The sequence below is a fragment of the Brevibacterium sp. HMSC063G07 genome, from assembly GCF_001810665.1.
Lineage (GTDB): Bacteria > Actinomycetota > Actinomycetes > Actinomycetales > Brevibacteriaceae > Brevibacterium.
Map to the genome: position 1 here is coordinate 1 of NZ_KV802361.1, position 48,245 is coordinate 48,245.

Below are 48,245 nucleotides of genomic sequence, written 5' to 3' on the forward strand. Positions count from 1 at the left end.
GTAATAGAAGCGGAACTAAACCCAGGACGCTTCACAGAACGAGCTGTGGGAGTGCGCCCTGCAAGCACACGGGCCCTTAGATAGGGATAATGGGCAGTAGCTCAGCTGCCGGTTTCGTAGGCGGCTCTCAGATAAGGAGTTCTGCTATGTGCCGACCAGTCACCTGCCGGGTGTGCAGCAAAACCACGTGGGCTGGATGCGGTCAGCACGTGGCCGATGTCAAAAAGCAGGTGCCGGCCTCGCAGTGGTGCGACGGCAAACACTCGGACGCAGAAAAAGGGCAAGCGGGTTCGGGCGGAGTCTTCGCTCGCCTATTCGGCCGCTGATCCCCAGCCGGTCGGCTGGCGGTGAGCCGACCTCCACCTCGGTCGCTTTCGGGGCTCGAGGTGGAAGGTGAGGGAATAAGGCTCCCTCACCTTTCGTTCCCAGTTCAGCAAGACACCACGAGACTCTGCGTAAGGAGTGTTCATGTCCGACATCACCGAACCTTTCCTTCCTGAAGCCGGCGCAGTGACCATGTTCACCACATCGTGGTGCGGCTACTGCAAGCGTCTGATGCCTCAGCTGAAGCAGCAGGGCATTGAGTTCCGCGAAGTGAACATCGAAGAGATCGAAAACGGTGTTCAGGTCGTCGAAGCCGCCAATGACGGCAACCAGACCGTGCCTACTCTTCTCTATGCGGACGGCACCACCCAGACCAATCCGAGCATCGGCGACGTCAAGAAGAAGCTTGAAAGCCTCGCCTGATATGTGCGACTGATTCTTCTGCAGCCGCGCAGATCAGCCGCAGCGACCAGGGTCCTGGCGTTGCGGCTTTTCAGTGCCCGCAGCTTTGTGCGTCCACTTTCTGCGTCCACGTCAGCAAAACGCGATGTCCCAACTGCCGTGTCAGTGGCGCTTAGTACCCTAAATGCATGCGCTCCAATGATCGTTCCTCTGGTTCTGCGGACTCCAAGCGAGCTTCATCAGCAGCCGTGCTCGCACGCCGCTTGGCTATTCCGCTCTTCACGGTCATCGGGGCTGCGTTCGGCGCTTGGGCGCTGATCTTCACCGGCGCTACGAACCCTCTGCTCGTCGGCGATTCCGGTCCGCTTGGTCGCATTGGCCTGCCCATTGCCGAATTCTTCTTCCAAGCGGCTTCTGTTGTCGTCATCGGCGCCATCATCCTTATGATGCTCGTTCTGCCGCGCTCCAAACCACGGCGCCGTCGCGGGGCAGGGGCCCGGCGGGCAGAAAAGAAAGCCAAACAGCAGGCGCGGAAAAAAGCCGCCGCCGCAAACCGCTCTTCCGGTGCGAGCCCTGATTCTGAGACTTCTGCGTCATCCACAGCGGCCTTCAGCCTGGCAGTCGATGAAGCGACAACCGCCGCCGCTGAGGCTGAGCACGAGGCTTCAAGCTCGGCTGACCGCAAAGCAGATGGCGACGCGGACCTCGACCCATCGTGGGCTGCGGCGCTGGTGGCAGCGCAGATCGGCTCGGTTGTCCTCGTCCTGTCCTCAGTTGCCACGCTGATCCTGCGCTATGTCAACACCGCGGGAACGGCGGCGACAAACGCAACACAGGCCGAATTCTCCGCCCAGCTGGGCGCCTACATCACCCAAATTGATTCGGGGCGACTGTGGTCGCTCGTTGTGATCTCCGCGATCATCATGTCAATGGTGCTCTTTGCCACCCGCAGCTTCGCGGGCATTGGCTGGTCGGCGCTTCTGACGGTGCTCATCTTGCTGCCGCAAGCGCTCATGGGGCATGCGGCAGAAGCCAAAGGGCACATTGAAGCCGTCAACAGCCTGGGCCTGCACTTGGTGGCGGTCATGGCCTGGGTCGGCGGGCTCTTAGTCCTCGCGCTTATTTCGCCCACACTCACGGCCCGCCCAGATCTCGGCGAAATCATCAAGCGCTATTCGACGATCGCACTGTTTTCGATCGTCATCATGGCCTATTCCGGTTTCGTCAACGCAACCCTGCGCGTCAAAACCTTCGATGACTGGATGACTCCCTATGGGCAGTTGGTCATCATCAAGGCGGTGCTCACCGTCATCCTCGGTCTGATCGGCTTCTGGCACCGCGAACGCATCATTGACCGCCTTGGTTCGAGCATGCGCGCGGCTGCCGAATTCTGGCGTCTGGTTCTTGCCGAGATCGCCATTTTCGGTGCTGTTGTGGCTATTGGCATTGTGCTGGCCAGTTCACAGCCGCCGGTCCCACAGGAGCTGCGCGCCGAGCCCACCCCCTCGGAAATCCTGTCCGGCGAGCTCCTTCCGCCGGAACCGCTGTGGTACAACTACTTCCTCCAGTGGCGCTTTGACCCACTGTGGGTGGTTGTCGGCATAGGTGCCTCGGTTCTGTACATCATGGGTTACCGCGAACTGAAGAAGCGCGGCGGACACTGGCCGCTGTGGCGCACCATTTCGTGGGTGGGCGGCATGGCCATGCTCATCTACGTCACGTGCGGCGGCCCGATGGTCTATGGTCGCACCCTGTTCTCCGGCCACATGATTCAGCACATGCTGATCGTCATGCTCGTGCCCATCCCCATGGTGGTGGGGGCGCCCATCACGTTGCTCATGCGCGCCATTCACCCGCGCCAGGACGGTTCACGCGGGGTGCGCGAATGGATTCTCATTCTGGTGCACTCGAAGTACATTCGCTTCTGGGCCCACCCGATCGTCGCTTCGATCAACTTCGCCGGATCACTCATCGTCTTCTACTACAGCGGGATCATGTGGTACGCGCTGAAGTACCACCTGGGCCACGAACTCATGCTCATCCACTTCCTGGCAGCGGGCTACTTGTTCGCACAGGCCATGATCGGCGTGGACCCGGGTGTCAAGCGCTTCCCCCACGCGGTGCGGTTCGTGGTGCTCCTTGTGACCATGACCTTCCACGCGTTCTTCGGCATTTCAATCATGACCACTGAAGTGCTCATCGAACCGGACTGGTACGGCAACATGGGCCAAACGTGGATCAGCGCGCTGGACGACCAACAGCTGGGCGGCGGAATCGCCTGGGGCATCGGCGAATTCCCCACACTTATTCTGGCGTTCATTGCGGCGGTCCAATGGTCGAAAGCCTCCGACCGTGAAGCCAAACGCAAAGACCGCGCCGAAGCCCGCTCCGGCGACGCCGAACTGCGCGCATACAACGAATACCTGGCCTCGCTCAGCCGCAAGCGCTGAGCGCCGGACTCATCACACGAGGCGCCGCCCGGCTCAGTCGCGAACAGTGCTCGCCACGGCTCACCATCGCCCATGTGGGTCGGCGGGCTGCCTTTGCCCCGGGTGAGCAGGTAATACTCACCGCCCTCTGTGCGTCCTGGCACAGGGAGAGTGCGCATTCTTTCAGCGCCTCATTGCGATTCCTGGCCGTCCAATGCTCCGCCTCAGGCATATAGTGAGTCATCCCACAAATGCGTGAGCGACAGCCACACGCAGCGTGGCGAATGCAACATGAGGCAAAGGAGCCGATATGTCACAGGACGTACAGGAACGTCGCAGCCTGCAGAAGGTCGTCGCCGCTTCGATGGCCGGAACGGTCGTCGAGTGGTATGAATTCTTCCTCTACGGTTCAGCCGCAACCTTGGTGTTCAACCACATTCTGTTCCCACCGTCGGACAACCCGCTCACCCCGATTCTGGCGGCGTTCGTCACCTACGCGGTGGGCTTTATCGCCCGTCCCGTCGGCGGTATCGTGTTCGGCCACTACGGCGACAAGCTCGGCCGTAAGAAGCTGCTGCAGCTGTCGATCATCCTGGTGGGCGTGTCGACCTTCCTCATGGGCTGTCTGCCCACCTATCAGACGATCGGCATCCTCGCACCCCTCTTGCTGGTGTTCCTGCGCTTTGTGCAGGGCTTCGCCGTCGGCGGCGAATGGGGTGGCGCTGTGCTCCTGGTCGCAGAGCATTCGCCCAAGGAATCTCGCGGTTTCTGGGCCTCTTGGCCCCAGGCCGGTGTGCCGTTGGGCAATCTGCTCGCCACCGCTGTCCTGTGGGTGCTCTCGACCACGCTCGATGAAGCACACTTCATGTCGTGGGGTTGGAGGATCGCCTTCTGGCTGTCGGCCGTCATTGTGCTCATCGGCTGGTACATCCGCACGCAGGTCTCAGATGCACCGATCTTCCACGAAACCAAGGACGCCATCGACGAAGGCGCAGCTGACTACGGTGTTTTCTCGGTTCTGAAGAAGTACCCGCGCGGCATTTTCTGCGCTATGGGTCTGCGCCTGATCGAAAACATTCACTACTACCTGGTGGTGACCTTCACGATCACGTACCTGTCGGTTGAAGTGGACATCAAGTCCAGCGAAATCCTCGGTTTGCTGTTGGGTGCACACGCCATCCACGCCTGTCTGGTGCCGCTTGTCGGCAAGGTCACCGACATTGTGGGCCGAAAACCGCCCTATATGGTGGGGATTCTGCTGTCGGCCTCCTGGGGCTTCTTCGCCTACCCCCTGTACTCGACGGCCGACCCGTTCAACATCTTCATCGCGATGCTCGCAGGCCTGGTGTTCCACGCCCTCATGTACGCCCCACAGCCGGCGATCATGTCCGAGATGTTCCCCACGCGCATGCGCAACTCGGGTGTTTCGTTCGGCTATCAGGTCACGGCTATCGTCGCAGGCTCCTTCGCACCGATCATCGCCGTGTTCCTGTTGGACACGTTCAAGTCAGCTGTTCCAATCGCCATTTACGCTGCCATCGCCGCGGTCATTTCGCTCATTGCACTGGCGTTCACCAAAGAGACCCGCGGCATCGACTTCGCGGACATCGACCGTGCCGACGCCGAGCGCTTCGGAGTCAAGCGCTGACCAAGTTGCACAATCGGGCACAGCCGACCGGCGCCTCGTTCTACGGAAAACAAACCCGGTACTCGGTTCCCGGGTGACGAGGCGCCGTTTGTTCTGGCAAAAGCTGTTCTGCCCGGCATGTACGAGCGCGGTTTCGGCCGGATCATCAGTATGTCCAGCGTGCACGGGCTGCGCGCATCGGCGTACAAGTCGGCTTATGTTGCGGCCAAACACGGACTCATGGGGCTGACGAAAACCACCGCGTTGGAAGGCGGGCCGAAGGGTGTGACCGCCAACGCGATCAACCCCGGCTACGTTATGACCCCGCTTGTGGAGAAGCAGGTGGCGGATCAGGCTCGAACCCGGGGAATCTCGGAAGACAGCGTGCTCGAAGAGGTTTTCCTTGGACATTCGGCTGTGCCTCGTCTGCCCGAAGCCGACGAGGTGGCACAGCTGGCCGTCTTCCTGGCCTCTGAGGCCGCTGGGGTCATCACGGGATCGGCACATTCGATTGACGGAGGATGGTCTGCCGCGTGAGGTCTGACAAAGCCCCCAGACTGAAGCCCCAGCCCTGAAAGGGCGGGGCCCAGCCCTGAAAAACCCTCCATGGGCTCCAACCCAAGCTCAGCTGCTATCCGGCACTCTGAGGGCGCGCACAACAGCCTGCACGGCGGTCCGTCGCAGTGCTTCGGGCCTGACAACAGCCCAGTAGTGCACGGGCAGCGAAAAGTCGGGGATCACCCTGGTGAGGCCTTCACCGGCGAAGGTGGGCAGAAGAGCTACCCCAACGCCTCGGCGGCATGACTGAACATGAGCCAGTGCCGAGTTCGAATAGAAGTGCCCGGCTGGTTCCGGCAGGACGTTCCACGCGCTTTCCAGGCTGGCTACGCCCAGTGAGTGCTCGGCGTAGTAGATCAGCCGGTGCGCCCGCAGATCCTCCGTGGTCTGCGGTGCCTGTGCTGCCGCCAAGTAGCTGTCCGCGGCGAAGAAGCCCAGCTCATAGGGCCGCAGGTGGTGCACCGTGGCATTGGAAACATCCGGTTTCTCCACCACGATCTCAACATCGAAACCCGACCGGTGCTGGCGGGCTCGCTGCGTGGAAGTGGTCATTTCAATGTTGAGGCGCTTGTGTTCTGCCTGCAGCTGGGCGAGTGCATCGACCGCATAGAACATGGCAAAAGCCTCGGGACAGGCAATGCGCACATTGCCGTACATCGATGTGTCCGGTGAATCGACCTGTATTGAGCCGAGAGCCTTCTCGATCATTTCGGCCCCCGGCATGAGCCTGCGGCCAGCCGCACTCAGTTCCCACCCGTCCGGGGTGGCGGTCAGAAGGGTTTCGCCAACCGCCTTTTCGAGGTTCGCAATGCGCCGCGACACGGTTGTGTGCGTAACTCCCATACTCGCCGCGGCCGCCGTGTACTTGCCCAGGCGAGAAACCGCCAGCAGGGCCAGCAGATCATCTGGCGACACCGGGGGACGGGAGACGTTCATAGCGCCAGTCTACTGAGCGGCATGTGCGCTGACGCACTCCCACGGTGCGCAAGTGCCGTCCGAAAACCGGGCCGAACAGTGTGATCTGCGCAATTCTCGGCGCTATGCTGATCATGAATTTTCAGGAGTGTGTACTCACCATTTGCAAGGAGGCATGATGGCAATCATCGGTTGGGTAGGTCTGGGCAACATGGGACGGCCCATGGCCGCAAACCTCGTCAAGGCAGGCCACACTGTTCAGGGATTCGACGTTGTCGAAGCCGCAGTCACAGCGGCAGCAGAAGACGGCGTCACTCCGGCGAAGTCAATTGAAGAGGCCGTGAAGGATGCAGAAATCGTCTTCACCATGCTTCCCAAGGGCGAACACGCCCGCTCGGTGTACCTCACGGAAGGCGGCGTGCTCGAAGTCGCGGCAAAGGACACGATCCTCGTGGATTCGTCCACCATTGACTTCGACACCGCCCGGGATCTCCACAGCGCGGCCCGCGAAGCCGGCTACGTATTCCTCGACGCGCCCGTATCCGGCGGTGTGACAGGTGCGGCTGCGGGCACCCTGACCTTCATGGTCGGCGCAGAAGACGCAGACTTCGAAGCAGCCAAAAAGTACATCGAACCGATGGCCGGAAACATCTTCCACGCCGGTGGCGATGCCGCCGGTCAGGCCGCGAAGATCGTCAACAACATGATGCTGGCCATCAGCTCCCAGGGTGTTGTCGAAGGTGCTGTGCTTGCCGACCGCTTCGGTCTGTCGCCCGAAACGTTCCTCAACATCGCCAAGGTGTCCTCCGGGGATTCCTGGCCGCTGCGCACCTGGTACCCGATCCCCGGTGTAGTCGACACCGCCGCTGCCAACAACGGCTTCAAGCCCGGTTTCGCGGTTTCGCTCATGCGCAAGGACCTCGGCCTGGCGCTCGCCGGTGGGGAAACCCAGGGTGTTCCGCTGGATGCGGCACAGCTTGTCGCCGACAAGCTCGACAAACTCATTGACGACGGCTGGGAGCTGGCCGACACCATGGCTCTGATCCGCAACGTCGACCCCGACGCTGAAGGCCTTCCGAAGAACTGGAGCTGACGGGCTTCTACCTGACTCACTCCCGAGGTGGAGGTCGGCACTGTGCCGACCTCCACCTCGTTGTCTGTGGGCAAGTCAGCGGTCCAGGATGCAGCGGGGCAGGGTCGACCGTGGACCAGCCCCGCTGTGGCGGGCCCGGCTACCCTTAGAGCGGATTTGTCTGTCTATTCGAGGAGGGCCCGTGGAGAATGCTGACGAGTTGGTTCTGACTGATTCTGAGCGCGATGAGATTCGCGCACGACTGGACGATGTTGCCGAGCGTGCCTCAGCTGCTGCAACAACGGCAGGGCGCGAATACCGCGGCGGTGATCCAGAAGCTGATGCCGAAGCAGTCAAAGTGCTCCTGGCAGTGAAAACACAGCCGGTTGCGAAGATTCGGGCTGCGATTGAACACGGATACCGGCTGATCGGCGAGAATCGACAGCAGGAGCTCACTGCAAAGGAAGAGGGGCTGGCCGATCTGAACCCGGTGGCGCACCTCATTGGGCCGCTGCAGCGCAATAAGGTCAATCACACGCTGGCCGTTGAATCGTGTGCGTGCATTGAATCGCTTGACAGTATGCGTTTGGCCCAGCGGATTGACAACCGCCTGGAACTGCTGGAGCGCAGCAGCCTGGATGTCTTCGTTCAAGTCAACACTTCGCGCGAAGACAGCAAGTTCGGTGTTGCCCCGGAAGAGGCCGAAAAGCTCATTGAAGAAGTGCGCGGTTTGGAGCGACTGCAGATTCGCGGGCTTATGACCATTGGACTGCCCGGCACAACAGCCGACGAGATTCGGCCTTCCTACGCAGAGCTTCGACAGCTGTCAGAAGACTTCCGTGCGCGGGGAGTGTTGCCGGCGGATGCAAGTGAACTGTCGATGGGCATGTCCGCTGATTTCGAACTGGCAATTGAAGAAGGCGCCACAATCGTGCGCGTCGGTTCCAGCGTTTTTGGGGCGCGCGCCTGATTTCGGGCTGAAAGCCTTTCGATAACAAAGAAGTGCCCTCGCCGGTCAGTTTGACCAGCGAGGGCACTTCTTATGGGTTGAGCCTGTCAGCTCATGCCCTTATCACTTCTGCGTGCGCTTGCGAGAAATGATCAGGGTTGCGGCACCAGCAGCGATCAGCAGCACGGCTGCGCCGAGAGCTACGCCGATGTTGGCACCGGTGCGCGGAAGCGCGGGGTTGTTGGTTTCGGTTTCAGGTGTGTTCGGAGTGTCCGAACCACCCGGAGCCGGGGTTTCCGAAGGCTCTTCGGAGGGCTCTTCAGAAGCACCAGGCGTGGGCTCTTCCGAAGGTTCATCCGAGGGCTCCTCAGACGGTTCTTCGGAAGGCGTTTCCGAGGGCTCGTCGGAGGGTTCCGGAGTTGGCTCTTCAGAGGGCTCGTCGGAGGGTTCCGGTGTCGGCTCTTCTGAAGGCTCCGGAGTCGGTTCCGGCGTGGGCTCCGGCTTCTCAGCCTTGTTGACGAGGTTGAGCTTGACCGGCTTATTCGTCTGGGGAGTCACGCTGAAGGATCCGTCGTCGTTCTTCGAAACACCTTCGCCGGTGATTTCGTAGTCGCCCCAGTTGATGCCGTCAATTTCCGGAAGGTTGACTTCCGTGATCTTGAACTCGGTGCCGATCTTGTAGCGCTTTGAGTTGACGCGGTTTTCTTCACCGGCTGCGAGTTCGAGCGTGTCTTCTTCGTCGCCAGCGGTGTACTTCACGGTGTACTTGGTGTCTGCCGGGACCTGGTCTGCACCGTCGCCTTCAACCGACTTTGCGATTGAGAAGCGGGTGTATTCTTCGCCCGAGCCGCTGCCACCGCCGATTGCTGTGTACGTGAACGTGGCGTCAACGTCCTTGCCGTTGACCTTGGCGGTGTTCTTGTAGACGTCATTTTCGAGGGCCACGCCGTCCATCTTCGTCCAGTAGAGGACGCGGTACTGAACGCGCTTGTCAGTAGGAACGTTCTTCACCGTCACGGTGAATTCTTTATCCCCTTGTTTAGCGTTGGTCTCGAAGTCAGCGGCGTCTACGGGCGCCCACTCTTCGTCAACGAAAGTTCCATCTTCGTTGACGTAGCGGTACTCAACCTCAAAGTCGAAGTCGTTGACCTTGTGGCGTTCGAATTCGGTGCTGTCGATGACTTCATCCGTGACCGTAACGGTGCCGTCTTCAGCGAGGGTGTTGGGGAACTGAATGCCCCACGCAATGATGTCGTTGCCTTTATTGGAGCGGGCACTGTACTTGTACGGTTCGTCGGACGCGTGTCCTTTGCCTTTGGGGCCAATGCCCCCGTCACCCGGAACCTGAACCGGCACAGGCTGACCGTTGATGGTGAAGTCAACCGTGTTCTCGTCGGTTTCTTCGTCCAGGGTTGCGAGGAACCACAGCTCGCCCTTGACGTTTTCCTTGCCGTTGACGAAGTCAGTCAGGGTGCAGGTAACGGTGGGTGCCGGTTCGTTCGTGACGACGCAGTTAGCAACGATTTCGTCGGTTTCTTTGTCCGGAACCGCGAACTTGCCATCAGCGTAGTTCGAGAATTCCTTGGGCAGGGTCATGCCGAAGGTTTCGCCAGCCTGCGCTCCGTTGGGAACTTTCCAGTTGGCCGTGACCTTGACTTCGTCATCGACCTTTGCTTGGCCGCCGTCCTTGCCGTTGAAGGTGACGTTGACGTTTGAAATAGCGCCAGGGTAGGTGAAGTCGTCCGCATTAGCCGGGGCGGCGCCTCCAACCAGGTATGACGCCGTCAGAAACAACGTTAAGAGCAGGCCGCCAAGGCTGCGCTTCTTTGTTTTCATACGTTTATCTTTCTGAGGTGACGAACCCCTCGGATGCTGGGACTTATGTGATTCGCCGAGCAGCTGAGGGGCGTGTTTAACTCATGGCAACAAGTAGCAGGCGATTCCTGTCAACGTAACCTGTTACCGCTTACAAGCGTACAGACTACTGTAAGTTTCATGAAGATGCACTAAATGTGCTGTGGGATACGGTATCCCGTGATCGTTACAGCTTCCGCAGTGCTGCGGCCATAGATTCGAGTGCCTCCTGCACAATCGGCCGCGGCGTTCCCATGTTGAAGCGCACCCAGCCCCGGCCTGCACGGCCAGTGGTGGCGCCGTCGTTCATGGCAACCCGAGCCTCTTCTACGAAGAACTGCTGAGGGCTCACACCGGCAGGCAGGCGAGGGATCAGCGAGGTCGCATCAAAGAACGACAGGTATGTGCCCTGCGGCTTGATATAGCCCAGTTCTGGCAGTTCAGCAGCGGCGAACTCCGCAATGAAATCCCGCGTCTGCTCCAGGTAGCCAAGAGTGTCGGCCAACCATTCCCCACCCTCGCGGTAGGCGGTGATGCCCGCAATGACACCCGGAGTTGCCGCCGAACCTGAGAACTGCGTTCCGTGCTTTTTCCATGCGGCAATGTGATCCTCGTTCGTGAAGATCAGCTGTGCACACTTCAGACCCGGAGTATTGAACGACTTGGTGTGCGATGTGGCCGTCAGCGTGTGCCGTGCGGCAGCTTCCGAAGTCGACGCGTAGGGAATGTGCTGGAAACCGCTGTACGTCAACGGCGCATGGATCTCATCCGAGAAGACCAGCGCACCGTTCTTTTCGACAATCTGAGTGATTCGCTCAAGTTCGGCCCGGGTGTACACCCGCCCCGTGGGGTTGTGGGGGTTGCACAGCACCAGCACACCGCCGGGGCCGCCATCCGGTCCTGCCGTGGACAGTGCCGCATCGATCGCATCGAAGTCCATTTCCCAGTGCCGCCCAGCAAGCGGGCCGGGAACCTGTTGCCTATCAGACGAACTGCCAAGCAGCTCCGGGGACGGTTCGTCAACAATCTTCTGGGGCACTTCGACATGTTCGCGGAAGAACGCACCGGGGATCGTGAGGAACGGCATGTACGCCGGTGTGGGCACAACGAGTTTGGCCCCGCGGGGAACAAGGATGTCGAGAAAACCGCCCATGCCCAGCAGAACATCGGACACGGGGAACACGTTTTCAGCGGGGAATTCCCACCCGTAGCGCGAAGCGTAGAACTCCGCGGTTGCCTCACCCAGTCCCTTCAGCAGAGCGGGAGGGGTGTAGCCGTACAGCTGGTCTTCGTCGATGACTTTGAGCGCTTCGCGGATGACCGGCGCAATGCCGAAGTCTATTTCCGCAATCCACGCGCCGATCGCCCCGGGGTACTCCGTCCACTTCCGGCTGCCGCGCTCTTCGATCTGCTTGCGAGTGATGCTGTCATAGGGATGCATACGGCCAGCCTAGCGCCGCAGGACACCCTGAGCATTCAACAACGACACACGCGTTCACACCTCCGGCTTTCGCCGTCTCAGCACTTGTTGAGCACTCGCTCCATGGCTGCCCGTTCAGGTTCTGTGACCCACAGGGAGTACTTTTCCTTCACTCGAATCTGCAGACCCACATACGTGCACCTGTAGGACTTGTTCGGCGGCAGCCACGAAGCGGCGTCCTTGTTGCCCTTCGCGGAGTTCGTCGCCCCGTCGACTGCAATGAGGTTCAGCGGATCATTGGCGAACTCGACGCGCTGTTCCTGCGAAATCTGCTGTGCCCCGGTGATCCACGCATTGTGCAGCGCAACAATATGGTCGATCTGCACTTTCTGGCTGGTGGTCTGCCCGCGTTTGAAGTCAATCCGCTTACCCGTATAGGCATCAACAAGCGTGCCCGATGTGACCTTGCAGCGCCCATCGCGGGTGATGTTGACCAGGTCCCTGGTCAGAATGTCATCGCGAGTGCGGCATCCGTTGAAATCGGTGTCCGTCCACGCTTTGCCGAACTTCTCGACTCGCCCATAGCCGGTAGCAGGTGCTTTGCCTTTGACGGGCAGCTTCTTCAGTGCCGCCAGTGACTGTTGGGCGCCCGGGCTGGTGGGCCCGACATCCGAACCGTCGCCTGGCTGCTTCTTGGCCTGCGGCTTCTGCAGGGGTGCGGTGGGAGGGGCGCTTTGCCCTTCGGGTTCCGTTTCGGATGCCGTAGGGCTGGTGTTTGGGACAGGTGTTTTGCCGGGTGAGGCTTCCGGCAGCGGGGCACAGCCGCTCAGTGTGAGCAGTGTGACCAGCGCTGCACAAGCCCACCTGCGCGGTGAGCGCACAGAGCGTCAGCCTTCGCGCTGGAAGAACTCTTGACGCTGAGAGCCCAGTCCGTCACCTTCGAGCTCCACGACATCACCGGCGGTCAGAAACGGGTGAGTTCCGGCCATTGCCACACCGGCGGGAGTGCCGGTTGACACGATGTCGCCCGGTTCGAGCGTCATGTACTGCGACAGTCTGTACACAATGGTGCCCACATCGAAGATCATCTTCGACGTGTTGCCGTCCTGACGCACTTCGCCGTTGACCAAGGTGCGCAGGCCAACGTTGTTCGGGTCGATGGAATCAGCGGTCACGACCTTCGGACCCAGCGGGGTGGAACCGGGGATGTTCTTGCCCAGGCCCCACTGTGGTGTGAGGTTCTGGAAAGCGCGTTCAGAGACATCGTTTGCCAAAGTGAAGCCGGCAATTGCCTGCAGGCCCTCTTCCGGGGAATTCAGTGCGTGGACGCGCTTGCCCATGACAAAAGCGAATTCGACTTCCCAGTCGGTCTTCTCAGAACCCGGCAGAATGCCGACGGGATCATTCGGCCCGACGATCGTGTTGGGGTGCTTGAGGAACGTGACCAGGTTGGAGGGAATCGGCTGGCCAGCTTCTGCCGCGTGGTCGGTGTAGTTCAGGCCAATGCACACAACAGCCTGCGGGGAGGCGACAGGTGCGCCGATTCGCTTGCCGTCTGCATCAAACGACGGCAGCTGACCCAGTTCTACAAGCGAATGGAGCTTGGGCAGCCCCTCCGCCCAGAAGCGCGGACCGAAGTCCCCGCCGAATTCGCTGACCGCAGAGCTTGCATCAAAAAAGCGTTCGCCGTCCGTGACAACCGGGGTTTCCTGCCCGGGCTGACCAATCCGCATAAGCTGCATGAGTTCCTCCTGAGTTTTCTACAATCTAGACCAGAGCACTGACACGAGAGCTTCCGGGGAGCCGAACTCCGCCTCGGCGGCCGCAGAACCGCAATCCGCGCCGTGAAAAGGCGCAGCCCGCGCTGCAGAGCGGGCCCACGCCGAACGAGGCGAAAACCACACCCGACCGTGCGGCAAGCACACAGAAAAACACGGCATAGTATTGGGGAACCACACAGAAGGAAACCCATGCTCGACACCCTTGCCGCCGCCTCAGCCGGGACGGCTGACATCATCGCCGCCCCGGCGTTCCTCGACCCGCAGAAGATCATCGAATCAGCCGGCCCGTGGATGCTCGCGGTCGTTGCGCTCATCGTCTTCATCGAATCCGGAGTCCTGTTCCCATTCCTGCCCGGTGATTCGCTGCTGTTCGTAGCAGGCCTCATGTCCCCGGCAATGGGCGTTCCCCTGTGGCTATTGATCCCCGTCATCTGGGCTGCCGCCATCTGTGGTGACCAAGTCGGATACTTCCTCGGCTACAAGTTCGGCCGCAGGTTCTTCAAGGACGACGCGCGCATCCTGTCGACCGCACACCTGCGCCAAGCAGAAGAGTTCTTCGTCAAACACGGTGGGAAATCGCTGTTCCTGGCGCGCTTCGTGCCGATCGTGCGGACCTACGTTCCGCTGGCTGCGGGCGTTGCGCACTACAAGTACCGCAAATTCATCTTCTGGAACGTCGCCGGTGGGCTCACGTGGGGCTTTGTCCTGCCGCTGGCCGGCTACTACCTGGGCACCTTCGCCATCATCCGCGACCACGTGGACCTGTGGGTCATCGTCATCATCGGCCTGTCGCTCATCCCCGTGGCCATCGAAGTCATCCGCGAACGCCGCGCCCTCAAGAAAGAAAAAGCCGCTCGCGAAGCTGCCGGTCCTGCTGAGGCCGCGGACACCGCTGACGACGTAAAATAATCACCCGGAGCGGGCAACAAGCCGTTTCAGAATCTATGCGCACAAGGCGCGAAGGAGTGAAACGATGACTCAGAAGATCAGTGCCGCAATCGTCGGCTACGGCAACCTCGGCAAGAGCGTTGAAAAGCTGATAGCCGAGCAGCCGGACATGGAGCTCTACGGAATCTTCTCCCGCCGCGACTCACTTGAGACCGACGCTGCCGTCTACCCCGTCGCAGAGGCTGCCGAGCACAAAGACAAAGTCGACCTGCTGTTCCTGTGCCTGGGCTCGGCTACCGATATGCCCCAGCAGGCCGCGTCGTTTGCCGAGAACTTCACAACGGTCGACACCTACGACAACCACCACCTCATCCCCGCCCACCGCGAAAAGATGGACGCCGCGGCAAAGGCCGGGGGCAACATCGCCATGATCTCCACCGGCTGGGACCCCGGCATGTTCTCCATCAACCGCACCATCGGTGAAGCCCTGTTCCCCAACGCCCAGCAGAACACCTTCTGGGGTCCGGGACTGTCGCAGGGACACTCCGATGCCGTGCGCCGGGTTGAAGGTGTCAAAGCCGGCGTGCAGTACACGCTGCCGAAAGAAGAGGCCATGCAGGCGGCAAAAGAAGGCCGCGGTGAGGAGATCACCGGTGCGAACGCCCACCGCCGCCGCGTCGTAGCCGTCGCAGACGAAGCCGACCAGGAGCGCATCCGCCAGGAAATCGTGTCGATGCCCGACTACTTCGAACCCTACGAAACGACCGTCGAGTTCGTCAGCCAAGAAGTCTTCGACCGTGAACACCAGGGCATGCCCCACGGTGGCCACGTCATCACCTCGGGCGACCTCGGCGGCACACACCACTCCGTCGAGTTCACCCTCGAACTTGAGCGCAACCCCGACTTCACCGCTGCCGCGCAGCTGGCCTACGGCCGTGCCGCAGTCCGCATGGCCCGCGAAGGCCGCACGGGTGCCGTCACGGTACTCGAAGTTGCGCCCTACCTGCTGTCGACTGCAAGCCTCGACGAACTCGTAGCCCGCGACATCTGATAGCCCACATGGCTCGTATTGTTCTGGCCCGCCACGGGCAAGCATCCGCGCACGCTGAAGACTATGACGTTCTGTCTGATCTGGGCCGTCAGCAGGCCCGGCTGTTGGGCAGCGCGCTTTCCGCGCTGAAGCTGCGCGAGCCCGTGGTGGCCACCGGCACACTCAAACGGCAGATCGACACGGCGCGGATCATCTTCGGCGCCAATGCTGAGGGTGACGGCGAGGCGGGCAGTGCTGCAGAGGGCGCCGGTGCTGAGGTTCTTCGTGACGAGCGGTTCAACGAATACGATCACCGGCGCGTCATGGCCGACTACACCCCGGACATGAAGCCGGGTGAGGCCGGACGGCTGGACCGTGCAATGGCCCTGTGGATGGCCGATGCACAGTCGGACTTCCCGCCCTTTATGCGCAGGGTCATTGCCGCGTACCGGGAGTTCTGTGACCGGTTGCCCGAAGGTCGCGATGGGCTGATCATCAGCTCCGGGGGTGTGTCCGCGGTGATCTTCGCCTGGCTCATGGCGGGCCGGCCGGAGGTTTTCGCAGGACACGCTCTCGAAGCGCCATCGGCTGAATCTTCCACCGCCGGAATTCTGGACTTCGGCCTGGAAGGGCACGACTTCACCCAAGAAACAGGGCCGGCAGCGTTTCTCGACTTCGGCGCGGGCATCCCGCTGGACACTGTGGCAGGCCGTCGAAGTGGTGGGTCTGGTCGAGGCCCCGCTGCTGGTTCTGCGCTGTCAGCTGCAGAAACGGCAGATGCGGCGCGGGCTGTTCGCGAAATCGAGCAGGTGGTGCTGTTCAACAGCGAATTCGTCAACGCCTCACTGGGCCAGACGGACGGACGCAGGCTCATCACGTTCAACGAACACGCCCACCTGGGCCCACCCGAAGAAGGCCGCATCACCCCGCACTGATCGGTAAGACGGCAGCCACTTCTTCGTGCAATCCTGCGCGTCTCCTGCAAAAGAAAATCAACCCGCGCCTTGCGACTACGGGCTGATCATGATGGTAGAAAGCATAGCACCAAAATGGTGGTGAGCTGATAGTGACAATCGACAACGAGCTTCACTGGCGCCATAGGTCGAGCAAGTGCCGATTCACCTCGCACCAGGCGGCGCGTCTTGCCTAGCGGGTCAGCTGCACTCGGCTGTGGCGTTGTTTGGAACAATGAACGCTATGACTGACCTTTCCTCACCCCGTCTGCGCGCACCCGAACTCGTGGGGCGGCGTTGGATCAACACCGGCGGCAAAGACCTCTCACTGCAGGATCTGCGCGGCAAAATCGTTCTGCTGGACTTCTGGACGTTCTGCTGCATCAACTGCCTGCACGTGCTGGATGAACTGCGCGAAATCGAAGAAAAGTACCACGACGAACTCGTGGTCATCGGCGTGCACTCACCGAAGTTCGAATTCGAGCGCACCGTGGAGGCCGTCGACCAGGCGGTCGAGCGCTACCAGGTGGAGCACATCGTGCTTGACGACCCCGACCTCGTCACCTGGCAGGCCTACACCGCCCGGGCGTGGCCCACACTGGCGCTCATCGACCCCGAGGGCTACCTGGTGGCGAAGATGTCCGGTGAAGGCCACTCGAAGGGCATCACCAGCCTCATCCAAGACCTCGTCGAAGAACACCGCGCCAAGGGCACCCTGCGCTCCGGCGACGACCCTTACGTGGCACCGGAGCCGCGCGAAGGTGAACTGTTCTACCCCGGCAAACTCATCCGCCTGGAAACCGCCGGCCACGAAGGCAATATCCTCGTCGGCGATTCCGGCCACCACAGCCTTGTCGAATACGCCCCTGACGGTGTGACAAAACTGCGCCGCTTCGGGGCCAAAGAACGCGGCTTCGCTGACGGCCCGGCGCTTGCCTCTGCCACCTCGACAGGCGTCTCAACAGACGCAGCCAACACTGAAACCGCCCAAGCGCGCTTTTCCGAGCCCGGCGGCTTGGCTGAGCTCAGCCCAGAACTGGCCGCCAAAGTCGGCTACCACGTGGTTGTCGCCGACACCGTCAACCACGCCCTGCGCGGCCTGAACCTGGACACCGGCGAAGTGACAACCGTCGCGGGCACCGGCGAACAGTACATGGTCGGCGCTGCAGACAACACCGTCGAAGGTCGCAGCACCGAACTGCGCTATAACGGCCCAGCCCGCGGCATCAAGCTGTCCAGCCCGTGGGACGTGCAGTTTGTGCCCGCAACCGGCGACGTCATCATCGCGATGGCCGGCAATCACACCATCTGGGCGTTCAACCCGGAAAAGGCCACCGTCCGCCTGTTCTCCGGCACCATGAACGAAGGCCTCACCGATGGCGGACCGGAAGAAGCGTGGTTCGCTCAGACGTCCGGGCTGGCTCTCACTGCCGAAGGCAAGGTGCTTCTCGCAGATTCGGAAACCTCGGCTCTGCGCAGCCTCGACCCGGCAAACGGCACGGTTGAAACCTATGTGGGCACCGGCCTGTTCGACTTCGGCTTCCAGGACGGACCGTCAGCCGAAGCCCGCCTGCAGCACCCGCTGGGTGTGGCGGAACTGCCGGACGGCTCGATTGCGATCGCCGACACCTACAACGGCGCCATCCGCCGCTATGACCGCACGAGCGACGAAGTCTCCACACTCGCCCGTAACCTGCGCGAACCTTCCGACATCCTCGTGGTCACCCCGGAAGACGGCGACCCCTATCTGCTGGTTGCAGAATCTGCCAACCACTCACTGACCGCCGTGACAATCCCTGCCGAAGCGCTCGAAGTCAATGAAGGCCAAAAACAGACCAAGCGGCCGCCCACGGAAATCGGCGCGGGAGCTATCGACGTTGAAGTCCACTTCACCGTCCCGCAGGGCCAAAAGCTCGACGACCGCTGGGGTGACCCCACCTGGCTGCAGATCTCATCAACCCCACCCGAGCTCATCGCCGACGGCGCCGGGGGAGCGGAGGGACAGACACGCACCATCACCCTGGCCGAGGGCCACAGCGAAGGTGTTCTGCACGTGACGGCCCGCGCGGCATCCTGCGACGGCGAACCGGGCGGCGAAATCCCGCTGCACGCCGCCTGCCACCTGTACCAGCAGGACTGGGGTATTCCGCTGGTCATCCGCGAAGGCGGCCCAAACCGCCTCGACCTGGACCTGCGCGGGGTCTGAACACACTCCTCAATGACGAGGCGCCGCTCAGGTGAGTTGAGAAGCTCGCCTGACCGGCGCCTCGTCATTTCAGGGTTCGATCTGTTCTACCTCTACCTTGCCGTCTTCGCAGGGGGGGGCACTCAGGGCCCGTCACGACCGTGATCACGCGGGCTCTGCGGCTTGGCCAGACCCTGCCAGAATGCAGAATTCCGCCCGTAGTCGGCAACGAGCCTCGGAAGAAGCGGGTCAGCAACTCCGGTTCGGCACGCAATATCGTCGAGCGAGGCGATCACGTCGAGGACGGACCGGGGTTCGAACTGTCCGGCTACCCGCTTTGCCTTGTGGCGCACGTTGTTCGGGGTCGGCCCGGCATCGAGGACAGAATGGTGCCACAGGCGGCTGTGGTGCGCACAGCGGTTTCGAAGATAGACCATTGCCCGCACACGGTAGGCGAATCCCGCTTTGGCGATCCCGGTGCTCGTCGCAACCGCATCGGCAAGTGTGCCTTGGCCGCCGCGTTCGATCACTTTCGACAGGGTGCCGAACGACCAGGCCTCGACGGCTGACCACACAGGCAGTTTGCTGTAGTCTGCTCGGTCGATGCCGGCCTCCCGATAACGGAGGATATGACGATCCTTGCTCCGATCGATGTCGCGCAAACAGAATTCGACGGTCGATTTGCGGTCGCCGATCTCGGTGTAGAAGTCCTCGTCGAGATACCGGCCGTAGGCGCCATGATTGTCGGCGATGACGCGGGCAACGTGTGACCGGAGCACAAGCTCAACGCGGGCGAGAGGAATAACCAGCCGGGCGCGCAGTGCTTCGTCGGCGTCGTAGATTGCCCGAATCTCGTCGAACGAGGAGCCCTGCCGAAAATCATCGTCACCGAGATGAGGGGGCCTCTGGAAATATCGAGCGTAGCCGGAGAACCGGTAGTAGTTTGTCGCTGCGAGGAATTGGGCGCATTCCGCCTTGTCAGGGATAGTGAGGCCTCGGTTGTCTAGAAGGGCGACTTGCTCGTCCCACGACAGCGAAGGTTTCATGCGGCACCCCAGAAAGATAAAGGCCCCTCCCATTTGAGCTTCCACGAGAGGCTTGGGAGGGGGTCGATCGGTCTCAGCATAGCAGGATCGTTTGACAAGTCGCCATCTACGGACGAGGCGCCACTCGGGCTAGTTCAAAAGCTCGCCTGAGCGGCGCCTCGGCATTTCAGGGTTCGATCTGTTCTACCTCTACCTTGCCGTCTTCGGTGAGGATGATGCGGGCGGAGATCAGCGCGGTGACTTCTTCGCTGAAATCGGTTTCGGTGCCGGTGACGGCGTCGCGGTAGTTGCCGGAGACTGTGAACTTCGCTTCGGCTGAGCGCATGAGCAGACCGCCTGACTGTTGGTCCTGCTGACTGCGGCTGCCAGCACTTTTGCCGTCTGTGTTCTCACCGCTGCTGAGCGAGGCCGACCCGTTCGAACTGGAATCGTTCACAAGCTCGACATCCGGGGCGGACACAAGTTCCCACTGAACATCGCCGAGGATCGTGTTGTTCGTTTCATAGCCGAAAGTGCAGCCGGTCGGCATGAGCACTTTCTGCTTTGTGCAGTCTGCAAGCTGTTTGTGCAGCTGAGCCTGAGCCTCTTCGCTCAGCGCTTGGGTGGGCTGAGCCTCGACCGTGACACTGTGCTCTTCACCGGGTTCTACGACGTCAACAGTCTCATAGTCGGCCTTCATATATTTCTGGTTGAAGCCGATCCCGTATTGCAGGGGAAAGAGAACCGGAACGGCGTTCGTGCCGTTTTCCATGGGCTGATTGTTGATGTTGGCAGCCTGCGCCTGGGGACCCCGGACCGACAGCGTGGGCCATTCGTCAACTCGGATTCTCCACTGGCTGTACAGGCCCCACGAACGCGGAAGCCTTTCGACTGTGAAGACCGTGGAGTGCGGACTCGACCCGAGAACATAGTCCGCGCGGACCATTGCCGTGTTCTTTTCAGACCCCTCAACCTTCGTTTTGACCTGGGTGGGCACACCCTGAGCGCCGTCAATGACTTCGTCGGTCATGCCGTCAGTGCTCTGCAGATCGGGTCCAATGACAAAGCCGCGGGCCCGTGCGCCGTCACCATCGGCCAAAGCGCCAAGATAGCGGCTGACAACAGTCGCGGGGGAGTAGCGAGTCAGATTGAAAACAGGCACACTCAAGCCCGCCAGAACAAACAGGACGACAGCCGCACTCAACCATCTGCGCATATCATTCCTTTGGGCTCATAACAGCCGTCGGTGCGGCGTCTGACACGGGATAGGCGCGCATCTGCGCGGTGTCCACTTCGACCCACAGGCGAGTGCCGGGGCGCACAGCCTCATTCTGCTTGGCGATGTCCGCGCCCAGGTCCGGGTGGAGAACACCCCACGGCAGTTCGGAGTTCTCAGCAGCTTCGGCGCTGAAGTCGAACAGGTCGCACTGCAGAGCCAGCCCCACCTCGGTATCGGATGGAGAAAGCGTGATCTGCACTTTCGAATCCTTGTCGTGCAGACCTACGACGAGGGCTTCGAAAACAGCCTCGCCGTCGAAAATCGGTGAGAATTCGTCAAAGGACAGACGGACAGCGCCGGTGGGAATCGTGACGAACACCTTGCCGTCCAGTTCCGTTTTGGCGCGAACCTGCGAATGCCCAATGGAAAGCCAACCGCGCCTGGCCAAACCGGAGAACACATTCACCCCGGCGAGATCCGCGGCCAGGTTAGAGCGCGGAGTGCGAAGCTGCTGGCCGAAATCACCGGCATCAGCAACCTGATCAAGTTCCAAAACGACTGTTCGGCCGCCGATGATTCCCGCATCGACGGCCGAGTCGAGAGCAAAAACAGCCCCCAGTTCGAAGTGATCCAGTGCGTCCAGCAGTCTTCCTCGTATACCTGCTCGGGCACGTGTGGGGATCCCTTCGAACGGCCGGTCTAAGACCAGCCAGGGGCTGTTCCGCGTAAGTGCGGCTGCGATCGTGACAGCTAAGCGCAGTCGACCGCGGTCCGCGGGGTCGAGTTCCTCTGCCCGCCGCCCGTCGACGGTGATGCCGAAGAAGCGGGCTGCCGTATGCACATGCTCAAACCCTGACCGGGCAGCCGCACGGCTGTAGGTCAGGGCGCGAAGCTGGTGCTTGGCATAGCGGATGAGGCTGTCTGACGCTGTGGCTTCCCCCGCCATAGCGCAGACCTCAGTTTTGGTGCAGACGGCCCGAAGGGCAGTCCCCACGTCCTCGCTTTGCCCCATTATGACGAGGCGCTCCGAGGTGCCGATCGGGCCGTCTGTCAGTGGTGTTCCCGAGAACACGACATCGCTGAGGTCAAGTTCAGTCATGTACTCAAGATACCGCTGTTTTCAGACGCCGCTCACCTTGCGTCGGGTCACGACGATCGATGCTGCACCGACTACAACGAGTCCAGCACCGAGCGCAAGTCCGGTGAGATCCCCGCCGGTGCGCGGCATCTGCGAACCTGACTGCTCCTGGGACTGTGCGTAGTCGTCACCGGGAGTGGTGTTGGGAAGTTCGCGGCCCTGCTGCGAACCCGAGGTGTCTGCCTGGCCCCAGTCGACCGCTGCAGTCTGATCGGACTGGTCAGCCTGGTCGGTCTGTTCGGCTTCCGGCACGGTGTCCTCTGCCTGGTCGTCGCCCTTGGCTTCTGCCTGGGCGTCTTCTGCCGGCTTCTGTTCCGCGTCGCCTTCAGCCGCCGGCTTTTGAGCTTCCGGTGCCGCTGGCGTCTTGTTCATGCCCTCGGCTTCGGAGGGTGTGGCCGGAGTCGGGGCTGCGGAGGGTGTGGTCTTCTCAGCGGCAGCCTGCTTGTCCTGCTGCTGCGCTTCCTTCTGTGCCGGAGCATTCTTCTGCTCCGGGGTCTCCTTTGTGGGTGCCGGTGCAGATCGTGTGGCGTAGACCGTGAACTTGTCAGAAGCAACCTGTGCCTTGTCCTCAATCCCGACGCCGGACTTCTTGTCCTTAGCCAGTTTCGTAGTCTCGGCCCAGTTCAGCTGCTTGCCGGACTCGGGTTTGGCCGCTTCAGGCGTGTCAGGCTTGGCCGTGCTGGTTTCAGACTTCTTGGCCACGCCATCCTTCTTTGCAGCCTCGGCGGTCGATGACGGCGTGCTGGACGGGGTTGCCGTTGCGCTCACGGTGGGCGCCTCAGAAGGCTTGGTCTTGCTGGCCTCAGATGCCTTGTCGGCGTTCTTGCTGTCGGCCTTGTCACCAGCCTGTTCGGTCACGACGGCCTTCTTGCCTTCGACGGTCACCTTGTAGGTGCCCGCGGCGGCCTTCTCTGAAGCGTAGATCCACACCGAGGCATTGCCTGCCGCATCCGTCTTGGCCTGAAGCTCAAACGGCTTCGAAGCCCCGGGTTCCTGCACCTTGAAGGTGTATGTGGCGCCGGGCAGACCGTTCTTCAGGGTCAGGGCTGCACCCTTGCCCGCCTTGGCAAATTCAGCTGACTTCTTCTGAGCGGCGTCCTTCTGCTTCTTCGAAGCGCTGCCGGGCACCTTGACTTGGGCGATTTCTTCCTTGGTCAGGGCAAAGTCAGAGTCCTTGATGCGCTTAGAGCTGAACGACACGGTCGAAGTGGGCAGCTGTTCCTGAGTGACCTTCGGAGTGCTGTCTTCGGCCTTCTTGTCGTCGGACTTGTCTGCCTCAGCCTTGTCGTCCTTCTTGTCGTCTGCCTTTTCGGCAGGCTTCGAGGACTCGCTGGAAGTCGGGCTTTCGCTGGGCTTAGGCGACGGGGAAGCCGAGGGCGTCTCGGACGGAGTGGGCTGTGCCGACTTGGTGCTTTCGCTGGGCGTCGGGGAAGGCGTTTCGCTCGGCTGTGCCGACTTGCTCGTCGGGCTGGGGGTCGGCGAAGGAGTCTCAGACGGCGTCGGCTGCGAGGACGGGCTGGCCGACTTCGTCTCAGCCTTGTCGCCAGCCGGAGTCGAGGGGGATTCGCTCGGCTGGGCCTGGCTGGCCTTCGCTGCCTCGGCGGTCTTTTCGCCGCCTTGACCCGCGGGGGCCTTCGATGCGCCTGCCGGCTTTGCCGAGCCCTCCGGCTGCGGCTTCTGGTCAGACTCTGCAGGCTTGTCGGCTTTGTCCGCGGCCTTGCTGCCGACGGTGAACGCAGCCAGTTCGGTGGCTTCGTTCGTCTTCACGTCCGTGAGGAACAGGCGGTAGCTGCCTTCGGGCACCTTCGAATCCTTCTCGGTCGAGAAGAAGTAGGAGCCCTTAACCACACCGGCTTTCGAAACCGCCAGCTGGGTGTCAGGGGTGTAGGAGATTCCGTCGGTGCCGATGACCGTGACGGTTGCCTTGTCTCCGGGGGTGAAGCCCGTACCGGTGAACTTCAGACCCTGTTTGCTGTCGGCGATCTGCTCGGCAGGAATCGAACTCTGCGCGAGTGAGACGCTGACCTGGCCGGTTTGAGAGTCAGATGACGGAGTGGAGTTCTGGCCGGTTGATGTATCCGGGGCCTGATCCCCGGGAGCGGCAAAAGCGGGAACGGCTGCAAAGCCTGTAACCGCGGCCACTGCGGGGGCAAGAACAAGACTGGGAAGAGTCTTCACAGTTAGCCTTTCGGTTGTGTTGTGAACACACCCAACAAGGCGACGACACCTACCCGCCCAACGAGGTTGAAAGGGGAAGGCACCATCGGTGCGGGGTGTAGGTCAGGTTCAACTGTAAACGATTTTTGCCCCGATGTTAAGAATCTGCTCAATGCGCGTGGTATAAGGCCGATGTAGCCTGGTGACGTGAGTCTCCTATCTGATGGCGAAATCCGGGCCGAACTTGCCGAAGGCCGCATCCGCTTGGACCCGCTGGATGAAAGTCTGGTTCAGCCGGCTTCCGTCGACGTGTGCTTGGATCGCAGCTTCCGGCTGTTCGACAACCACAAGTACTCGGTCATCGACCCATCCCAGGAACAGCCCGAACTGACCCGCCTGGTGGAGACCCACGGCAATGAGCCCTTTGTGCTGCACCCCGGTGAGTTTGTGCTCGCCTCGACCCTCGAAGTCGTGACCCTGCCAACCGACATCGCGGCCCGCCTGGAAGGCAAGTCGAGCCTCGGCCGCCTGGGGCTGCTCACCCACTCCACCGCAGGCTTCATCGACCCCGGGTTCTCTGGCCACGTGACCCTCGAACTGTCGAACGTCGCCACTTTGCCCATCACCCTGTGGCCGGGCATGAAGATCGGCCAGCTGTGCTTCTTCCGTCTGGGCGCGCAGGCTCAGCGCCCCTACGGAGCCGACCCGGCAACCGCGAACCGCTACATGGGACAGCGCGGCCCCACGGCTTCGCGGTCCTTTGAGAACTTCTACCGCGCACCTATGAACCAGGAGGACCCACGCTGATGTCCCAGGTCGCTGATCCGCAGACCCTGCGAAGCCAACACCTGCTGCTTGTCGACAACACGATTCTCGACAGCGACATCGACGTTCTCCTGTCAAACGTGCTGCCGCGTGTCGAAACCGACGGCGCTGTGCGAACGCTCAGCCGATACTCCACGCTGACCGGACCGCTGAAGATCACTGCCAGCGCTGCCGCAGAAGCCCAGATCCCAACCATTTTCCGCAAGGCCTACGCGCTGTCCACTCCGCGAGAGCGTGAACCAGAGCCTCCACCGGAATGGTTCTTCCACTCCGAGGGAATCGAAAAGCTGTTTCCGAACGGGCTGCCGATTCGCGAAGAAGAGCGCGGCATCGAACTGCTCATAGCGCTCGCTCGCCGCCTGCACTCTGCTGTGCGGATAGCCGACGATGCCGAACCCGGCGGGCACGAGCGGATCATCGCGCCCGATCCCAGCGCTCACCCCGCAATCACCGTGTTCTCCCCGTACTGGATCACTTCGGACCTCCTGATGCCCCACATCAAAAACGCGGTGCCGGAAGGCAAGGTGGTCGACACCTCGGCCTATGTTCCCGAAGACCAAGAACTCGACGGCTACTCCCTCGACGTAGATCTGGGCGAGGGGCGGGGACTGATCGAACTGGGCGTCATCGTCGAAACCGCCCTGCCGACAATCGTGGAGCGCTTCGCCGACGGCCCCCAGGTGGCCTACTCGATCCGCTGGCACGCAGATGATGACGACGATTCCTCTCGCGCGCACCGGCGGATTCGCAAAACCGCCGGAAGCATCATCGGCGACCTCGCCGCAGCGGTCGTCGAAGCCACCGGTGGGGCGGCGGTCGACCGCGACGGCTTCCTGCTCGCGGAACACCAGCTGAAGGGGTGATGCTCACGCGGCAAAGCCGGGTATGCAAAAATATTCACTGATTTTCTAACCCCGGGGGGCGCAATGGCGACGATTCTTCTGAGTTTCTTTGCCGCCGCCCTGCTCGCCCCGATGCTGTTTCGTGTTTTCGAACGCGGGGCGTTCTTCATTCTCGCCGCAGTTCCAGCGGCAGGCTTCCTCTACACGATCCTCAATTCGGCCCCGGTGCTCGATGCTGCCGGTGCGCCGCCTGTGCGCCAGGAGTTTTCGTGGCTTCCCGAACTCGGGATGAGCATCGTCTTCCAACTGGATGCTCTGTCGTGGATCATGTCGCTCATCGTCACGGGTGTAGGCGCACTCATCTTCATCTACAGCGCGCGCTACTTCGAAGCGGACGACTGGTCGCTCAGCCGGTTTGCCAGCGTCCTCATGGCCTTTGCCGGCATGATGTACGGCCTGGTGATTGCCGATGAGCTGCTGGTCATCTTCATCTTCTGGGAAGGCACCACGGTCTTCAGCTACCTGCTGATCGGCCATTTCAACACGCGCGTGCAGTCCCGCCGTTCCGCCCTGCAGGCTCTCATCGTGACCACGTTCGGCGGTCTGGCAATGCTCGTGGGCATTGTGTTCCTCGCCGCCAGCTACGGAACCATGAGCCTCACCCGGATTGTCCAGACAGGCTACCCGGACTCCGGAACGTACCCCATGGTCATTGCGGGCGTTCTTCTGCTGCTGGTCGGAGCGATGGCGAAATCCGCCCTGCTGCCCTTCCACTTCTGGCTTCCCGGCGCGATGGCCGCCCCCACCCCCGTCAGCGCCTATCTGCACGCCGCCGCGATGGTCAAAGCGGGCATCTACCTGATCCTGCGCTTGGCGCCGGGCTTTTCGACAATGCCCGGCTGGCAGCCCGTCTTGCTGACGGTCGGCATCAGCACCATGCTTTTGGGTGCGTGGCGGGCGCTCAAACAGTACGACCTCAAACTCATTCTGGCCTACGGCACCGTGTCCCAGCTTGGACTTCTTGCCGTCATGGCAAGCTTCGGCACAGCCAGCATCACGATGGCCGCTCTGGCGATGCTGGTCTCCCACTCCCTGTTCAAATCGACGCTGTTCCTGGTGGTCGGCATCATCGACCACTGGGCGGGAACCCGTGACCTGCGCAAACTCTCCGGCTTCGGGCGCGAAGACCCGCTGCTTGCGGCAGTCGGAACGATCGCGGCGGCCTCCATGGCCGGAGTGCCCCCGCTGTTGGGCTTTGTGGCAAAAGAAGCCTCCTACGGAACCCTGCTGGACGACGGTTCCACCGGGGCGACTATCGCGCTGATCGGCATTTTTGTGGGATCGGTGTTCACCTTCGCCTACGCGGTGCGGTTCGTGTGGGGTGCGTTCTTCAGCAAACCAGAAGTCGAAGCCGTCGCACCGGGCAACACCCACCCAATCCTGATTCTGCCGACCGTGGTGTTGGCCGCGGGCATCGTTTCGTTTGGCCTGTTCCCGGGTGCGCTGCAGGTCCTCCTGCAGACCTACGTGCTGTTCGTCCCACCGGCTGCCGGGGAGTCCGAACTCGTCGAACTGAGCCTGTGGCACGGCTTCAACCCAGCACTCGGCCTGTCGGCAGCGACCATCCTCTTGGGCGCGCTGACGGCCTGGATCTCCGGCCGAGACGCACGCCTGCACAAGTACGTGCCCGAAATCGACTTCAACGAGGGCTACCGTCGTGCAATCCAAGGTCTCGAACGCACCGCCGCGTTCGTCACCGCCCGCACACAGCGCGGTTCGCTGCCGTTCTACCAGGCGGTGATCCTCCTGGTGACAGTCGGATCGCTCATCGCTGCGCTCGCGCTCAACCGCACGTGGCCCGACCGGCTGACCCTCGCAGACAGCTGGCAGCAGTGGGCTGTTGCGGCCACACTGATAGCCGCAACCATCGGCGTGCTCATGATGAAGAAGCGCTTTGCCGCGGTCGTCGTCGTAAGCATCTCCGGCTACGCGATGGTGGCTTTCTTCGCCTTCCAGGGTGCTCCTGACCTCGCCCTGACCCAGGGGCTGGTCGAAACGATCACTCTCGTCGTCTTCATCCTCGTGCTGCGTCGACTGCCCGGTGACATGTCCAGCGGACAACCCAAGCGGAAGCTCAAACAGACAGTGCGCATCACCCTGGCAGTGGCCTTCGGCGCTGTTATGGCAGTCGGCACGATTGTGGCGATGGCCGCCCGCACTGAACGGCCGGTCTCATCGGACTGGGGCGTTCTGGCGTGGCTCGGCGGACACGGCAAGAACATCGTCAACGTGACACTCGTCGACATTCGCGCCTGGGACACCCTGGGCGAACTCGCCGTGGTCGTCGTGGCCGCCACCGGCATCGCCAGCCTCATCTTCATCAACAACCGGGGAGCCTCGCTGCAGCGCATGCAAGCAGACAGCGCCCGCGGCCGCCAGCGGGGCATCCTGTGGCGCTTCAACCCGGTTCACGACGCCGTGTCCAGCGAAGGCGCCGACGTGTCCCGCTACCCGCAGAACTACCGAAACGCGCCGGAAGCTGCCGATGAAGTCAGCAGCCGAGGCGCCTGGCTTCTGGCCGGCCGAACGCTCAACCCGCGCAACCGGTCAATCATCCTCGAAGTCACCGTCCGGCTGCTTTTCCACCCCGTCATGGTGTTCTCCGTCTACCTGCTGTTCGCCGGTCACAACCTGCCCGGCGGCGGCTTCGCAGCGGGGCTGGTGGCCGGCATCGCCTTCATCATGCGCTACCTGGCCGGTGGCCGCTGGGAACTGGCAGAAGCCGCACCCATCAATGCGGGAGTTCTGCTGGGCCTGGGCATGACGCTTGCCGCTCTGACCGCCCTGGGCGGACTCCTGTGGGGCGATGCAGTGCTCTCCAGCGTGTTCGTGGAAATCCCGCTGGGCCCCCTGGGCGACATCGCATTCGGCACCTCGACGCTCTTCGACATCGGCGTGTACCTCATCGTCCTGGGACTCATGCTCGACATCCTCCGCACCCTCGGCGCACAGGTGGACCGCCACCAGGAAGAAGACGAACGCCGCCTGACCCAGGCGCTGTCGGACGTTGACGAAAGCTTCGACACTTCCCGCATGCACGCCATCATGGGCCGCATCGACCGGCTGGACGGTGCCGGCCAGCACAGGGGTGATTCGCTGTGACCGTACCTCTCATCATGGCCGCAGCCATGGGCGTCATGTTCGCAGGCGGCGTCTACCTCATGCTGTCGCGCTCGCTGACCCGCGTGCTGCTGGGAATCGTGCTCTTCGGCAACGCCGTCAACCTCCTGCTGGTGCTCACCTCCGGAAAACCGGGACGCGCACCCCTGACAGACGGAGAGAACCTGTCCACGGCGGGAATGTCAGACCCCCTGCCGCACGCACTGACGCTCACCGCAATCGTCATCACCTTCGGTGTGACCGCGTTCATGCTTGCAATGATCTACCGGTCCTGGAGGCTCATGAGGCGCGAAAACCTCGACGACGACCTCGAAGACATCCGCATCGGGCTGCAGTCGCGCGCCACCATGGGCGATGAGGGAGATGTTTCCGAAGAACAGGACGACACCGAATTCGGCGGTGACGCGGAATTCCCCGTCACCGGGGCCGTCAAACTGCTGGACCTCGACGGCGAACCAGACGATCAGCGAACAGCACACGATGAGCCAAACGGCACCTCGGCACAGCAGCGGGAAAGGGGAGAGGACTCATGACACTCGCAGCCCTTGTTCCGCTGCCGGTTGTGCTGCCGCTGCTGGGAGCCGGCATCAACCTGCTGGCGGGAATGCGCGTGCGCCTGCAGAACCTGGTGACAGTCGTGACGCTGGTGGCCATGCTCGGCATCAGCGGTGTGCTCCTCTGGGCCACAGACAACCAGGGCATCCAAGTGGTCGCAGTCGGAGGATGGGAACTTCCGTTCGGCATTGCGCTCGTAGTCGACCGACTCTCAGCGCTCATGCTGGTGGTCTCAATGTTCGTCACCCTCAGCGTGTTCATCTACGCAGTCGGCCAGGAGATGACCGACGACTCCGACCAGTCACCCGTGTCGGTGTTCAATCCCGCCTACCTCATCCTTTGCGCTGGTGTGGCAGCTTCGTTCATAGCCGGCGATCTCTTCAACCTCTACGTGGGCTTCGAGATGCTGCTGGTGGCGTCATTTGTGCTCATCACAATCGGCGTGACCCCAGAGCGCGTGCGCGTAGGCGCCACCTACATCGTCGTATCCCTGCTGAGCTCGCTCATCTTCCTCGGCTCCATAGGCTTCATCTACGCGGCAACCGGAACCGTCAACATGGCCGACCTGGCCGTCAAACTCAGCATGCTGCCGGACGATGTCCAGCTGTTCCTCCACATAGCGCTCCTGCTGGGCTTCGGTATCAAAGCCGCGGTCTTCCCGCTGTCCTTCTGGCTTCCCGACTCCTATCCGACGGCACCGGCGCCGGTCACCGCGGTGTTCGCCGGGCTGCTGACAAAAGTCGGCATCTACGCCATCATCCGCACCGAAACCCTGCTGTTCTTCAGCCAGTCGCTGCGCACTCCGCTGCTCATAGTCGCAGGGCTGACGCTCATAGTCGGCATCCTCGGCGCCGTCGCCCAAACCGACCTCAAGCGAATGCTTTCTTTTACGCTCGTATCCCACATCGGCTACCTGCTGTTCGGCGTCGCCCTGGGAACGGAACTGGGACTGGCCGCTGCGCTGTACTACACCGTCCACCACATCGTTGTGCAGACCACGCTGTTCCTCGCCGTCGGACTCATCGAACAGCGGACCGGAACCACAAAGATCAGCGCACTCGGCGGTCTTATGACCCTGTCGCCAGCACTGTCGTGGATCTTCCTGATACCCGCGCTCAACCTCGGCGGCATCCCTCCTCTCTCAGGGTTCATCGGCAAGGTGGCCCTGTTCTTCGCCGGTGTCTTCGACGCAGACTGGCTGACCATCACACTCGTGGCCATCGGCGCGCTCACCAGCCTGCTGACGCTCTACGTCATGGGCCGCACGTGGAACCAGGTGTTCTGGCGCTCCCCGGTCGAAGCCCCCGAACGGCTGCCGGAAACCGAACAGCTCATCAGCCAGATCAAAGCGATCAAAGGCGCACGGGCAATCGGTGCGACTGAACCCGACCGTGAGAAGCTGCCCGGCCCCATGGCCCGGCCCGCAGTGCTGATGCTCGCGGTGTCAATTGCGCTGACGGTTTTCGCCGGACCGCTGTGGAGGACAGCCGAAAACGCGGCAGCCAACCTCATCGATCCGCGCATCTACGTGTCAGCAGTGTTCGAAGTCGGACAGGACGAAACACCGAACCCGGACGGCAAATCCGTCCCGCCGGGCTACTCCGACGACATTTCCGAAGCCTCCGACCAGCACGAAGGTGCCCACGAAAGGGGAGGTGAGCAATGACGAACCGACCCACACCCAAACCGGAAGGGACCGCGCACAGCGGCCCCGGCACCTCGGCCGGTCAGCCGCCGAAAAAACAGAAGCCGGGAAAGCAGGAGCCTAAGAGCAAGGCGGCGCGCATCGCCGACAAAAAGGCTCTGCGGTGGGCGCTGCTGCGGCAGCTTCTGCTGACCACCGGACTGGTTGTTCTGTGGATCATGCTGTGGGACGCCTGGTCAGTTGTGCACATTGTCGCCGGCATTATCGTCGCGGTCATTGTCACGCGCCTTTTCTACCTGCCGCCGATCGAACTTTCCGGCCGCATCAACCCGTGGTATTTCGCGGTGTACCTGGCATGGTTTGCCGGGCAGCTGGTTCGGGGCGCTCTCGAAGTGGCGGCCGTTGCGCTTAGGTCGCGCAAAACCGCTCCCGGCAGTGTGATCGCAGTCGATCTGCACACCAGATCAGACCTGCTCATCACAGTCATTGCGCAGACCGCCGGACTGATCCCCGGCACATTCGTCACCGAGGTTGACCGCGCTCGCGGCGTCATCTTCCTCCACGTGCTCGACTGCAACACGGACGAACAGATTGAGCGCGCCCGCGAACTGGCCTTGGAAATCGAGGTGCATGTCATCAAGGCGATCGGCTCGGAACATGACATCCACGTGCTCAACGAATCACGCATCGCCCAGGGGCAGAAGCCCGTTCTGGGTGGACGCACAATGGATGACCTCAAAGCGAAGCAGGGTGCTGAGAACAGCAGAGAGGGCGGTGCCTGATGGAGTTTGATCCTCGTGTTGCAGCAGTCGTCCTGCCCGCAGCCTTTGTGCTGTTCTCCATTGCCGCAGCGGTCGCCATTGCGCGGATCGTCCGCGGCCCTGCGATCCTCGACCGCATGATCGCCACCGATGTTCTGCTGTCGACCATGCTGTGCTCTTTCGCCGTGTTCATGGCCGTAACCGGTCGGACTGACCTGCAGTTCATCCTGCTGGCCATGGCGTTCTTCGGCTTTGTCGGTTCAGTCGCGGTGTCGCGCTACGTGGCCCGCTCCGAGAACACGGCACAGCTGGCCCCACCCGCAGACTCCGACCAGCCCTCCAGCAGCCAAGACGCTTCGGACCAGGGCGCCTCGGCCGACAGCACAGCAGACCCCAGCCCAACAGAAGAGGGCCGCCCATGAGCCTCGTCATTTCGATCATTCTGAGCGTGCTCATCCTCCTGTCCGGCGTCCTCTCGATTGCCGCGGCAGCCGGGCTCATGCGCTTTCCCGACCTGCTGTCGCGCCTGCACTCAGGATCAAAACCGCAGGTGTTCGGCCTCATTTCGGTGCTCATCGTCGTTGCGGTCACCCATCCGAGCTTCGGGCTGATCACCACCTGCCTGCTCATTGCGTGCTTCCAGATGGCAACCGCCCCGGTCGGCGCCCACATGATCGGCCGCGCGGGCTACCGGACCCGTCACCTGCGGCGTGCACAGCTGTACCGTGACGAGCTTGCCGATGCCGTGTCCCGCGCCGAAGCTCGCGAAGTGACCGCCCGCACCGAAGCCTTCGGGCAGGGGAGTGCGGATGATGATTCTTACGATGCGCCGCATGCCTCCCCGGACGAAGCCGCCGGTGGGCTGGACGTAGGCGGAACGGACCCGTCGGGCCCTGAAAGCCAGGCTGAAGCCGCTCGCGGTGAGGACCGGTCGGAGGACCGGGACGCAGGCGAACCCCGCGCTGATTTCGATGATGAGCCCAGCGAAGGAGAAAACCGTGAGTGAAGCAGACACCAGCCGCGAAAACCCGCTGCTGCGTACCGCGCGGACCCGGCCCGTGTTCGGCACTTTCGTGATCGAGTTCTTCAGTCCCGGACTGCCGACCCTGCTGAAACAGGCGGGAGCGGACTGGGTGCTGCTGGATCTCGAACATTCGGGCCTTGGCCTGGACTCTGCGCGAGCCCCCATCGCGGTGGGCCGACAGGCGGGCATCACGACGGTGGTGCGAGTTCCCGGCCCGCACCAGCACTTGGTGTCTACAGCGCTCGACGCGGGCGCTGACGCCATCATGGTTCCGTGGGTTGAATCGGCTGAAGAAGCCGAGCGGATCGCTTCGTGGACCAAGTACCCGCCTGTGGGCGTGCGCGGTTCGGCTTTTGGAATTGCCGGAGACCAGTACGTGGGCGGACCGGCGGAAGTCGCACAGCGCGCAGCAGACGCCCGCACGTTCTTCCTCCCGCAGATCGAAACCCCCGGCGCTTTGGACGACGTCAGCGCTATCGCCGCATTGCCCGGTGTCGACGTGCCGTTTGTCGGTCCGCTCGACCTGTCGACGAATCTGGGGGTGCCCGGAAACTTCACCGCTCCCGTGCTCGAACGCGCCCTCGAACAGGTTCTGGAAGCGTGTGCCGCGTACGGCAAGGTACCCGGCATCTTCGCCCCGACCGTCGAACTTGCCCGCCGTTGGTCCGACATGGGCTTTCGGATGGTGTCGCTGGCCGCGGACACGGCTCTGCTGCGCTGGGCCTTTGCCGACGGCCTGGAGGCGCTGCGCAGGGGCAGTGCTTCCGAGGGCGCTGTTTCGGAAGGGCCCGCCTCAGAGGCGTGACAAAATGGGGGCATGGATGCTCTCATGCTCATCAACACGCACGAATCAGCGGTTCCCGTCACACCGCTGATCCAGCTTCTTGACAAAGCCCGTATGGCCGACGGCGTCATTGCCTACGTGACTGCTCCGGCAGAACAGTCCGCTTTTGCCGAACCGATTGAAGGCGCTGATCCGGTTGCTGCCGCTCCCACGGCAGACGATCTTATTCTGGCCTCACCCACCCTGGACGCCTTTGAGTCCTATGACGACCTCGCCCTGGGACTGCAGGACATGGGCATTGAGAGGCTGATTGTGGCAGGCGCCGATTCAGAGCCGGACGCAGAGGGCCGAGGTGCCGTCTGGGCTACCGCTGCTGCCGCTCTGGCGCACCAGTTCAGCGTTGTGTTCGCAGAAACGGCTGTTGTTCTGCCCGACACCGGAGATCGCCCGGCTTGGATGCACGATGCCCTCCAGCTGGGTGCTGTCGAAAAGCCCGCAGAGGATATTTGGCTCAAGATGTAGCTGCGTGCGCACACAGCAGTGGGGCCGCGGATTTTTCCGCGGCCCCACTGCTGTCTAGTAGAAGTTCAGCCTGTCGGCTGAATCAGACGTCTGCGATCAGGCGTCAGGGTTGGGTTCGCCCTTGAGCTCGCCCTTCTCCCACTGTTCGACCCAGTCCTTGTTGTCGTCCATCCATTCGCGGGCAGCCTTGTCCTGTTCCTTGCCTCCGTAGTTGTCTTCAGAGAACATGACGTTTTCAAGGCTGGACAGGTGCTCGTCGTCCAGAACGAGGTTCTTCAGCAGCTGGGCGACCTTCGGGTTCTGTTCGCCGAAGCCCTTCGACGAGAACGAGTAGATGACCTCAGCCTTGCCCATAACGCCCTTGGGGTCTTCAAGGTCGCGGACGGGGAAGGCATCGTAGGCCCAGTGCGGACGCCACAGGGTCACGGCGACGTCCTTCTTGTCTTCGGTCGACTTCTTCAGCTGAGCCAGCATTGCTGGCGTCGAGCTGAGCTTGAGGTCCATGTCGGACAGTTCGTAGTCTTCAACAGCCTGCTTGGCGGCCTTGGACAGACCCGCGCCGGGCTCAATGCCGTAGATGGTGTTGCCGTAGTCGCCGCTCATCGACTTGAGGTCTTCGATGGTCTTGGCCTTGGAGTCCTCGTTCACGGCGATCGTGAGTTTGGCGTTGTTGTACCAGCAGCCCTGCTCTTCGAGCTTGTTGCCGAACTTCTTGATGTAGTCGGCGTGGGTCAGCGGCAGCCAGCCGTCAACGAGGAAGTCGACATCGCCGTTGGCAACTGCGGTGTAGCCAGGACCAGCATCGAATGCCTTGATTTCGACGGTGTAGCCGTCGTCTTCGAGCTTGTTCTTCAGCAGGTTCGACACGGCGAAGGACTCGTCCCAGCCGTTGAACGCGCCGATGGTGAGCTCTTTGTTGTCGTCAGCATCTTCGCCGGAAACGTCCTTGGCTTCGGACCCGGGGATGCAGTCGGCCCAGTTCTTGTCTCCGGCAGCGGTGTCGCCGCCGTCGCCGCTGTCAGCGCTGCCGCAGCCGGTCAGCACGAGTGCGGAAGCGGCAAGCGCAGCTCCCACCTTTGCAATTCTCGGAAACTTCATGTTTCTCTCCTTTTTCACATCAGTCCGCTTCGGTAGCGGCGCGCCGTGCGCGGCTTTCGCTCTGCACGGCTCTTTCATCGGTCGGTCTGGGTCAAACTGTGGTGTGCTCGCTGTTGCGGCTGCCCAGTGCTGCCGTTACGCGGTCCAGGAAGATGGCAAGTACGACCACTGCGACACCGGCGTCAACGCCGATAGCCACGTCCAGCTGGGAAATAGCGCCGATGACAGCGCCGCCGAGGCCTTCAGCACCGGCCATACCGGCAAGGACAACCATTGACAGGGCCAACATGATGACCTGGTTGATGCCGGCCATGATCGTTTTGAGCGCCAGGGGCAGCTGCACCTTGAACAGAATGTGGCTCGGTGTTGCACCGAACGCCTGGGCTGCTTCGACAACCTCGCCGTCAACCTGGCGGATGGCCAGTTCGGTGAAGCGCACGCCGGGAGGCAGCGCGAAGATGATCGTTGCGATCGCACCGGGCACCTGACCGACGGAGAACATGACGATTGCCGGAACCAGGTAGGCCAGAGCGGGCATCGACTGCATGAAGTCGAGGATCGGCCGGACAATGGTCGAAACAACGCGGGATTTCGCGGCCCACACGCCGATCGGCAGTGAGATGAGAAGAGCGAAGATCACCGCCACAATCACGAGCGCGAATGTGCTCATGGCGTTTTCCCACTGGCCCAGAGCCAGGATGAGGTAGAAGCCGATCACCGTGACAAGGCCCAGACGCCACGTGGCGGCAGCCCAGGCGATCGCCGCGAAGATCAGGATCATGATGAACGGGTGCGGAGTTTCCAGAACCCAGTTCAGCCCGGAGTACATGCTTGAGAGCACATCGGTGATGGCTGACAGAAGCCAGTCGAAGTGCTGCTGGAACCAGATGAGGAAAGTGTCGACCCATTCGCCCAGCGGCAGGTGGGGTTCAAGCGGGTTCATGCTCACGCTTCCTTTCCGGTTGCGGTATCTGTGTCTTCGTCATCGTTCGTCTCTGGCTGCGGTACCGGTGCGACTGCGGGAAGTTCGCCGGTGGCGGTGGACTCAGTGCCCATTGCCTGCAGCAGCTTGACTCGGGGAACAACGCCCAAGAGCTTCCACTTGTCATCGACAACGCACAACGGCACCGGGGCTTCGGCAGACGGAGCGAAAAGGTCAGCGATCTGAGCATCCGGCTGGCAGGTGAGGATGTCCTGGGTGCGGATGATGTTGTCCAGGGTGCGTTCGCCGCGGTTGGCAGCACCGACGGCGTCCTCGTCGGTGACGAGCCCGAGCAGCTTTCCGCTGCGGTCGGTGACGAGAACGGCCGATTCCTGGGCTTCCTGCATTTCCCTGATCGCCACGTTCGGCCCCGCGGTGTTGTAGATCGATTTCGTGGGCGGGCCCATGACCGACTGCGCGGTGTAGACGCGCGAACGGTCGACGTCCTGAATAAAGGAGCGGACGTAGTCGTCAGCAGGATTGGACAGAATGTCCTCAGCCGTACCGATCTGGGCGATCCGGCCGTTGCGCATAACCGCGATCCGGTCGCCCAGGTACATGGCCTCGTTGAGGTCGTGGGTGATGAAGATGATCGTCTTCTTCAAGGTGTGCTGGAGTTCAGCCAGCTGCTGTTGCATTTCCCGGCGAATAAGCGGGTCGAGAGCTGAGAACGCCTCGTCCATCAGCAGAATGTCGGTCTCCGCGGCCAGGGCGCGGGCCAGGCCGACGCGCTGCTGCATACCGCCGGACAGTTCGGACGGGTACTTGTCCTCCCAGCCCTTCAGCCCTACGGTCTCAAGCCATTCGTCTGCCTTCTTCAGGCGCTCATCCTTGTCCGCACCCTGCAGCTGAAGCGAGTAGGCGGCGTTCTCGCGCACCGTGTGGTGAGGCATGAGGGCAAAGTGCTGGAAGACCATAGAGATATGGTCACGGCGAACCGCCCGCAGCTCGGTGGCGTTCATCTTCGAGATGTCTTTGCCCGCGATCTCAACGGAGCCGGAGCTGGTGCTCCACAGCCCGTTGAGGGTGCGGATGAGGGTCGACTTTCCAGAGCCGGAGAGCCCCATGACGACGAAGATTTCACCGCGTTCGACTTCGAAGCTCGCGTCGATGACGGCCGCGGTTCCCAAATCGCGCAGGTCGTCGCGGTCGTCGCCGTTCTCAATGCGGCGAATGACTTCTTTTTCGTGTTGGCCAAAGACTTTGTAGACGTGCGATGCACGGACTAATGCCACTGGGTGGCCACCTTCCGGTTGACTGTGCACATCCGCGCCGGGTGGCGCGGGCATTGGCGCCGACGGCCGAAAATCGGACGACGGCAACGTTCCACTGTAAACACAGAGCACTTTCAGGCGGCTGGAAGTGCGTGATCAGATTCGGCTCACTTTTTGGACAATTGTCTGAATACCCCATCTGACCAGGGGTTATGCAAGCGTTTCGTTGTTATTGAAACGTTACCCCAAGCTCCCCTCTATTCCGCGCGCACAGACGACGGGCACTGCCGCGCAGAAATGAGGCTCTGCGGACATCTGCGGACAAGAGGGGCTGTGGTCGACTGAATTCGGCAGGCCGTGGAGAGCAGTCTGCCGCTCGATAGAATGCGAGCATGACTGCTGAACAGAAGCTCAGCATGCGGCGTGCTCGCATGCTTCGCGGTTGCGCCGCGGCCTTCTTTTCTGTGTTCAGCGGTCTGGTGTTCCACACCGGTGCCGGCGGCGCAGCTTCGGCGGCAGCGTGCTTGTTCGCTTTTCTCGTCGCCGCTTGGCTGGGAATCGTCCTTTCGGCCCTCCGGCTGCGTATCTTCTCGGTCGTTGCCGTTGTCGCAGCAGGACAGTGGTTGCTGCACGTTTTCATGACCTTCGCCTCGATCGCCGCACCGACACCTCGCGGATCGGGTTCACTCCTGGAGACTTCCGCCCATGCGCTCTGCATGGGGCTTGTATCACCTGAAGGGGGCACCGCTGCGCCCTCCGCCGCGAGCCACGCAGACCACTCCGCTCCGCTCATGCTGGCCGCCCACATCGCTGCCGTCGTCTTCACGGCAGGCTTCGTGCTGTTCGGCGAACAATCCATCGAAGCGGTGCTCACAGAAGTCGTGGGCCCGCTCGTCTTCGTTCTTCTCGCCGGTGCGCTGCCCCAAGTCCGCCGCGTTCAGCGCCCCGGTGTGTTTCGCACCCGCAATCCAGGCACCTCGGAGCGTTTCAGCTCGGTGTCGGTGCGCGGTCCTCCCGCTGCCGTGTGACACGCACGGGACTTTCTGCTGGAAGCCCTCATCCTGCCCCGCGGCAACGGACCGCGAGCAGGCCTTAAAATTCCGCGGCCGCGCGCCGCTTCCCTGGGCGCATGCCCCCTATTTGTGCACCCATGAGCGGGTGCGAAAGGACAATCATGAAACTCCGCAAGACCCTTCTGGCTGCTTTCGCTGCCGCAACCTTGACCCTGGCCGGCTGCGGTGCGGATCCTGTTGCCGCTGACGTTCTCAAGGTCGACGAACCGTGGACAAAGGCAGTGTCCAAGGACAAGGGCATGACCGGTGTCTTCGCCACAATCGATAACGAAGGCAAACAGGAGATCATCATCGCTGATGCTGAAACCGATGTTGCCGGAACCGTGGAACTGCACGAGACCACGTCCGACGGCAAGGGCGGAATGAGCATGAAAGAAAAAGAAGGCGGCTTTGTAATCCCCGCCGGTGAAAAGCTTGAGCTCAAGCCCGGTGGCGAGCACATCATGCTCATGGACCTCAAGAAGGACATCAAGCCCGGCGACGAAGTCAAGATCACCCTCAGCACCTCGGCCGGCGATGTTGAGATCACCGCTGCCGCCCGTGAATTCACCGGCGCCAAGGAAGAGTACGCACCGGGCGAAAACGATCACGGTGAGCACATGGACCACGGCGACGACGAAAGCAGTGACGACAAGGGCGGCGACGACGACCATGGCGAACACGGTGACGACAAAGGTCACGAAGAACACGGTGACCACGAACACGGCGACGACAAAAAGTAACAATGACTGAGATCTCCAGACGCAGACTCCTCGGTGCTTCGGGCATTGGGGCCGGCGCTGGACTCGCAGCGGGAATCGGCGGCACCTATGGGGTCATGGGTGCCGCCGCCCGCGGCGGTGAAGACAGCGCAGGCTTTTCCGGCAAACAGACGGTGCCGTTCTATGGGGCGCACCAGGCCGGGGTGGAAACACCTCCGCAGGCGCACGCCGTCTTCCTTGCCGTCGAACTGAAAGATCACGTTGACGCAGCTGCCATGCGCCGGTGGCTGCGCATCCTCAGCGACGCTGCGGCCGCACTCACCGGCGGCCGGGCACCGTTGGCGGACACGGAACCCGAAATGGCAGCCCAGCCGGCATCGCTGACGGTCACCTTCGGCTTTGGCAGGAAAGTCGTTGAACTCGCCGGTGCCGACAAGGTGCCGGGGTGGCTGAAGCCGCTGCCGAAATATCCGATCGACCGGCTGCGCCCCGAACTGTGCGGCGGCGATCTGCTCATGCAGATCTGCTCTGATGACCCGCTGACGCTCGCCCACGCATCGCGCATGCTCATGAAGGATTCGCGCGCATTCTCTGAGATCGCGTGGTCCAAGGAGTGTTTCCGCCGGGCCTATGGCACCGACCCGAAGGGAACCACGGTGCGCAACCCGTTCGGTCAGGTGGACGGCACCGTCAACCCTGAAATCGACACTGACGACTTCGCCGCACTCGTATGGGGTGATCCGAACGCACCCGAAAGGCCCGGCAGTTCAGGGCGCAAGCAGGTGGAAACACCGCGCGGTCAAGCGCCTGCGGATCTGGATTCGGAGCACCCCGACTGGATGGCAGGCGGTACGACGCTCGTACTGCGCGACATCGTGATGGACCTGGAAAGCTGGGACCTGGCAGACGAACCGGCCCGCGATTTCTCGGTGGGTCGGCGTATGAAAGACGGCTCGCCGCTCACGGGTGAACGCGAGCACGACGTCCCAGATCTTGAGGCCCCCGGCAGCGACGGCTTCAAGAAGATTTCTCCGGCCAGCCACGTGGCACGCTCCCGCAATGACAAAAAGCCCGAAGAGCAGATCTTCCGTCGGGTGTACTCCTACCAGTCGCTGACCAAGGGGCCCATCCGGGACGACGTAGAGGGTGTCCGCCAGATCAACGATGCCGGGCTCATGTTCGCCAGCTACCAGGCGGATATCGAACGGCAGTACAAGCCGATTCAAAAGCGGCTGGCAGAAGGCGACCTGCTCAACGAATGGACGTTCCCGGTCGGTTCGACCGTTTGGGCAATTCCGCCCGGAGCGTCTGAGGGCGGCTATATCGGCGAGACTCTGTTCGGATGATTGCCTAAGCTGAGATCATGCTCAGCCTTCCGTTCATTCCCGCCACCGCGCAGAACATCAATCGGCCGAAGGTCATTGTGCCGTTTTCGCCGCGCACGCTTGATCAAGCGCGTGCGGCGGTTCAGTGGGCCGGGCGCGCTCGTGAGGCTGGTGCCGATGCCTTCGAGTGGCGGGTCGACGCGCTTGTGGGCGACGCTGGTCAGAACAGCGCCGAAAGTGCCGAGCTGTTGAAGCTGGCCCAGCGTGCCATTCAAGGCCAACCTGAACTTCCTGTGCTCATCACACTGCGGTCGGCAGCAGAAGGTGGGCAGGCTCAACTTGACGAAGCAGGCTATGCGGCTGTCGTTTCCGAACTCATCAGCTGCGCCGAATCTGCTCAGGCCAGCAAAGCACACACCAGGATCGCTGTTGACATTGAAATCGATCGCGAAGCAGCAGATCAGCTGCGCAAGCACGCGGGGGAGGCAGGCATTCCGGTGGTGGCATCACACCACGATTTCGACCGCACCCCGAGTACCGGGGTTCTGCTGGCGAAGATCCGCGACATGATCGTCATGGGGGCAGATGTCGCAAAAATCGCCGTCATGCCCCAGGACCCGAGCGACGTTGCGCGGGTCTTGGAAGTCTGCTCGTCAGCTGTCGAAACGGCCGAGGTGCCTATCATTGCAATCTCAATGGGCGCCCTGGGTCGGACCACTCGGGTATTCGGCGGGGACTTCGGCTCCGCTGCGACTTTCGCCCCACTGGACGACGAACCGACAGCACCCGGCCAGATTTCCGTGGCAAAGCTGCGTTCAATCTGGACTGAAGTTCGCTGAAGAATCTGAAGGCACCTCGGCAGGGGTCCTGGGCGGCAGGCATCGCCAAAGCACACCCATCAGCCGGGATCTGCGCTTTAACCGTAAGAAAACTCCCGTCAGCAACAGAAACTCCCGAAAACCAGTACTGCTATCGGGTGTTTTTGTTGCTGAGCGGTGTGTGGGTGCAGACGAGGTGCCGGGTGCGGTTGGATGTTGTGGACCGAGGGGGCGAGGCGCCGGGCAGCTTGCTGGCTGGCTGATTGACGAGGTGTTCGGGCGCAGACAACGTGAAGGGCGCCACCGAAAATCGGTGGCGCCCTTCATACGTGAGTGAGCTGATCAGACCTCAGCGGGTTCCTGTTCGGATTCCGTTCCGCCCTGACCGCGCTTGACACCGGCCAACAGCATCTGCGCGACGTCGAGGACTTCGACGCCTTCGGAAGCATTGCCCTCAGACTGTTCGGCGGTCAGACCGTCAGACAGCATGACGCGGCAGAACGGGCAGCCGACCGCAATCTGCTCGGCACCGGTGGCCACGGCTTCCTTAGTGCGGTTGACGTTGATGCGCGAACCGATGGTCTCTTCCATCCACATGCGCGCACCGCCTGCGCCACAGCAGAAGCTCGTTTCCTTGGAGCGCTCCATTTCGCGGTACTCCACACCGGGCAGCGAACCGATGAGTTCACGCGGCGGTTCGTAGATCTGGTTGTGGCGGCCCAGGTAGCAGGGGTCGTGGTAGGTGACCGGGGTCTGCACCTTTTCGCCTTCGGACGGAGCGATCGGGGTGAGCTTGCCTTCGCGGACGAGCTTGTTGAGCAGCTGCGTGTGGTGGACGACTTCGAACTTGCCGTCCAGCTGCGGGTACTCGTTGGCGATCGTGTTGAAGCAGTGCGCACAGGTCACAACGATCTTGCGCGCCTTCATTTCGTTGAGCACTTCGACATTGGCCTGAGCCAGCATCTGGTACAGGAACTCGTTGCCGGCGCGGCGGGCAGGGTCACCCGTGCAGGATTCGCCGTCGCCGAGGACTGCGAAGTCGACACCGGCCATGTTGAGAAGCTCCGCAGTTGCCTGGGTGGTCTTCTTGGCGCGGTCTTCGAACGCACCGGCGCAGCCAACCCAGAAAAGGTATTCGACTTCGCCGAGGTCTTCGATGTCGGCGCCGACCTGCTTGACTTCGAAGTCGAGGTCCTTTGCCCACTCGAGGCGCTTGCGCTGGGACATGCCCCACGGGTTCTGCTTGTTTTCGAGGTTCTTGAACAGACCGCCGAGCTCGGTGGGGAATGCCGATTCGATGAGCACCTGGTAGCGGCGCATGTCAACGAAGTGGTCGACGTGCTCAATGTCAACGGGGCACTGCTCAACGCAAGCACCGCACGTGGTGCACGACCACAGGGCGTCGGGGTCGATGACGCCGAGCTCTGCGAGTTCTTCAACGTCCTGTGCGCCTACGAGCGGGCGGACTGCCTCAGCCTGTGCGGCTTCTGACAGGGTGCCCAGCAGGTCGAGGTTTTCGTGCGGGTCGGAAATGCCTTCGTAGGCGTCCATTTCTTTCTGCCACGCGCGCTTGGCCTTCTTGTCGGCGTCTTCGGCAAGAGGTGCCGGCGGCTGTGCTTCGGCCTGCGCTTTTTTGGCGGCTTCCAACCACGGTGACTTGGCCGCGGAGTGATTGCGCAGGTTGATCATCATGAGCTTGGGGCTCAGCGGCTTTTCCGTGTTCCAAGCCGGGCACTGGCTTTGGCAGCGACCACACTCGGTACAGGTGGAGAAGTCCAGCAGGCCCTTCCACGTGAAGTCTTCGACCTTGCCCACACCCATTGTGGTGGAGTCGTCCATGGCGTCGGGGTCGGAGAAGTCGAGTTCTTTGCCGTCGGAGACCATCGGCTGGAGGGCGCCGAGCGAGGTGCGTCCGTTTGCGTGGCGCTTGAACCAGATATTGAAGAAAGCGAGGAAGCGGTGCCAGGCAACACCCATCGTCGGGGTGAGGGCAACCGTGACCATCCAGGCGTAGGAGATGAGGATCTTCGCCAGTGCGATGGCGACGATGAGACCCGACACCACCGGAATCGACAGGCCGGAGAGGATCTCACCGATCCAGAAGGTCAGCGGGAAGTGCAGGATGAGGTTCGCCTGGCCTTCGTGACCCTGCAGCACGTATTCGAGGCCGCGCAGCAGGGCAATGCACAGGCAGACACCCAGAATGGTGAACTCAACGTAGTAGGCCTGCCAGAAGCTCGAACCGTAGAAGCGCGACTTGCGCTGCTCATCGAGCGTTTCGCCCTTGGGCTTCTTGGACTGGCGGACGAGGATCAGGACGATGATGCCGATCAGGCCGGTCATCGCAAACAGCTCCGTGATCCATTCGTAGGGCACGAAGTGGCCGATGATCGGCAGGGTCGCAGCCGGGTTGAACAGCTGCATGGTGGCCTGAGCAAGCGTGAGCGTGAGCACGCCGAAGGAGATCATGGTGAACCAGTGGGCGATTGCCACAACGGGCAGTCGCGCCATTCGGGTGTGCCCCAGGAACTCCTTGATGAGGGTGCCGGTGCGGGCGCCGGCGTCGCTGGTGCGCTCACCGGCGCGCGTGGGTGCGCCGAGCTTGAAGAACTGGACGAACTTGCCGATCCGGGTCAAGAACATCGTCCAGCCGACAATGGTCGCAGCAACACCGATGATCGCTGCGACGATCTGCAGGGCTGTCATGTGTGTTTTACCTCCAGGGGGCCCTTTCGCAAGGGCGCTGAAAATCCATCAGAAAGATGGACAGAAAAGGGTGCTCAGTTGGATTCCGCAACAGCTTCGTTGCCGAATTGGCTGCGGATGGCCTGAGCGGCGTAGCGCTGAACGACGATCTGGGCGATGGCGACTCCGACGCCCGAAACGATGGTCCAGGCGATGACTTCGGCCATGTCCGTGTCGGTGTCATTGGGGTCGTTCGGGGCGGGACGGCCAAGCGATTTCTCCCACGCCAGGCCGATTGCCTTGCGTGCTGCGATAGCGGCGAGTGTGCCTCCGCCGACGCCGATGACCTTCCAAGCGAGTTTGCCCATGATGTCTCCTCAGATCAGTGTGAACTTCTGTGTGTCTTCTGTCTCAACAGGATACGACACAGGCAGTTCACAGTGCGGCTTTGAGCTGCTGCCAGGAATGCTATCCCCGCCCACTGACACACGCCGAGGTTGTGAAAGCAACGCGGGGCCGCGCGGCGGAAGATCAGCCGGCAACAGATCCGAACAGCATGCCCAGCGCGTAGGTGACGGCGGCCGCTCCCAGGCCGATTGCCAGCTGCCGCAGTGCGCGCGGCATCGGGGCCTTGCCTGAGAGCACACCGACCACACCTCCCGTGAACAGCAGGGCCATGCTCACCAGCACGGCGGAGATCAGCAGCGGCAGCGTGCCGTCGAGGCCGAAGAAGTACGGAATGATCGGAATGACGGCCCCGGCGCTGAAGAAGAGAAAAGAGCTCACCGCCGCGCCCAGGCCTGACCCGGTGCCCTCGTGTTTTTCCTGCGCAATCGAGTTCGGCAGGAAAGTGGCGCCGTGGGGAGTGCGCGCCCTGCCGATGGCGGTGCGGGCGGCAAGCTCCGCCTCGTCCTCCGCCATACCGCGAGCCTGGAAGACCAAGGCGAGCTCATTGGCGTTGATGTCGAGGTCCCGCAGGATCGAATCGGCGTCGGGTTCGGGGTTCGAAGCGTCAATCAGCTCGTGCTGAGAGCGCACCGAAATGTATTCGCCAGCACCCATGGAAAGCGCACCGGCCAACAGCCCCGAAATGCCGGTCAGCAGCACCTGTCCGCTGGTCAGGCCGGCTGCGCCGACGCCCATGACAAGTGCCAGGTTGGACACCAGGCCGTCGTTTGCGCCGAAGACCGCGGCGCGGAAGTTGCCGGACATGTCAGAGCGGCTCTTGGTGGCCAGAGCCCGCACAACTTCGGCGTGCACGCGCTCGTCAGCGGCCATCTGCTCCGTTGCGTACTCATCGACGATGTACGGCGAGCTGCTTTCGGCCTGCTGGGCAAGTGCGAGTACGAAGATCGACCCGAACATGCGGGCGAACATGGCCAGAATGACCACGCCGAGGTCGGGGCGGCCCGGCTTGTCGGCGTGATGGCCCAGGAGTGTGCGCCAGTGCTGTTGGTGGCGTCGCTCGGCGTTGGCGATCGCAATGAGGATCCGCCGCTCATCGCCGGTCTTCTTCATGGCGAGGCTGCGGTAGACCCGCTCTTCAACGAGTTCGTTTGCCAGGTAGCGGCGCCACTGTCTGATGAGGCGGGGGTCGTCGGTCGCGGGAGCGTTCCCGCACGAGGTCGAGGCGCGGTCGGCCGAAGCCGCCGCCTCGCCGGTGCCAAAGCCCGAATCGGCACTGAAGTCAGCAGAATTCTGTTCCACACAGGCAATGGTAGAAGGGTGCTCAGGCGCAGTATTTCTTAGCGCGGCTTAAGTCCGCGGGGTTCTCAGGAGCGGCTTTGCCCACCGTCGGGGCCGATTCATACTTTTGGCTGACGCCTGCGCACTGCGCAGCCTGGAGAATCAGAAGTATCATCGCCTGGTCCGGCTTCTGTTCCGGCCTCGGCGCAGGAGCACTCCACACAAGGAAAAGGTCAATGTCACCGAAACGGCTGTTTTCGATTCTCGCAATTGCCGAGGCGATCACCTGGACCATGCTGATCATCGGCATGGTGCTCAAGTACGTCACCCAGACCACTGAACTGGGGGTGCGCATCGGAGGAGGTGTTCACGGCTTCGTGTTCCTGGCGTACTGCGTTGTCACGGTGCTCGTGGCGACCTCGGAGCGCTGGGGCAAAGCCCGCGGTCTGCTGGGCCTGGGTTCGGCCGTCATCCCCTACGCCACGGTTCCGTTTGAGATCTGGGCGCGCCGCAGGGGGCTGCTGCCGGAAACCTGGAGTCTTGGATCGCAACGGCAGCCGGCCAACCCGTTTGAGCGCCTGTGCCTGTGGGCTCTGAAGAATCCGGTCCGGGCTGTTGTGGTCGGCATTGTGCTGGTCTCGGCTCTTTTCGCCTTCCTGCTGTTCCTGGGTCCGCCGGTCCCGCAGAGCTGACCGTCCCGGGTTGTTGCCCGAAGCGGCTCTGGCGAGGCGCGGCGCCGCTCTGGCTGGTTGAAAGGCCGGGTTTGTGGTTGGCTTGATCTATGGGAGACGCAGTATCACGAGAGCGCTACACCCCGCGTGAGCGAACCGACTACCGGCGTGCGCTCAACGATGACCTCGAAACCTTTGATGCCTATCTGCAGCAGGCGGAGTTCGTCAGCCGCGGAACCATAGGGATGGAGCTTGAGCTCAACCTGGTCGACGCGCAGATGGCGCCGGCCCCGGTGAACCTCGACGTGCTCAAGACTCTCGATGACGACGACTTCCAAAGTGAGATCGGCTCGTTCAACTTCGAAATGAACCACCCGGTTCTGTCAGTTGAGGGAGACGGGCTTCAAGATCTTGAAGACGGACTGCGCGAACGCCTTGACCGCGCGGCCAGTGCCGCGGCTGAACACGACATTTCGGTCGCGATGATCGGCACGCTGCCGACGCTGACCGAGCAGTTCCTCGAAAGCCCCGATTGGGTTACCCAAGAGAACCGCTATAAAGCGCTGAGCAATGCGGTGATGGACAGCCGGGGCGAGCTTGTCACGATCGATCTTGCCGACCGCGAAGAGCTCAAACACGATTTCGAGGACATTGCACCGGAATCGTCGTGCACATCCATGCAGCTGCACCTGCAGGTGTCGCCGCAGCGCTTTGCTCAGGCGTGGAACGCCTCGCAGGCCATTGCCGGTGTGCAGACGGCGCTGAGTGCGAACTCTCCGCTGTTCTTGGGTCGGAAAGTGTGGCACGAAAGCCGTATACCCGTTTTTGCCCAGGCCATTGAAACCCGCCCACCGGAGCTCATCGTCCAGGGAGTGCGGCCGCGCGTGTGGTTCGGTGAACGATGGATCACGAGCATTTTCGACCTGTTTGAAGAAAACGTCCGCTACTTCCCGGCTCTGCTGCCGGAATCCCGCGAAGACTCGGGTGCGCCGATCATGCGCGGTGAAGCGCCGGCTCTGCACTACCTCAATCTGCACAACGGAACGGTGTGGCGGTGGAACAGGCCCATCTATGCACCCAGCACCGACGGTTTGGCGCACGTGCGAGTTGAGAACCGACTGCTTCCGGCAGGGCCGACCGTTGTCGACATGGTCGCCGATGCGGCGCTGTACTACGGCTTGGTCAAGTTCCTGGGGGAGCAGACCCGGCCCGTGTGGTCGCGGCTTCCTTTCAGAACAGCCGAAAAGAACTTCATGACGGCCGCCCGCTCCGGCCTGTACGCCCGGCAGGAATGGCCGACCCTCGGTGCAATTGACGTGGCGAAGCTCGTGCACGAGCACCTGGTGCCGCAGGCGCGCAGGGGGCTCGAAAAGCTCGGTGTGAACGACAAGCTCATCGAGCGCTATATGGGAATCATCGACGGCCGGGCTGTCTGCAGGCAGAACGGTGCTCTGTGGCAGCTGCGGACGCTGAGCAGCATCAGGCCGAAGAAGACCGGTCCGGGCAGTCCCGAAAGACAGCGAGCTCTGGCTCTCATGCTCGAACAGTACATGGAGAACCAGGCAAAAGGTGAGCCGGTTCACACGTGGCAGATTGGCGAATAAGCCCTGCTGCGCGTCCGCGGAAGGGTCGTTTTGGCGCGAGAATCTGCGGATCTTCTGGTCTCAGAAAATGCTTTCGGCGCAAAGTTGCATCCCGCGCTGAACTGTGTGTAAAGTAGTCCTCGTTGCTCGGACGGAAAACACCGAAGCGAGCGGGCCCCAGGCCGAAGATAAGATCTTCTAAATGGTGCGGCCCCGCTTCCACTGGAACCGAAGTCTCTGCAGCAGAATCAATCTGATTCGGACTGCCCTCTGGGGTAGTGAGCTTTCACTTTTGATGATGTGCCTGCGTGTGTGGGTGTGGATTCTTTGTGTGTCTGTTCTTTG

The 48,245-nt window shown here is 62.0% G+C and carries 41 protein-coding genes and 1 pseudogene; 27 read left to right on the forward strand and 15 right to left on the reverse strand.

Features of this window, described 5'->3' with window-relative positions; translation table 11 throughout:
* Positions 1-146: 146 nt before the first annotated feature.
* The 5 genes and pseudogenes from HMPREF2757_RS08490 to HMPREF2757_RS08510 form a co-directional block, all read left to right on the forward strand.
* A complete protein-coding gene (locus HMPREF2757_RS08490) occupies positions 147-326 on the forward strand; it encodes a hypothetical protein (protein WP_070424784.1) in 180 nt (59 codons plus the stop codon).
* A gap of 142 nt (positions 327-468) precedes the next feature.
* Positions 469-747, forward strand: coding sequence for a mycoredoxin (locus HMPREF2757_RS08495; RefSeq protein ID WP_070575404.1), 279 nt, complete (start codon positions 469-471; stop codon positions 745-747).
* Between the two features lie 167 nt (positions 748-914).
* Positions 915-3,176 (forward strand): bifunctional copper resistance protein CopD/cytochrome c oxidase assembly protein, encoded by a 2,262-nt coding sequence (locus HMPREF2757_RS08500; RefSeq protein ID WP_256278298.1) that lies wholly within the window; start codon positions 915-917, stop codon positions 3,174-3,176.
* 289 nt (positions 3,177-3,465) lie between these two features.
* Positions 3,466-4,803, forward strand: a complete 1,338-nt coding sequence (locus HMPREF2757_RS08505) for an MFS transporter (protein WP_070575407.1) — start codon at positions 3,466-3,468, stop codon at positions 4,801-4,803.
* Between the two features lie 78 nt (positions 4,804-4,881).
* A pseudogene (locus tag HMPREF2757_RS08510) lies at positions 4,882-5,319 on the forward strand (SDR family oxidoreductase); the annotation flags it as partial.
* An 87-nt stretch (positions 5,320-5,406) separates the two neighbouring features.
* Here HMPREF2757_RS08510 and HMPREF2757_RS08515 read toward each other — a convergent pair.
* Positions 5,407-6,276 (reverse strand): LysR family transcriptional regulator, encoded by an 870-nt coding sequence (locus tag HMPREF2757_RS08515; RefSeq protein ID WP_070575410.1) that lies wholly within the window; start codon positions 6,274-6,276, stop codon positions 5,407-5,409.
* A 157-nt stretch (positions 6,277-6,433) separates the two neighbouring features.
* Between HMPREF2757_RS08515 and mmsB the strand changes: the two genes are divergently transcribed.
* Positions 6,434-7,348 (forward strand): 3-hydroxyisobutyrate dehydrogenase, encoded by a 915-nt coding sequence (gene mmsB, locus HMPREF2757_RS08520; RefSeq protein ID WP_070575505.1) that lies wholly within the window; start codon positions 6,434-6,436, stop codon positions 7,346-7,348.
* Between the two features lie 181 nt (positions 7,349-7,529).
* On the forward strand, positions 7,530-8,297 hold the full coding sequence (locus HMPREF2757_RS08525) for a YggS family pyridoxal phosphate-dependent enzyme (protein ID WP_070575413.1): 768 nt from the start codon (positions 7,530-7,532) through the stop codon (positions 8,295-8,297).
* A gap of 102 nt (positions 8,298-8,399) precedes the next feature.
* Here the strand turns inward: HMPREF2757_RS08525 and HMPREF2757_RS11925 are convergent, their stop codons facing one another.
* The 4 genes from HMPREF2757_RS11925 to HMPREF2757_RS08545 form a co-directional block, all read right to left on the reverse strand.
* A complete protein-coding gene (locus HMPREF2757_RS11925; protein ID WP_070575416.1) occupies positions 8,400-10,112 on the reverse strand; it encodes an Ig-like domain-containing protein in 1,713 nt (570 codons plus the stop codon).
* Between the two features lie 205 nt (positions 10,113-10,317).
* A complete protein-coding gene (locus HMPREF2757_RS08535) occupies positions 10,318-11,571 on the reverse strand; it encodes a MalY/PatB family protein (RefSeq protein WP_070575418.1) in 1,254 nt (417 codons plus the stop codon).
* 77 nt (positions 11,572-11,648) lie between these two features.
* Positions 11,649-12,431, reverse strand: a complete 783-nt coding sequence (locus HMPREF2757_RS08540) for an HNH endonuclease family protein (RefSeq protein ID WP_070575421.1) — start codon at positions 12,429-12,431, stop codon at positions 11,649-11,651.
* Positions 12,432-12,437: 6 nt separating this feature from the next.
* Positions 12,438-13,292 (reverse strand): fumarylacetoacetate hydrolase family protein, encoded by an 855-nt coding sequence (locus HMPREF2757_RS08545; protein ID WP_083304208.1) that lies wholly within the window; start codon positions 13,290-13,292, stop codon positions 12,438-12,440.
* A gap of 228 nt (positions 13,293-13,520) precedes the next feature.
* Between HMPREF2757_RS08545 and HMPREF2757_RS08550 the strand changes: the two genes are divergently transcribed.
* The 4 genes from HMPREF2757_RS08550 to HMPREF2757_RS08565 all read left to right on the forward strand — a co-directional run bounded on the left by HMPREF2757_RS08550 (position 13,521) and on the right by HMPREF2757_RS08565 (position 18,408).
* On the forward strand, positions 13,521-14,240 hold the full coding sequence (locus tag HMPREF2757_RS08550) for a DedA family protein (protein WP_070575424.1): 720 nt from the start codon (positions 13,521-13,523) through the stop codon (positions 14,238-14,240).
* A 64-nt stretch (positions 14,241-14,304) separates the two neighbouring features.
* Positions 14,305-15,270, forward strand: a complete 966-nt coding sequence (locus tag HMPREF2757_RS08555) for a diaminopimelate dehydrogenase (RefSeq protein WP_070575428.1) — start codon at positions 14,305-14,307, stop codon at positions 15,268-15,270.
* 8 nt (positions 15,271-15,278) lie between these two features.
* The gene (locus tag HMPREF2757_RS08560; protein ID WP_070575431.1) at positions 15,279-16,184 is read left to right on the forward strand and encodes a histidine phosphatase family protein; all 906 of its coding nucleotides are present in this window, start codon (positions 15,279-15,281) and stop codon (positions 16,182-16,184) included.
* A gap of 262 nt (positions 16,185-16,446) precedes the next feature.
* Positions 16,447-18,408 carry an NHL domain-containing thioredoxin family protein gene (locus tag HMPREF2757_RS08565; RefSeq protein ID WP_070575434.1) on the forward strand — a complete coding sequence of 654 codons (1,962 nt, stop codon included), beginning with the start codon at positions 16,447-16,449 and terminating at the stop codon, positions 18,406-18,408.
* Between the two features lie 122 nt (positions 18,409-18,530).
* On the opposite strand, the gene HMPREF2757_RS08570 is transcribed toward HMPREF2757_RS08565, so the two are convergent.
* The 4 genes from HMPREF2757_RS08570 to HMPREF2757_RS08585 form a co-directional block, all read right to left on the reverse strand.
* A complete protein-coding gene (locus HMPREF2757_RS08570) occupies positions 18,531-19,433 on the reverse strand; it encodes an Abi family protein (protein WP_070575511.1) in 903 nt (300 codons plus the stop codon).
* Between the two features lie 166 nt (positions 19,434-19,599).
* Positions 19,600-20,628 carry a hypothetical protein gene (locus HMPREF2757_RS08575; protein ID WP_070575437.1) on the reverse strand — a complete coding sequence of 343 codons (1,029 nt, stop codon included), beginning with the start codon at positions 20,626-20,628 and terminating at the stop codon, positions 19,600-19,602.
* 1 nt (position 20,629) lies between these two features.
* Positions 20,630-21,730: a hypothetical protein gene (locus tag HMPREF2757_RS08580; protein ID WP_070575440.1), complete on the reverse strand. Its 1,101-nt coding sequence runs from the start codon at positions 21,728-21,730 to the stop codon at positions 20,630-20,632.
* 21 nt (positions 21,731-21,751) lie between these two features.
* Positions 21,752-23,947 carry a hypothetical protein gene (locus tag HMPREF2757_RS08585; protein ID WP_070575444.1) on the reverse strand — a complete coding sequence of 732 codons (2,196 nt, stop codon included), beginning with the start codon at positions 23,945-23,947 and terminating at the stop codon, positions 21,752-21,754.
* 186 nt (positions 23,948-24,133) lie between these two features.
* Between HMPREF2757_RS08585 and dcd the strand changes: the two genes are divergently transcribed.
* The 10 genes from dcd (at position 24,134) to HMPREF2757_RS08635 (ending at position 34,064) form a co-directional block, all read left to right on the forward strand.
* Positions 24,134-24,733, forward strand: coding sequence for a dCTP deaminase (gene dcd, locus HMPREF2757_RS08590; RefSeq protein ID WP_070575450.1), 600 nt, complete (start codon positions 24,134-24,136; stop codon positions 24,731-24,733).
* The gene (locus HMPREF2757_RS08595) at positions 24,733-25,614 is read left to right on the forward strand and encodes a hypothetical protein (protein ID WP_070575452.1); all 882 of its coding nucleotides are present in this window, start codon (positions 24,733-24,735) and stop codon (positions 25,612-25,614) included. The genes dcd and HMPREF2757_RS08595 overlap by 1 nt, the downstream gene beginning before the upstream one ends.
* A 63-nt stretch (positions 25,615-25,677) precedes the next feature.
* Positions 25,678-28,755, forward strand: coding sequence for a Na+/H+ antiporter subunit A (locus tag HMPREF2757_RS08600; protein ID WP_070575456.1), 3,078 nt, complete (start codon positions 25,678-25,680; stop codon positions 28,753-28,755).
* Positions 28,752-29,306, forward strand: coding sequence for a Na(+)/H(+) antiporter subunit C (locus HMPREF2757_RS08605; protein WP_070575459.1), 555 nt, complete (start codon positions 28,752-28,754; stop codon positions 29,304-29,306). Before HMPREF2757_RS08600 ends, HMPREF2757_RS08605 begins: the two co-directional genes overlap by 4 nt.
* A complete protein-coding gene (locus HMPREF2757_RS08610; RefSeq protein WP_070575462.1) occupies positions 29,303-30,994 on the forward strand; it encodes a Na+/H+ antiporter subunit D in 1,692 nt (563 codons plus the stop codon). Before HMPREF2757_RS08605 ends, HMPREF2757_RS08610 begins: the two co-directional genes overlap by 4 nt.
* Positions 30,991-31,755, forward strand: coding sequence for a Na+/H+ antiporter subunit E (locus HMPREF2757_RS08615; protein WP_083304209.1), 765 nt, complete (start codon positions 30,991-30,993; stop codon positions 31,753-31,755). Before HMPREF2757_RS08610 ends, HMPREF2757_RS08615 begins: the two co-directional genes overlap by 4 nt.
* Complete coding sequence (locus HMPREF2757_RS08620) at positions 31,755-32,156, forward strand: MrpF/PhaF family protein (protein WP_070575466.1); 402 nt, start codon at positions 31,755-31,757, stop codon at positions 32,154-32,156. The genes HMPREF2757_RS08615 and HMPREF2757_RS08620 overlap by 1 nt, the downstream gene beginning before the upstream one ends.
* Positions 32,153-32,740, forward strand: a complete 588-nt coding sequence (gene mnhG, locus HMPREF2757_RS08625; protein WP_070575469.1) for a monovalent cation/H(+) antiporter subunit G — start codon at positions 32,153-32,155, stop codon at positions 32,738-32,740. The genes HMPREF2757_RS08620 and mnhG overlap by 4 nt, the downstream gene beginning before the upstream one ends.
* Positions 32,733-33,563, forward strand: coding sequence for an HpcH/HpaI aldolase family protein (locus tag HMPREF2757_RS08630; RefSeq protein ID WP_176745917.1), 831 nt, complete (start codon positions 32,733-32,735; stop codon positions 33,561-33,563). The genes mnhG and HMPREF2757_RS08630 overlap by 8 nt, the downstream gene beginning before the upstream one ends.
* 12 nt (positions 33,564-33,575) lie before the next feature.
* Positions 33,576-34,064, forward strand: a complete 489-nt coding sequence (locus tag HMPREF2757_RS08635) for a hypothetical protein (protein ID WP_070575471.1) — start codon at positions 33,576-33,578, stop codon at positions 34,062-34,064.
* A 96-nt stretch (positions 34,065-34,160) separates the two neighbouring features.
* Here HMPREF2757_RS08635 and HMPREF2757_RS08640 read toward each other — a convergent pair whose 3' ends face one another.
* The 3 genes from HMPREF2757_RS08640 to HMPREF2757_RS08650 form a co-directional block, all read right to left on the reverse strand.
* On the reverse strand, positions 34,161-35,162 hold the full coding sequence (locus HMPREF2757_RS08640; protein WP_070575473.1) for a glycine betaine ABC transporter substrate-binding protein: 1,002 nt from the start codon (positions 35,160-35,162) through the stop codon (positions 34,161-34,163).
* A gap of 91 nt (positions 35,163-35,253) precedes the next feature.
* On the reverse strand, positions 35,254-36,105 hold the full coding sequence (locus HMPREF2757_RS08645; RefSeq protein ID WP_070575476.1) for an ABC transporter permease: 852 nt from the start codon (positions 36,103-36,105) through the stop codon (positions 35,254-35,256).
* Between the two features lie 2 nt (positions 36,106-36,107).
* A complete protein-coding gene (locus HMPREF2757_RS08650) occupies positions 36,108-37,379 on the reverse strand; it encodes a quaternary amine ABC transporter ATP-binding protein (RefSeq protein WP_070575479.1) in 1,272 nt (423 codons plus the stop codon).
* Positions 37,380-37,750: 371 nt separating this feature from the next.
* Between HMPREF2757_RS08650 and HMPREF2757_RS08655 the strand changes: the two genes are divergently transcribed.
* The 4 genes from HMPREF2757_RS08655 to aroD all read left to right on the forward strand — a co-directional run bounded on the left by HMPREF2757_RS08655 (position 37,751) and on the right by aroD (position 41,296).
* Positions 37,751-38,386, forward strand: coding sequence for a hypothetical protein (locus HMPREF2757_RS08655; protein WP_070575481.1), 636 nt, complete (start codon positions 37,751-37,753; stop codon positions 38,384-38,386).
* A gap of 146 nt (positions 38,387-38,532) precedes the next feature.
* Positions 38,533-39,153: a copper chaperone PCu(A)C gene (locus HMPREF2757_RS08660; protein WP_070575483.1), complete on the forward strand. Its 621-nt coding sequence runs from the start codon at positions 38,533-38,535 to the stop codon at positions 39,151-39,153.
* 2 nt (positions 39,154-39,155) lie between these two features.
* On the forward strand, positions 39,156-40,478 hold the full coding sequence (locus tag HMPREF2757_RS08665) for a Dyp-type peroxidase (protein WP_070575486.1): 1,323 nt from the start codon (positions 39,156-39,158) through the stop codon (positions 40,476-40,478).
* A 17-nt stretch (positions 40,479-40,495) separates the two neighbouring features.
* Positions 40,496-41,296 (forward strand): type I 3-dehydroquinate dehydratase, encoded by an 801-nt coding sequence (gene aroD / locus HMPREF2757_RS08670; RefSeq protein WP_070575489.1) that lies wholly within the window; start codon positions 40,496-40,498, stop codon positions 41,294-41,296.
* Between the two features lie 321 nt (positions 41,297-41,617).
* Here aroD and HMPREF2757_RS08675 read toward each other — a convergent pair whose 3' ends face one another.
* The 3 genes from HMPREF2757_RS08675 to HMPREF2757_RS08685 form a co-directional block, all read right to left on the reverse strand.
* Entirely contained in the window at positions 41,618-43,981 is a 2,364-nt protein-coding gene (locus tag HMPREF2757_RS08675; protein WP_070575492.1) for a heterodisulfide reductase-related iron-sulfur binding cluster, read from the reverse strand.
* A gap of 74 nt (positions 43,982-44,055) precedes the next feature.
* Positions 44,056-44,328, reverse strand: a complete 273-nt coding sequence (locus tag HMPREF2757_RS08680; RefSeq protein WP_070575493.1) for a DUF4235 domain-containing protein — start codon at positions 44,326-44,328, stop codon at positions 44,056-44,058.
* A gap of 163 nt (positions 44,329-44,491) precedes the next feature.
* On the reverse strand, positions 44,492-45,667 hold the full coding sequence (locus HMPREF2757_RS08685) for a VIT1/CCC1 transporter family protein (RefSeq protein ID WP_370919394.1): 1,176 nt from the start codon (positions 45,665-45,667) through the stop codon (positions 44,492-44,494).
* A 215-nt stretch (positions 45,668-45,882) separates the two neighbouring features.
* Here HMPREF2757_RS08685 and HMPREF2757_RS08690 point away from each other — a divergent pair, with 215 nt between their 5' ends.
* Together HMPREF2757_RS08690 and HMPREF2757_RS08695 are read left to right on the forward strand one after the other, a co-directional pair.
* Positions 45,883-46,338, forward strand: a complete 456-nt coding sequence (locus tag HMPREF2757_RS08690; protein WP_070575496.1) for a DUF3817 domain-containing protein — start codon at positions 45,883-45,885, stop codon at positions 46,336-46,338.
* A gap of 89 nt (positions 46,339-46,427) precedes the next feature.
* Positions 46,428-47,921, forward strand: a complete 1,494-nt coding sequence (locus HMPREF2757_RS08695; RefSeq protein WP_070575499.1) for a glutamate-cysteine ligase family protein — start codon at positions 46,428-46,430, stop codon at positions 47,919-47,921.
* Positions 47,922-48,245 lie beyond the last annotated feature (324 nt).

Bases quoted from the DNA above. Each gene is read 5' to 3' on its own strand.
- HMPREF2757_RS08490 (WP_070424784.1), top strand. From the start codon at position 147: ATGTGCCGACCAGTCACCTGCCGGGTGTGCAGCAAAACCACGTGGGCT.
- HMPREF2757_RS08495 (WP_070575404.1), top strand. From the start codon at position 469: ATGTCCGACATCACCGAACCTTTCCTTCCTGAAGCCGGCGCAGTGACC.
- HMPREF2757_RS08500 (WP_256278298.1), top strand. From the start codon at position 915: ATGCGCTCCAATGATCGTTCCTCTGGTTCTGCGGACTCCAAGCGAGCT.
- HMPREF2757_RS08505 (WP_070575407.1), top strand. From the start codon at position 3,466: ATGTCACAGGACGTACAGGAACGTCGCAGCCTGCAGAAGGTCGTCGCC.
- HMPREF2757_RS08515 (WP_070575410.1), bottom strand. From the start codon at position 6,276: ATGAACGTCTCCCGTCCCCCGGTGTCGCCAGATGATCTGCTGGCCCTG.
- mmsB (WP_070575505.1), top strand. From the start codon at position 6,434: ATGGCAATCATCGGTTGGGTAGGTCTGGGCAACATGGGACGGCCCATG.
- HMPREF2757_RS11925 (WP_070575416.1), bottom strand. From the start codon at position 10,112: ATGAAAACAAAGAAGCGCAGCCTTGGCGGCCTGCTCTTAACGTTGTTT.
- HMPREF2757_RS08535 (WP_070575418.1), bottom strand. From the start codon at position 11,571: ATGCATCCCTATGACAGCATCACTCGCAAGCAGATCGAAGAGCGCGGC.
- HMPREF2757_RS08545 (WP_083304208.1), bottom strand. From the start codon at position 13,292: ATGCAGCTTATGCGGATTGGTCAGCCCGGGCAGGAAACCCCGGTTGTC.
- HMPREF2757_RS08550 (WP_070575424.1), top strand. From the start codon at position 13,521: ATGCTCGACACCCTTGCCGCCGCCTCAGCCGGGACGGCTGACATCATC.
- HMPREF2757_RS08555 (WP_070575428.1), top strand. From the start codon at position 14,305: ATGACTCAGAAGATCAGTGCCGCAATCGTCGGCTACGGCAACCTCGGC.
- HMPREF2757_RS08560 (WP_070575431.1), top strand. From the start codon at position 15,279: ATGGCTCGTATTGTTCTGGCCCGCCACGGGCAAGCATCCGCGCACGCT.
- HMPREF2757_RS08565 (WP_070575434.1), top strand. From the start codon at position 16,447: ATGACTGACCTTTCCTCACCCCGTCTGCGCGCACCCGAACTCGTGGGG.
- HMPREF2757_RS08570 (WP_070575511.1), bottom strand. From the start codon at position 19,433: ATGAAACCTTCGCTGTCGTGGGACGAGCAAGTCGCCCTTCTAGACAAC.
- HMPREF2757_RS08575 (WP_070575437.1), bottom strand. From the start codon at position 20,628: ATGCGCAGATGGTTGAGTGCGGCTGTCGTCCTGTTTGTTCTGGCGGGC.
- HMPREF2757_RS08580 (WP_070575440.1), bottom strand. From the start codon at position 21,730: ATGACTGAACTTGACCTCAGCGATGTCGTGTTCTCGGGAACACCACTG.
- HMPREF2757_RS08595 (WP_070575452.1), top strand. From the start codon at position 24,733: ATGTCCCAGGTCGCTGATCCGCAGACCCTGCGAAGCCAACACCTGCTG.
- HMPREF2757_RS08600 (WP_070575456.1), top strand. From the start codon at position 25,678: ATGGCGACGATTCTTCTGAGTTTCTTTGCCGCCGCCCTGCTCGCCCCG.
- HMPREF2757_RS08610 (WP_070575462.1), top strand. From the start codon at position 29,303: ATGACACTCGCAGCCCTTGTTCCGCTGCCGGTTGTGCTGCCGCTGCTG.
- HMPREF2757_RS08615 (WP_083304209.1), top strand. From the start codon at position 30,991: ATGACGAACCGACCCACACCCAAACCGGAAGGGACCGCGCACAGCGGC.
- HMPREF2757_RS08620 (WP_070575466.1), top strand. From the start codon at position 31,755: ATGGAGTTTGATCCTCGTGTTGCAGCAGTCGTCCTGCCCGCAGCCTTT.
- mnhG (WP_070575469.1), top strand. From the start codon at position 32,153: ATGAGCCTCGTCATTTCGATCATTCTGAGCGTGCTCATCCTCCTGTCC.
- HMPREF2757_RS08635 (WP_070575471.1), top strand. From the start codon at position 33,576: ATGGATGCTCTCATGCTCATCAACACGCACGAATCAGCGGTTCCCGTC.
- HMPREF2757_RS08640 (WP_070575473.1), bottom strand. From the start codon at position 35,162: ATGAAGTTTCCGAGAATTGCAAAGGTGGGAGCTGCGCTTGCCGCTTCC.
- HMPREF2757_RS08645 (WP_070575476.1), bottom strand. From the start codon at position 36,105: ATGAACCCGCTTGAACCCCACCTGCCGCTGGGCGAATGGGTCGACACT.
- HMPREF2757_RS08655 (WP_070575481.1), top strand. From the start codon at position 37,751: ATGACTGCTGAACAGAAGCTCAGCATGCGGCGTGCTCGCATGCTTCGC.
- HMPREF2757_RS08660 (WP_070575483.1), top strand. From the start codon at position 38,533: ATGAAACTCCGCAAGACCCTTCTGGCTGCTTTCGCTGCCGCAACCTTG.
- HMPREF2757_RS08665 (WP_070575486.1), top strand. From the start codon at position 39,156: ATGACTGAGATCTCCAGACGCAGACTCCTCGGTGCTTCGGGCATTGGG.
- aroD (WP_070575489.1), top strand. From the start codon at position 40,496: ATGCTCAGCCTTCCGTTCATTCCCGCCACCGCGCAGAACATCAATCGG.
- HMPREF2757_RS08675 (WP_070575492.1), bottom strand. From the start codon at position 43,981: ATGACAGCCCTGCAGATCGTCGCAGCGATCATCGGTGTTGCTGCGACC.
- HMPREF2757_RS08680 (WP_070575493.1), bottom strand. From the start codon at position 44,328: ATGGGCAAACTCGCTTGGAAGGTCATCGGCGTCGGCGGAGGCACACTC.
- HMPREF2757_RS08690 (WP_070575496.1), top strand. From the start codon at position 45,883: ATGTCACCGAAACGGCTGTTTTCGATTCTCGCAATTGCCGAGGCGATC.
- HMPREF2757_RS08695 (WP_070575499.1), top strand. From the start codon at position 46,428: ATGGGAGACGCAGTATCACGAGAGCGCTACACCCCGCGTGAGCGAACC.